This is a genomic window from Massilia glaciei (genome assembly GCF_003011895.2).
Classification (GTDB): Bacteria; Pseudomonadota; Gammaproteobacteria; order Burkholderiales; family Burkholderiaceae_D; genus Telluria_A; species Telluria_A glaciei.
This window is the reverse complement of record NZ_PXWF02000240.1, coordinates 1-46878: the sequence shown is the minus strand read 5'-3', so window position 1 is coordinate 46878 and position 46878 is coordinate 1. Positions and strand designations below refer to the sequence as shown.

Here is a 46878-nt window from a genome sequence, read left to right as displayed (position 1 = left end):
CCGCCGCCGGTGCCGCCGCCGGTGCCTCGGCCGCCGGCGCTGCCGGCGCTGCCGCGTCCGAAGCCTCGAGGATCAGCAGCAGCGAGCCTTCCTTGACCTTGTCGCCGACCTTGATGCGCAGTTCCTTGACCACGCCGGCATGGCTCGACGGGATCTCCATGCTGGCCTTGTCCGATTCGACCGTGATCAGCGACTGGTCGACCTTGATTGTGTCGCCCGGCTTGACCATCAGCTCAATCACTTCCACTTCCTTGAAATCGCCGATATCCGGGACGTTGACTTCCACAGTGCTCATATTGTTCTCCGTTCTTTTTGGTTCGCGTAGGTCCCCGCCATTCCACGCGAAGCGTCCGCGCGCGAATGACGGTTTGACAGATTTACACTGTCACCGGATTTGGCTTGTTGGCGTCGATGCCGTATTTCGCAATCGCGTCGGCGACGATCGACGTGGCGATCACGCCCTCGTCGGCGAGCGACTTGAGTGCGGCCACGGTGATGTAATAGCGGTTGACCTCGAAGAACTCGCGCAGCTTGACGCGGCTGTCCGAACGTCCGAAACCATCGGTGCCCAGCACTTTGTAGGTGCGGCCCTTCGGCATGAACGCGCGGATCTGTTCTGCGAACAGGCGCATGTAGTCGGTGGTGGCAATGATCGGACCGGTGGTCTGGTCCATCAGGCCGGTCACGTACGGCACCCGCGGGGTGTCGGTCGGGTGCACCATGTTCCAGCGCTCGGCGTCTTGGCCTTCGCGCGCGACCAGCGTGAGCGAGGGCGCGGACCAGACGTCGGCGGCGATGCCCCAGTCCTTGAGCAGCAGTTCGGCCGCGAAGATCGACTCGCGCAGGATGGTGCCCGAGCCGATCAGCTGCACGCGCTGCTGCGGACCGGCGGCGCCGGCCTGGAGCAGGTACATGCCCTTGAGGATGCCCGCTTCGGTGCCGGGGGTCAGGCCCGGCTGCTCGTAGTTCTCGTTCATCAGGGTGATGTAGTAGAACACGTCCTCCTGCTCGGCGATCATGCGGCGCAGGCCGTCCTGGATGATGACGGCGACCTCGTGGCCGAAGGTCGGGTCGTACGGCAGGCAGTTCGGGATGGTCGCGGCCATCACGTGGCTGTGGCCGTCCTCGTGCTGCAGGCCTTCGCCGTTGAGCGTGGTGCGCCCCGCCGTGCCGCCCATCAGGAAGCCGCGCGCGCGCATGTCGCCGGCGGCCCAGGCCAGGTCGCCGATGCGCTGCATGCCGAACATCGAGTAGAAGGTGTAGAACGGGACCATGATGCGGTTGTTGGTCGAGTACGAGGTCGCCGCGGCGATCCACGAGCTCATGCCGCCGGCCTCGTTGATCCCCTCTTGCAGGATCTGGCCGGCCTTGTCCTCGCGGTAGTACATGACCTGGTCCTTGTCGACCGGCTCGTACAACTGGCCCTGCTGGTTGAAGATGCCGATCTGGCGGAACAGGCCCTCCATGCCGAAGGTGCGCGACTCGTCGACCAGGATCGGGACGATGCGCTGGCCCAGGTTCGGGTCGCGCAGCAGCGTCGAGATCACGCGCACATAGGCTTGGGTGGTCGAGATCTCGCGCCCCTCCGGGGTCGCGTCGAGCACGTTCTGGAACGCCGACAGCGCGGGCACGGGCAGCGTTTCGGCGGCCTGCGGACGGCGCTGCGGCAGGTAGCCGCCGAGCGCGGCGCGGCGCGCGTGCAGGTACACCATCTCGGGGGCGTCGTCGGCCGGCTTGTAGAACGGGATCTCGGCCAGCTTGTCGTCCGGGATCGGGATGCCGAAGCGGTCGCGCATCTCGCGCACGGCCTCGTCGTCGAGCTTCTTGGTCTGGTGGGCGGTGTTGCGCGCCTCGCCCGACTTGCCCATGCCGAAGCCCTTGACGGTTTTCACCAGCAGCACGGTCGGGGTGCCGACGTTTTCCTGCGCGATCTTGAAGGCCGCGTAGATCTTGTGCGGATCGTGGCCGCCGCGGGTCAGGCGCCAGATGTCGTCGTCGGTCATGTTGGCGACCATCTCGAGCAGCTTCGGATGCTTGCCGAAAAAGTGCTTGCGCACGTAGGCGCCGTCCTTGGCCTTGTAGTTCTGGTACTCGCCGTCGACGGTCTCCATCATCACGCGCTGCAAGATGCCCTCCTTGTCCTTCGACAGCAGCAGGTCCCAGCCCGGGCCCCAGATTACCTTGACCACGTTCCAGCCGGCGCCGCGGAAGTCCGCTTCGAGCTCCTGGATGATCTTGCCGTTGCCGCGCACCGGGCCGTCGAGGCGCTGCAGGTTGCAGTTGACGACCATCACCAGGTTGTCGAGGCGCTCGCGCGCGGCCATGCCGATCGCGCCCATCGATTCCGGCTCGTCCATCTCGCCGTCGCCGCAGAACACCCAGACCTTGCGGTTCGAGGTGTCGGCGATCGAGCGCGCGTGCAGGTACTTGAGGAAGCGCGCCTGGTAGATCGCCATCAGCGGGCCCAGGCCCATCGACACGGTCGGGAACTGCCAGAAGGTCGGCATCAGCTTCGGATGCGGGTACGAGGACAGGCCCTTGCCGTCGACTTCGCGACGGAAATTGAGCAACTGGTCCTCGGACAGGCGGCCCTCGAGAAAGGCGCGGGCGTAGATGCCGGGCGAGGAGTGGCCCTGAAGGTAGAGCAGGTCGCCGCCGTGCTCGGCCGTCGGCGCGCGCCAGAAATGGTTGAAGCCGATGCCGAGCATGTTGGCCAGCGAGGCGAAGCTCGAGATGTGGCCGCCCAGGTCGCCGTCGGCGCGGTTGGCCTTGACCACCATCGCCATCGCGTTCCAGCGCATCCACGAGCGCAGGCGCTCTTCGAACTCGAGGTTGCCCGGGCAGTGCTGCTCGAGGTGGGCGGGGATCGTGTTGACGTAGGCGGTGTTGCTCGAGAACGGGATGTGGGCGCCGCGGCGGCGCGCCAGGTCGACCAGCCGCTCCATCAGGTAGTGCGCGCGGTCCGGGCCTTCATTGTCGATGACGGCCTCGAGCGCCTCAAGCCACTCCTTGGTTTCGAGCGTATCGGGATCATTGGCGGCTTGGGCCGTCAACTGGTCGAGTTGAGCTGACATGTGTTGTGTCTCCTGTTGTTGGTGCCCGCCAAGATCCCCTGATCGCTGCCGGACGTTACTAAGGAGTCGCTCAAAAATAACTGTAACAATTGGATCGGCTCTGACGGGCGCGCTGCTGCGTTGTTCGTCGTCGCCATAGCTCGCTATGACTCCTTCTCGCGCCTTGCATCGCGGCCCGCCAGAGCCGCCCAATCGTCACACTTATTTATTCACGACTCCTAAAATTGTTTTCGTGACAAACTGTTTGGACGTACTTTCAATTAGTGGAAGGATTCTAACAGCACTTTAGTATTTTTTCAAATTGCGATATTGCTTTCCATATTATGAAACGATCCGTTTTTTTCGACTCGGAAAAAAGTGTGGATCCGGACCGGAACGGCGGCGGCGCCTTATAATCTTAGTTTCCCCAGCCCTGACTGCAAAATCATGTCCGCACAACTGATCGATGGTGTCCTCCTCTCCCAACAACTGCGCGCCGAGATCGGCCAGCGCGCCGCCGCGCTGAGCGCGCGCGGCAGGCAGCCCGGCCTGGCCGTGATCCTGGTCGGCGAGGACCCGGCCAGCCAGGTCTATGTGCGCAACAAGGTCAAGGCCTGCGCCGACGTCGGCTTCCATTCGTTGCTCGAGAAATACGAGGCCGAGCTGTCCGAGGCGGCCCTGCTCGAGCGCATCGCCGCGCTCAACGCCGACCCGGCGATCCACGGCATCCTGGTGCAGATGCCGCTGCCGCGGCACATCAATCCGCACAAGGTCATCGAGGCGATCTCGACGAGCAAGGACGTGGACGGCTATTCGGTGCTCAGCGCGGGGGAGCTGATGACGGGGTTGACGGGCTTCCGTCCCTGCACCCCGTACGGCTGCATGAAACTGATCGAAAGCACGGGCACCGACCTGCGCGGCAAGCACGCGGTCGTGATCGGACGCAGCAACACGGTCGGCAAGCCGATGGCGCTGCTGCTCTTGCAAGCGAACGCGACCGTCACGATATGCCATAGCGCGACCCCGGATCTGGGCCTGTACACGCGCCAGGCCGACGTGGTGGTGGCGGCCGTGGGCCGGCGCAACACGCTCACGGCCGACATGGTCAAGCCGGGCGCGATCGTGATCGACGTCGGCATGAACCGCGACGACAACAACAAATTGTGCGGCGACGTCGACTTCGCGGGGGTGCGCGAGGTGGCCTCGCACATCACGCCGGTGCCGGGCGGGGTGGGACCGATGACGATCACCATGCTCCTAATGAACACGGTCGAAGCCGCCGAGCGCACATAATCACCGGGCATGCCGCCGACACCGCCCTAAGCGGCTAATTTGAAACACGCGACTATCGCACTCCGGGGTCAGACCCCGGTGGAATTGCAACATTCCGCTATCGGGGTCAGACCCCGGTGGAATCGAAACATTCCGCTATCGGGGCAGACCCCGATTGAAGAACATTGGGAACGATCATGAACACTGAATCCAGCAACCCCCTCCTAGACTTCTCGGGCCTGCCCCGTTTCGACGCCATCAAACCGGAGCACGTGGCCCCGGCGGTCGACCTGCTGATCGCGCGCGCCAGCGCCGTGGTCGGGCAACTCGAAGCCCCCGCCGACGATGTCAGCTGGGACGGCTTCGTGGTGCCGCTCGAGGACACCACCGAGCAACTGGGCCGCGCCTGGGGCATCGTCAACCACCTCAACAGCGTGGTCGACACCCCGGAACTGCGCGCCGCCTACAACGAGAACCAGCCCAAGGTCACCGAGTTCTGGACCGCGCTGTCCCAGAACGAAGCCCTGTTCGACAAATACAAGCAGATCGCGGCCGGCCCCGAGGCGGCGCAACTGTCGACCGAGCGCAAGAAGCTGCTCGAGAACGCCCTGCGCGACTTCCGCCTCGGCGGCGCCGAACTGTCGGCCGATAAAAAGGAGCGCTTCGCCCAGATCCAGGAACAGCACGCCGCCGTCGCCACGCGCTTCTCCGAAAACGTGCTCGACGCCACCAACGACTACAAGCTCGTGGTCGCCGACGAGGCCGAACTGGCAGGCCTGCCCGACGACGTCAAGCTGGCCGCGCGCGCCGCCGCCGAAAAGGAGGGCAAACCCGGCTTCCTGTTCACGCTGCACTTCCCGTCCTACTTCCCGATCCTCCAGTTCGGCGCCAACCGCGCCCTGCGCGAGACCATCTACCGCGCCAACGCGACCAAGGCCTCGGAGCTGGGCGCCGCCTTCAGCTTGCGCGAGCAATGGGACAACACCGCCAACATCGCCAGTTTGCTCAAGTTGCGCGACGAGGAGGCCAAGCTGCTCGACTACCGCAACTTCGCCGAGGTCTCGCTCGTGCCCAAGATGGCGCCGAGCCCCGAGCACGTGATCGGCTTCCTCGAGGACCTCGCGCGCCGCGCCCGCCCCTACGCCGAGCAGGACCTGGCCGAATTGCGCGCCTTCGCCCAAAGCGAGCTCGGGATCGACGAGCTGGCGGCCTGGGACGTCGCCTACGCGTCCGAAAAGCTGCGCGAGCGGCGCTACGCGTTCTCCTCGCAGGAGGTCAAGGAGTATTTCCCCGAGCCGAAGGTCGTCGACGGCCTGTTCCGCCTCGTGCAGGGCCTGTTCTCGGTCACGATCGGCCCCGACACGGCGCCGGTCTGGCATCCGGACGTGCGCTTCTACCGCATCGAGCGCGACGGCGAGCTGGTCGGCCAGTTCTACCTCGACCTGTATGCGCGCGAGGGCAAGAGCGGCGGCGCCTGGATGGACGACGCGCGCGGACGCAAACTCGGGGCCGACGGCGCCGTGCAAACACCGGTCGCCTACCTGACCTGCAACTTCACCCCGCCGGCGCTGCAGGACGGCGTGCCCCAGCCATCCCTGTTCACGCATGATGACGTGACAACCTTGTTCCACGAATTCGGCCACGGTTTGCACCATATGCTCACCGAGGTCAACGAAATCGGGGTCTCGGGCATTTCTGGTGTGGAGTGGGACGCGGTCGAGCTGCCGTCGCAGTTCATGGAGAACTTCTGCTGGGAATGGGACGTGTTGCAGAACATGACGGCGCACGTGGGGACGGGCCAGCCGCTGCCGCGTGCGCTTTACGACAAGATGATGGCCGCGAAAAACTTCCAGTCGGGCCTGCAAACGCTGCGCCAGGTCGAATTCTCGCTCGTCGACATGCACCTGCATTTCGACTTCGACCCGGCCAGCGCGCAATCGGTGCAGGACATGATCGACGGCGTGCGCGCCAAGTTCGCCGTCATGACGCCGCCCGCGTTCAACCGTTTCCAACACGCGTTCGGACATATTTTTGCCGGCGGGTACGCAGCCGGGTACTATAGCTACAAATGGGCCGAGGTGTTGTCGGCCGACGTCTACGCCGCCTTTGAAGAGGCGGTCGAGGCGGGAGGCGGCGCGCTGTCCGAGCAAACGGGCAAGCGCTTCCAGCGGGAGATTCTGGCAATGGGCGGTTCGCGCCCGGCGCTCGAATCCTTTAAGGCGTTCCGCGGGCGCGAACCGAGCATCGACGCGTTGTTGCGGCACAGTGGCATGGGCACCTGATCGGCGCTTGCGCACCGGAGAAACTATGAAGAAAGCACAATTATTGCTGCCACTGGGCGCCGCCCTGCTCCTGTGCGCGGGCGGCGCCAGCGCCCAGTTGTTCAAATGGGTCGACGCCAAGGGCACCGTCCATTTCAGCGACACGCCCCCGCCCGACAAGGCCAAGGCGCTCAAGGTCAAGTCGTTTTCGGGCGTCGAGGGCGCCACCCCGCTGCCCTACGAATTGGCCCAGGCCGCGCGCGGCCATCCGGTCACCCTGTTCACCACCGCGCCCTGCGCGCCCTGCGACGCCGGACGCACCCACCTCAACGCGCGCGGCATACCGTTCTCCGAAAAAACCGTCACCACGGTAGAGGATCAGGCCAAGATGACCGCGGCCGGCGGCACCGGCACCATGCCCCTGCTGCTGGTCGGGCCGAGCAAGCTGGCCGGGTTCGATCCGGGCGCGTGGGACGCGGCACTGACGAACGCCGACTACCCGCTCAAGTCGCAGTTGCCGCGCACCTACAGGAACCCCGCAGCGGCGGCCGCGGCGCCGCCGCCGCCGAAGCCGACCCCAAGCGAGCTGGCCGCGGCCAAGGCCGCCATCGACGCGGCAGCCGAGGCGCGCAGGCCCAAGCCGGCGGCGCCGGCGGTGCCGCCCAAGCCCGGGTTCCAGTTCTGAGCGCGGCGATGACCAGGATCGATTTCCACACGAACCTCCCCGACAAGCTCAACTACGCATGCCGGCTCGCGCGCAAGGCCTGGGCCGTCAAGGGCCGGGTCGTGCTGCTCGCACGCGACCGGGCCGAGGCCGCCGAACTGGACGCGGCCCTGTGGACGCTGGCCGACACCGACTTCCTGCCGCACGCGATGGCCGGCGACGCCCTGGCGGCGCAGTCGCCGTTGCTGGTCAGCTACGCGGGCGACCCCGGTTTTGGCGCCGCCCTGCCGCACCACGACATGCTGATCAACCTAGGCCGCGAGATCCCGGACGGCTTCGAGCGCTTCGGGCGCGTGTTCGAGATCATCAGCACCGATGAGGACGACGCCGCGGCCGGACGCCAGCGCTATCTCGCCTACAAGAAGAACTCCTATCCGCTGACCCACTTCGTGGCAGGAAAATCGTGAACAACAGACCCCAGTTCGACTCCCATATCCCGGTGCTGACCGAGGTGGTGCACGACGGCGGCGCGCCGCCCGTCCTCGTCGACGGCGCGCCGCCGCCGCCGCGCCCGCTCGGCGCCCGGCTCGAAGTCAACGCCATCGAAGGCTGGTCCGATCCCGAATGGACCCTGCTCGAACGGCGCCTCTCCGAGCGCATCCTGCAACAACTGCAGGGCCGCATCGACTTCGTGCTCGAGCAGCGCCTGCGCGACAGCATGGCCGAGGTCCTGCAACACGCGATCACGGGACTGACGTCCGAGATCCGCTCCGGCCTGCAGAACACGATCGAGCATGTGGTCGCGCGCGCGGTGGCGCAGGAGCTGGCGCAACTGAAGACGCAGCAGAAATAGGCGCCGCTGCCGGCAGCGGCGGCGGATTCGCGTTCCGCGTCCACGTTTCATTTGCTTACAACAAGACCGGCCGCGCGCGCCCGCGCCGGTGCACCGCGCGCCATCCCCAAACGTTAATCATGTGCACGGTCGGCGGGGCGGCGCGGCGAATTGGGCCGCAGGCCTTTCCGAACCAAATAAATTAATGTAACTTCTGCACTACGTAAATTTTTACGACACGGCGCCAACCAGCGTCCGCAAGTTTTCAATCCATCGGAGAATGTATATGCAGCTCAGGATCAAACTCGTTCCACTGGCCATCGCCTTGGCGTTCGCCGGCGCCGCCAGCGCCCAGACCGTCATCAAGATCGGCCACGTCGCACCGCTTTCTGGCACCAGCGCGCACCTGGGCAAGGATAATGAAAACGGCGCCAAGATGGCGGTCGAGGAACTCAACGCCAAGGGCTTCATGCTCAACGGCAAAAAAGTCACGCTGCAACTGCTGCTCGAGGACGACGCGGCCGATCCGAAGCAGGGCCCGGCCGTGGCCCAGAAGCTGGTCGACGCCAAGGTCAACGGCGTGATCGGCCACCTGAACTCGGGCACCACGGTGCCGGCCTCGCGCGTCTACCACGACGCCGGCATCCCGCAGATCTCGCCGTCGGCCACGACCCCGCAATACACCAAGCAGGGCTTCAAGTCGGCGTTCCGGGTGGTCGCCAACGACAACAAGCTCGGCGGCACGCTGGGCCGCTACGCGGTCGAAAAACTGGGCGCCAAGCGGATCGCCGTGATCGACGACCGCTCGGCCTACGGCCAGGGCGTCGCCGACCAGTTCATCAAGGGCGCCAAGGGCAAGTCGAAGGCCGTCCAGATCGTCGGCAAGGAATTCACCAACCCGAACGCGACCGACTTCACCGCTATCCTGACCTCGATCAAGGGCAAGAAGCCCGACCTGATCTTCTTCGGCGGCATGGATTCGGTGGCCGGCCCGATGCTCAAGCAAATGAAGGCGCTCGGCATCGACGCCAAGTTCATGGGCGGCGACGGCATCTGCACCCCCAAGCTGGCGCTGCTGGCCGGCGACGCCATCGGCGAGAACCGCGTCACCTGCGCCGAGGCGGGCGGCGTCAAGGGCGCGCAGGAGAAGGTCATGGCCGACTTCGTTTCGCGCTACAAGGCCAAGTACAAGGCCGACGTCCAGATCTACGCGCCGTACGTCTACGACGCCGTGATGGTGATGGCCAAGGCCATGCAGACGGCCAACTCGGCCGAGCCGACGAAGTACCTGCCGGTGCTGCAGAAGATCAAGCACCAGGGCGTGACCGGCATGATCCAGTTCGACAACTTCGGCGACATCAAGGATGGCTCGCTGACCCTGTACACCTACAAGGGCGGCGCCAAGACCAAGATGGAAGTGGTCCAGTAAGGCGGCAAAGGCCGCTGCAAAGGCCGCGGCGGCGGGACGTAAAAAAAGCGCGCCGGGTCCGGCGCGCTTTTTTTCGTTCTTTGTGTTGGGGCCCGGCGGCCCCACGCCGGCGCTTATTTTTGCACCAGCACCCACTTGACGAGCGCGCGCGCGTCGGCCTCGCTCAGTTGCGCGTTCGGCGGCATCGGCAACTGGCCCCACACGCCCGTGCCACCCTTGAGCACCTTGGCCACGAGCTTGCTCTCGGCGTCTTTCTGCCCGGCATACTTGGCCGCGACATCCTTGAACGCGGGACCGAGCAATTTGGTGCCGATCGCGTGGCAGGACATGCAATTTTTCGCTTTCGCCAGATCGGGGTTGGCGAGCGCGCCGGTCGAGGCGAAAGCGGCCGAGATCGCGGCCAAAACCATCAAAGAACGTTTCATGTGACTCTCCAAAATGTGCAGCAATGATGCATTCTATAGTGAACCGCGTCAAACAAGTCGGGACTGTATTCATTGTTACAAACGCGACAGCGTTGTAACAGGTTGACGCCGTGCGGCCACGCCGCCAAAGTTAGTTCCCACGAGCATCACAATCTTTTGTACTATGGAAGCACTAAAAGGATATCCATGTTTCTAATCATTCTCATTTTCGCCCTTTCCGGCTTAAAGTTCGCCGAGATCTGGCGCTTTGGCGAAGTCTCGTGGTGGCACATCGCCGGCCTCGCCCTGGTCGCCTTCCTGTGGTTCGAATTCTTCGAGAAGATGCTCGGCCTCGACAAGAAGAAAGCCGTGAACGAAGACGAGGTGCGCCGCAAGAAGCGCGTCAAGGATGCTTTTGACAAAAGCAAGAAGTAGCAAGCGCCGGCGGTAGCGCAAGCGGGCAATCGGCGTGCCGCGGCACGCGCCCGCCTCGCGTCGATGGTGGCCGAACCGCCCTCTTCGACCTGCGCGAGGGCGCCGTCCACTTAGGCTTTGGGGCAAGACGTGCCCCGCCGCCACGCCCCGGGTGCGCCTTGACAATCACCCGTCCGTCACCAGCCCGACCGGCCCGCCACTTCCATTGCCGCCCCCGCCGATCAGCGCGGCGTCCGGCGCGGGTTCGCCCTTGTGCCACAATCGGTATCCAAGCCGATGCCTCCCGGCGTAGAATACCGTGCCTTGCACGCCCCCCCGCGCCGGATTGCGCAACGGGCTTGGCGGGCGCCGCGACAGCGGGCTGGTGCCGCAGGGGGTGTTTGGCCCACCCAACCGAATTACTAAGGACAACACATCATGCTGATTCACCCGATGCCGGACCCGGTCGCGTTCACCGTTTTCGGCTGGCCGATCCACTGGTACGGCCTCATGTACGTGCTCGCCTTCGCGCTGTTCATCGTGCTCGGCCGCCAGCGCATCAAGCTGCCCCACGTCGCGGCCAAGGGCTGGACCAAGGACGACCTCGACGACATGTTATTCTACGGCATGCTCGGCGTGATCATCGGCGGGCGCCTCGGCGAGGTGCTGTTCTACCAGCCCGCCCATTTCTTCGCCAACCCGCTCGAGATCCCCAAGGTCTGGCAGGGCGGCATGTCCTTCCACGGCGGCTTCATCGGCGTGCTGGTCGCCATGGCGCTGTGGGCGCGCAAGGCCAAGCGCCACCTGTTCGACGTCTACGACTTCATCGCGCCGCTGGTGCCGCTCGGTTACGCCGCGGGCCGCCTGGGCAACTTCATCAACGCCGAACTGCCGGGTCGCGTCGCCGACGCCGCCCTGCCCTGGGCCATGCAGTGGCCCGACAAGCAATATGCGCTCACGCCGGTGCCGGTGTTCCTCGAGGGCCTGCGCCATCCGTCGCCGCTGTACCAGATGCTGGTCGACGGCCTGCTGGTGTTCGTCTTCCTGTGGCTGTTCGCGCGCAAGCGGCGCCCACAACTGGCGGTCGGCGCGGTGTTCACCCTGTTGTACGGCTGCGCGCGCTTTTTCACCGAATTCTTCCGCGTGCCGGACTGGGAGAAAACCTTCGCCGGCGTGACGATCACCTCGGGGCAGGCGCTGTCGCTGCCGATGATCGTCGGCGGCATCGCCTTGCTGGTGTGGGCCTACAAGCGCGACGCGCGCGGTGGTGTGGCCGCTTAGGGCAAACCCACGGCGGGGGCATCGCCGGCGGGGATTTGGCATGCCACGCCAACGCGGCGAGCGCCACGGGCCCGATCGCGGCGGCGCGCCTGGCGGCGATCAACGATGTACATCGACGAAGAATTGAAAGCGGCTTCATTGACTTCCTTCAGTCTTTCTCGGAAGATTGGGCATGTCCAAAATTTCCCTACTTTTGCCGTTGTTGTTCGCGGTCGCGCTGGCTTTTTTGCTTCAGCATTTCATTGGCGCGCTCGCATGGGCCGGCCTGCTCGCCGTGATCACCTGGCCCCTGCATCAAAGGCTGCTGCGGCGCGGCTGGTCGGGCATCGGCAGCGCGAGCGCCTTGCTGGCCATGCTCGTGATCAGTTTTGTCGGTCCCGCCATTTTTTTGTTCAACACGCTTAGCAACGAGCTCGCCACGGTCGAGCGGGTGCTGGGCCAGATCAACCAGACCGGCATTCCGGCGCCGTACTGGATCGCGCGCCTGCCCCTGGTGGCCGAACCGGCCCTCAAATGGTGGCAGGAAAACCTCGCCGCCCCCGGCGGACTGAACGCGTTGATCCATTCGACCGCCGGCGACCTCGTGCCGCATCTCACCGGCACCGTGCGCATGCTCGGCTCGGTCATCCTGGCCAATGGCCTGTACCTGTTCCTGGCGCTGCTGACGCTGTTCATCCTGTATCTGAACGGCCCGGCGGTGGTGAGGTACGTCGACCACGCGGGCGAGCGGATCACGCCGACGCACTACAGCGTGCTGCGCTACCTGTTCCCGCTGTCGGTGCGCGGCACCGCGCTCGGCCTGTGTTCGGTAGCGCTGCTCGAGGGCGTGGTGCTGGGCCTGGCCTACGCCGTCGCCGGCGCCCCCGCGCCGGCGCTGCTGGCGGTGATCACGGGCTACCTCGCGCTCATTCCCGGCGGCGCCCCGCTCGCCTTCAGCCTGGTCTCGCTGCTGCTGCTGGGGCAGGGCCATCCCGACGCGGCGCTCGGCCTGTTCTGCTGGGGCGCGTTCGAGCTTTTTCTGGTCGACAAATTCGTGCGCCCGCGGCTGATCGGCCACCGCGTCAACCTGCCGTTCCTGGCCGTGCTCTTCGGCTTGCTCGGCGGGGTCTCGACGATGGGGGTGCTCGGCCTGTTCGTCGGCCCGTTCATGATGGCGGTGTTGTTCTGGTGGCTGCGCGGCGGCCATGTCGCCACGCTGCAAAGCGCGCAGCCGGCCACGGAGCCGGTCGCGCCGGACGACAAGGCGGCGTGACGCCAGGCCCGAAGCGGCGCCGCCACGCCCGCCGCCGGCCGGCGTTTGAGGGCGCCATCGGACGCGCGCTACAACCTCAGTGCAAACCCTTCCACAGCATGTACACCGCCAGCGCGTAGAGCACCAGCGCGAAGATCTTCTTCAGCTTTGCCACCGGCATCCGGTGCGCCGCGCGCGCGCCCAGAGGCGCCATGGCCACGCTCGCGACCGCGATCACGAGCAGCGCCGGCAGGTAGATGTAGCCGAGCGAATGGGCCGGCAGGCGCGGATCGCCCCAGCCGAACCAGATGTTCGACAAGGTGCCGGCGAGCGCGATCGGAAAACCGAGCGCGGCGCTGGTCGCGACCGCGTTGTGGAGTTTGACGTTGCACCAGCCCATGAACGGCACCGAGATGAAGCCGCCGCCGGCCCCCACCAGCCCGGCCAGCACCCCGATCACGGCGCCGGCGCCGAGCATCCCGGGCGTGCCCGGCAGCTCACGCCCGGGCCTGGGCCGGGCGTTGCGCAGCATCTGGGTCGCCGAGAACGCCACGAAGCCGGCGAAGCACAGCGCCAGCGTGGCCGTGTCCATCTGCTGGGCCAGCCACGGCCCGAGCCAGGCGCCGAGCACGATGCCGGGCGCCAGCCGCGCCGCCACCGGCCACAGCACCGCGCCGTGCAGGTGGTGCGCGCGCACCGAGGAAAGCGAGGTGAACAGGATGGTCGCGAGCGAGGTGGCGATCGCCATGTGCACCACCAGTTCCGGCGCGAACTGGCGCGCCGTGAAGATGATCGTGATGAACGGCACCAGCAGCATGCCGCCGCCGATGCCGAGCAGGCCGGCGGCGAAGCCGCCGGCCGCGCCCATGAGCAGCAGGACCAGGACCAGGCCCCAGTCCATCAGGCGCGCCGCCCCGCTTGGGCGCGGACGCGCCGCCCCGCTTGGGCGCGGACGCGCCGCCTGGCCTGGGCGCTGGCGCGCCGCCTCACTTGGGCGCGGGCGCGGGCATCCGTGCGGCGTAGGCGTTGAGGGTCTCGGACGAGGCGATCACCTCGTTGGCGACGTCGTTGAGATTGCGCTGGCTCAGGCGCGCGTGCTCGCGCAGGGCCTGGAACGCCGACTGGCGGTCGGTCTTGTGGCGCTCCATGAGCACCCCGACCGCCATCCCGGTCTCGCCGCCGGTCTGCAGCGCCAGCGCCATCCGCCGCTCCGAGCCGCGCGGGCGCGCCGTCTTGGCCGCGCGCGCCAGCGCCGCGCGCACGCCGGGCAGGATGCGCCCCGGGTCGACCGGCTTGAGCAGGTAGCCGAGCGCGCCGCAGGCGGTGGCCTGGCGCACCACGTTGTCGTCGTCGCTGGCCGAAAGGATCATGAACGGGATCGCGGCCTCGTCGAGCAGCAGGCGCGCCAGCTCGATGCCCGACATGCCGGGCATGTTGATGTCGAGCAGCGCCAGGTCGGGCTCGCGCCCGCTCTCGGCGACCATGTCGAGCGCCATCTGGCCCGAGGTGGCCATGCGCACGTCGTAGCCGGCCTCCTGCAGGTAGTTGCTGATCAGGCCGAGTATGAGCAGGTCGTCGTCGACGATCAGTATCAGATGCTTGAGTTTGCCCTGCTTGGGCTGTCCCTGGTTCGGCATGTCGGTGTCCTTGTCGTCGGGTGGAACTAGATTGGTGTCGGGTTCGGGGTGGGCGCCGGGCCGCCCTGCGGGCGCAGGCGGCAAACTTCGTCGAGCTCGCACAGGCGGCGCATCGCCTCGGCGGCGCGCCGGTGGTCGCCGCGCGCGAGCGCGCCCTCGACCTCGCCGGCGAGCGCGGTGACGCCATGATAGCCGAACGAGCCGGCCGAGCCCCTGAGCATGTGCGCCAGCCGCGCCAGCTCGGGCCAGTCGGCAGCGCGCAGGGCCGCCCCGCATTCGGCCAGCCGCAGCGGCAACTGGCTCTCGAAGGCGCGCCGGATCGGCGCGAAGCTGTCGCGCTCGGGCGCCGGCGGCGCCAGCTCGATGCTGAGCAATGCGGCCAGCAGCTGCGTGAGGGCGTTGAAATCGATCGGCTTGCCCACGCAGTGCGAGCAGCCGGCCGCCAGGTAGCGCCGCTCGTCCTCGGCCATCACGTTGGCCGTGAGCGCGACGATCGGCAGCTTCTGCCCCGCCAGGCGCAGCATCTCGGTGGCGCGCATGCCGTCCATGACGGGCATCTGGATGTCCATCAGGATCAGGTCGAAGTCGCCGCCGAGCGCCAGCGCGACCGCCTGCACGCCGTTGGTGGCGACCTGCACCTCGAGCCCGAGGCGGGCCAGGAAGGCGCAGATCAGCATGCGGTTGTCGGGGCCGTCCTCGGCCAGCAGCACGCTGCCGCGCAGGCGGGCCGAGGGCAGCCCGGATGCCATCGCCGCGCGCGCGGCCGCCATCGGCGAGCGCGCCAGCATCCCGGCGCCCGGCGCGGGCGCGGCCGGGATCTCGACCTCGAACACCGAGCCCTTGCCCAGCTCGCTCGAGACGTCGACCGTGCCGCCCATCCTGGTGGCCAGCTGCAGCACCAGGTGCAGCCCCAGGCCGGTGCCGCCGTACTTGCGCGCGATGCTGTTGTCGGCCTGCGAGAACGGCGCGAACAACAGCTTGCGCTGGGCCGCCGAGATGCCGATGCCGGTGTCGCTGACCTGGCACACGAGGTGCGATCCGGCATCGTCGTAGCGCAGGCGCAGGCGCACCGTGCCGAGCTCGGTGAACTTGATGGCGTTGCTGCACAGGTTGAACAATATCTGCTTCCAGCGCGTCGGGTCGCCCATCACCTGCGACGGGAACGGGTAGTCGATGGCGACGTGGAAGGCGATGCCCTTGCTCAGCGCCTGCGCGTGCATCATCGAGTCGACCGCGGTGGCCGTCTCGTAGGGCGAAAAGGCGACGCTCTCGAGCCCGAGCCGGCCGGCCTCGATCTTGGAGATGTCGAGGATGTCGTTGATCAGGGCCAGCAGGTGGTGGCCGTTGCGCAGGATGACCTGGCCGACGTCGCGCCGGATCTCGACCTCCTGCGCGCTGCCGAGCATCTCGGCGAAGCCGATGATCGAGGTCAGCGGGGTGCGGATCTCGTGGCTCATCATGGCCAGGAATTCGGACTTGGCCAGGTTGGCGGCGTCGGCCTCGGCCTTGAGGCGCTCGGTCGCGCCCATGTCGCGCTCGCGCTTGCGCAGGGTGCGCGCGAGCACGACGGAGCCGAACACGACGACCAGGATGCTCAGGCCGGCGACCAGCGTGAGCATGGTCGCATAGCGGTACCACTGGGCCAGGAACACGTCCTCGGTGGCGGTGACGTTGATGATCAGGGGGTAGTGCGGGATCTTGCGCGAGGCGCCCAAGCGCGGCTCGCTCATGTTGCCGTCGGCCATTTGCGCGCCCGAGATCAGCACCACGCCCTCGCTGCGCTTCATCTGCTCGATGATGCGGTAGGAGGCGCCGGTGCGGTTGGTCTTGCCCACCAGCGCGTCCTGGTGCGGCCAGCGCGCCAGCAGCGTGAAGTCGCGCCGGAACAGGCTCACGCTGGCGCCCTCGCCGAGGCTGTTCTTGGCGTAGAAGTCGCTCAGGTAGTTCGACGAGAAGCCGATCACGACCAGGCCGAGGAACTGGCCGTCCGGGCCGTTCAGGCGCCGGCTCAGGTGGAACGTCCAGCGCCCCTCGCCGCCCTGCTGGACGGGGGCGCTGACGAAGGTGCCGAGGCCGGCGTCGCGCAGGTGGGCCTGGAAAAAATCGCGCCGCGCCAGGTTGGCGCCGCCGCGCCGCCCGCCCGACTGGTTGACGATGTCGCCGTTGGCCGCCACGATCATCAGGGCGGTCACCTGCGGCATGCCCTGCGACTTGTCGCGCAAGCCCTGGGCCACCTCGGCGCCGCCGAGGCGCCCGCGCAGGTCGGCGGCGGTGACGATGCCGCTCGCGTGCACCGAGTCGGCCACGCTGTCGAGCGCGAGGTAGGCCGAGGTGACCTGCTGCGAGGTTTGCGCGGCGAGCATCAGGGAGATGTTGCTCAGTTGCTGGCGCCATTCCTCGACCAGTTGCTGGCGCGACCACCAGACCGACAAGCCCATCGACAAGACGATGGCGAACACCAGCAGCGAGGCGAAAGCGATCGCGATATCGCTCGAGCGGTGTGGTAGGCGCATGGGTGAGTGGTTATATGGAAACTGAGGTAGTCACCATAGCACGCCATCCATGGGGGCTGTCAAATAGTCGCGCGGGGCGCTCGCTCAGGGCGCGCCGAGGCGGGCGGCGATGAAGTCCCACTCGGCGGCCTCGACCGGCATGACCGACAGCCGGCTGCCCTTGGCCAGCAGGCGCATGGCGGCCAGCTCGGGGAACGCGCGCAGCTGTTTGAGGCCCAGTGGGGCGCACCTGCGCACCAGGCGCACGTCGAGGCTGACCCAGCGCGGCGCGGCGGCGCTCGCCTTGGGGTCGTAATAGGGGCTGGCGGGGTCGAACTGGGTCGGGTCGGGGAACGCCGTGCTGGCGACCTCGACGATGCCGGCGATGCCCGGCTCGGCGCAGCTCGAATGGTAGAACAGCACCTGGTCGCCGACGCGCATGCCGTCGCGCATGAAGTTGCGCGCCTGGTAGTTGCGCACCCCGAACCAGAGCACGGTCTGGGCGGGCGCGGCGGCGACGTCGTCGATGCTCACCTCGTCGGGCTCGGACTTCATCAACCAGTGGGCCATGGGCGCTCGCGGTGGGGGGGGGATGGGCGAAAAAAAACGGTTGCGCGGCAAACGCCCGCAACCGCCTTCGAAATAGAGCCCCGCATGTGCCGTTTTTGCCGGCATCCTGAACCTAATGGTTCAAGGCGGTCACAGTTAGTTCAATTTCGGGTTCGTCGGACTAGCGACGCGCACTCCCATCAAACAAAATTCCGCAACCTGTGCACATAAATGGTTCAAGGAATATATGGCAATCGCGAACACCGCAGGGTGAGACGGAGTTTACTCCGATCAAATGGCATGTCAAACGAAATTGGTTTGTCAGAACAGATTTTCCTGCGGCGTCAGGGCGTGGTCGAGCGCCTCGTGCATGTCGCCGAGCTTTTGCTTGACCTCGAGGATGGACATGTCGGACAGCGGGCCCTGGGGCGCCTTGACGGACAGGAATTCGGCGGCCACGCTGAGGGCGGCCATGACGGCGATGCGGTCGTTGCCCTTGACCTTGCCGGAGTCGCGCAGGGCGCACATTTTACCGTCGAGGAAGGCGACCGCCTCCCGCAGGGTTTTCTGCTCGCCCTCCTTGCAGACCAGGCGATAGGGCATGCCCATGATGTTCACATCGAGATGGATCATTGCACGGCCTCATCGTCGTTAATGGGATCGGGCGCGGGATCGGGCGCGGGATCGGGCGCGGGATCGGGCGCGTCGTCGGCGCCGGGCAGGCTCGCCAGCAGGGCCTCGACGCGCAGCTGTGCCTGGGACAGGCGCTGGCGGCAGGCGAGGTTCTCGGCGGCGAGCGCGGCATTGGATTGGCGCAAGTGGGCGTTCTCGCGGCGAAGCGACCGGGTCAACTCGGCGAGCAGGTTGATTTTGTCGGACAGAGCTTGGAATTCAGAAATCATCCCTCACTATAGAACCCCGGACGAATTGCCGTCAACCGATTCAGCGCGCCCCCGGCCGCAATCTTTCCCAACCGTGGCCGCAATTTTTTGTAACCGGGGTCTGACCCCACTTATGAAAGATTCCTTAAGTGGGGTCAGACCCCGGTTGCGAAATTGTTGATTCTTGGTATCGCGTAGCCGGTGCGACTAACTTTTTCGGGCAGATTTTCTCGATCGGGGTCTGACCCCGGTTGCGCAATATTCCATAAGTGGGGTCAGACCCCGGTTGCGAATGATGCCATACCGGCGGTTGGCGCGGCGGCGCCGCCACAGCTCGGGTACGGAATCTTGTGGCCAGAAACCGTCCGGCGGACGCGCTTTTGCCGAAGCGCACGACATGCCGGGTTTGCGCTGGCGCAAGCTTAATCGGTAAATAAACACGTGCAGACTTGAAAAACAAGCTAGTCGTCCCTATAATTAGCACTCGTTAGCAGAGAGTGCTAACAACTCTTTCCCGCCGCCGCAACCTGTTGGGGCGGCAAAACAGGAAGCCGGATGGGCCGCGACGGCCCCGCCGACAGATAGTTAAACCATTGACTTTTAAGGAGTTTTGCATGAATCTTCGCCCATTGCACGATCGCGTCATTGTCAAGCGTCTCGACCAGGAAACCAAAACCGCGTCCGGCCTCATCATTCCTGACGCAGCCGCCGAAAAACCGGATCAAGGCGAAGTTCTCGCCATTGGCAATGGCAAAGTCCTCGAAGACGGCAAAGTGCGCCCGCTCGAAGTCAAGGTCGGCGACCGCGTCCTGTTCGGCAAATACTCCGGCCAAACCGTCAAGGTCGACGGCGACGAGCTGCTGGTGATGCGTGAAGAAGACATCATGGCCGTGCTGGTCAAGTAATCCCACGATCACCCCTATCCATCTCTCGGAGAAATCAACATGGCATCTAAAGAAGTTATCTTCGGCGACGCAGCGCGCGCCAAAATGGTTGAAGGCGTCAACATCCTCGCCAACGCGGTAAAAGTCACGCTCGGCCCGAAAGGCCGCAACGTCGTCATCGAGCGCTCGTTCGGCGCCCCGACCATCACCAAGGACGGTGTGTCGGTCGCCAAGGAAATCGAACTCAAAGACAAGCTCATGAACATGGGCGCGCAAATGGTCAAGGAAGTCGCTTCCCGCACCAGCGACAACGCCGGCGACGGCACCACCACCGCCACCGTGCTGGCCCAGGCGATCGTGCGCGAAGGCATGAAGTTCGTCGCCGCCGGCATGAACCCGATGGACCTCAAGCGCGGCATCGACAAGGCGGTCGCCGCCACCGTCGAAGAGCTGGCCAAGATCTCCAAGCCATGCACCACGACCAAGGAAATCGCCCAGGTCGGCGCCATCTCGGCCAACTCGGACTACTCGATCGGCGAGCGCATCGCCGAGGCGATGGAAAAAGTAGGCAAGGAAGGCGTCATCACCGTTGAAGACGGCAAGTCGCTCAACGACGAACTCGACATCGTCGAGGGCATGCAGTTCGACCGCGGCTACCTGTCGCCCTACTTCATCAACAATCCAGAGAAACAAGTCTCGATCCAGGACAATCCATTCGTCCTGCTGTGCGACAAGAAGATCTCGAACATCCGCGATCTGCTGCCGATCCTCGAGCAAGTGGCCAAGGCCGGCCGTCCACTGCTGATCATCGCAGAAGACATCGAAGGCGAAGCGCTGGCGACCCTGGTCGTCAACAACATCCGCGGCATCCTCAAGACCTGCGCGGTCAAGGCCCCGGGCTTTGGCGACCGCCGCAAGGCTATGCTCGAGGACATCGCCGTCCTGACCGGCGGCCAGGTCATCGCCGAAGAAGTCGGCCTGACGCTCGAGAAGGTCACGCTGGCCGAACTGGGCCAAGCCAAGCGCATCGAAGTGGGCAAGGAAAACACCATCATCATCGACGGTGCCGGCCAGGCCGAAGCGATCGAAGCGCGCGTCAAGCAAGTGCGCGTCCAGATCGAAGAGGCAAGCTCGGACTACGACCGTGAAAAACTGCAAGAGCGCGTGGCCAAGCTTGCCGGCGGCGTCGCGGTGATCAAGGTTGGCGCAGCCACCGAAGTCGAAATGAAAGAAAAGAAAGCCCGCGTTGAAGATGCGCTGCACGCGACCCGCGCGGCCGTCGAAGAAGGCATCGTTCCCGGCGGCGGCGTGGCCCTGCTGCGCGCGCGCGCCAACATCACGGTCAAAGGCGACAATCCTGACCAGGAAGCCGGCATCAAGATCGTCATGCGCGCAATGGAAGAGCCGCTGCGCATGATCGTGCAAAACGCCGGCGACGAAGCGTCGGTCGTGGTCGCACAAGTTCTGGCTGGCACGGGTAACTACGGTTACAACGCCGCCAACGGCACCTACGGCGACATGGTCGAAATGGGCGTGTTGGATCCAGCCAAGGTCACCCGTTCGGCTCTGCAAAACGCGGCGTCGATCGCCGGCCTGATGCTGACCACCGATTGCATGGTGTGCGAACTGGCTGAAGACAAAGCGGCTGGCGGCGGCATGGGCGGCATGGGCGGCATGGGCGGCATGGGCGGCATGGACGGCATGATGTAATGCCTCCGGCGCGGCGGCGACGCCGCGCCGACGCTTGAATGGAAAGCCCGCAAGGTTCGCGCCTTGCGGGCTTTTTGCTTTTTTGATATTGCGCAAACCGGCATTGATTGCAGGAACCTATAGTGGAGTTTCGCTCAGACAATAGGGGAAGCAGATGACGACCATGCTCGATGCACGCCGGCCGGCGGTGGTGTCCAAGCCGATGCAGGAGGCGTTCGAGGTGCAGGCACGCCGCCTCAACCTTCGCCCGGGCGACAAGTGGGTGGGCGGCTATGTCGATTACGAGTGGGAGCACCTGCGCCACATCGCCGAGGCGCTGCCGCTCGAACTGGCCGGCCTCAAGCTGCTAGAGTTCGGCTGCAACGTGGGGGCCTCGGCGATCCTGTTCGCGCACATGGGCGCGCGCGTGACCGCCTCCGACATCTCCGAGGGCTACGTCGAGCTGGCGCGCCTGAACGCGGCCCGCTACGGTAAGGACGGCATCGATTTCGCGTTCATCCCCGACTCGCGCGCCCTGCCCTATGCCGACAGCCAGTTCGACGTGATCGCCTGCAACAGCGTGCTCGAATATGTGGAACCGTGCCAGATCGCGGCGGTGCAACGCGAGATCGACCGCGTGCTCGCGCCCGGCGGATTGATTTTGCTCACAGGCACCAGCAACCGCCTGTGGCCGCGCGAGGCCCATTCGCACCGCTGGCTGGTCAACTACCTGCCGCGCTGGTTCGACCGCCTGCTCGCCAGTCCGCCGCAGCGCGGCATGTCGCCGTGGATGGCGCGCCACGGCTTCGGCCCCGGCTACGACAATCTCGACCTGCCGCGGCTGGACGGCTTTTTCGCGCGCTCGCGGCTGGCGATGGGCATGCCGCCCAAGCGGCTCGCGTCGCTGCTGCGGATCGCGCGCCTTCTCGGCGTCGGCCCCGGCCTGCTCACGCCCAACCTGTCGTGCCTGCTTAAAAAACACAAATAGGCGGCGCTTTCGCGCGCGGGGAACCGATGCCGCGCGGCGCCACACTGAACATGAAGGGTATCGGGACAGGCGGCCGCACGGATAGATGCGCAAGAGCAACACCAAGCGGCGCCGCTCCGGGCTCTTATTGCTGTGCGGCTAGCTATCGTTTAGTATCAATTGGAACTTCACCGGGGCAACAGGCAATATCATGAGAACCACTGCGAAAAAAATCATCCACCTCTGCGTGCTCGGCACGATCGTCGCGCTCACTGCCGCCCTGTAGGGCTGCGGCGACGCTTCCGCGGCCAAGGCCGGCGCGCCGGCGGTGGCGCAGGCGCCAGACCAGCATCCATCGGCCGCGCCCCTTGCGCCGGCGCTGCATGGGGCGACGGCGGCAAGCTAGCCGCGCCCGCCCAGCCGCGCCCCGCCGCCGGCTCAGAGGCTGAGAGTTTTTCGGACGTGGCCGAGCAGCGCGCCAGAAGGTGGCCGATCGAGGCGCAAAGCACAGCCATAGCTCGGGCTATGGCGAGCATTTGCAACGACGAGCGGGCGCTTTCCGGCGAGCTGAGCGGGCATGGTCGAAAGACTCTCAGCCTCTCAGCTATCGAGATGTGAAATCAACAGGCGCCTGTGCTCGAGCTCGTTCTCGGCCTGGGCCGGCGCGCCGCCGTTGTTCGCGTTGTGCGACTCGACCGAAATGCCGACCGAGACGATATCGATCAGCAGCAACTGCAGGATGCGCGAGATCATCGACAGGAAGGTGGTGCTGTCCTCGGCATGGTCGACCGCCAGGCACACGCTGGCCTTGCGCGCCAGCGGCGAGTGGCTGCTGCTGATGGCGATCACGTCGGCGCCGGCCGCGCGCGCGGCGTCAACCGCGTTGAGCAGTTCGGGCAGGCGCCCCGAATTCGAGATCGCGATCACGACGTCGCCCGGCTTGAGCAATTCGGCCGCGAGCGTGAACAGGTGCGAGTCGCCATACGAGGCGGTCGGAATCCGGAACCGGAAAAACTTGTGCTGGCCGTCGAGCGCGACCACGCGCGAATTGCCCATCGCGTAAAACTCGACCCGGTTCGCCTTGCTCACCAGTTCGATCGCGCGGTCGATCGAGCGCACGTCGAGCTGGTCGCGGAACTTCAGAATCGCCGAAACCGTGTTGTCGACCACCTTGGCCGACAGGTCGTGGGTGCTGTCGCTGTTGCGCACCTGGCTGTGGCGCACCGGAATGGCGCCGGTCAGGCTGCTGGCGAACTTGAGCTTGAAGTCGGCCAGGCCCAGAAAGCCGAGCGAGCGGCAAAAGCGGATCACGGTCGGCTGGCTCACCTCGGCCAGCCGCGCGATGCCGGCGATCGGCTCGTTGAGCACCAGCCGCGGCTGCCCCAGCACCAGCGTGGCCACGCGCTGCTCGGCCGGGGTCAGCTCGTGCTGCAGGTGGCCGATGCGCTCCATCAAGGTGTTGGCGCCGCTGCGCCCGCGCAGGTGCTCCGACAGGATCGTCGCGACCCCGTGGAACGCCGGGTTCGGGGTGGTGATGACGTAGGTCGGGATCTGCGCCAGGTAGTCCGAAAAGCGGCCCTTGGACTCGAAGCGCGCGCGGAACGGCGAGCCGGCGAACCATTCGCCCATGCGCGGCACGATGCCGCCGCCGATGAACACGCCGCCGAAGGCGCCCAGCGTGACTGCCAGGTTGGCGGCCGCGCCGCCGAGCATGCCGCAAAAGCATTCAAGCACCTCGAGGCACAACGGGTCGCGCCGCTCGAACGCGCCGGCGATGATCTCGGGGGGGCTTAGTTGGTCCGGGCGCACGCCGTTGCGCTGCGCCAGCGCGCGGTGGATGATTTCGAGCCCCGGGCCCGAGATCAGGCGCTCGTTCGAGACGTGCGGCCACTCCCGCCAGGCGAACTGCAAGATCGCGTACTCGCGCTCGTCGGCCGGCGCGAAGTTGACGTGGCCGCCCTCGCTGCCGAGCGTGACGAAGCCGTCCACGGTCGGAATCACGCCCGACACGCCGAGCCCTGTGCCCGGCCCCAGCACGCCGATCACGGCGTTGCTGGCGGCGCTGCCCTGCCCGACCTGCATCAGGTCCCCGGGCGCCAGGCCCGGCAGGGCCATCGCCAGCGCGGTGAAGTCGTTGACGATCAAAAGCGTGTGCAGGCCGAGCTCGCGGCGCACCGCGTCGGTCGAGAACTCCCAGTCGCGGTTGGTCATGCGCACCGAGTCGCCGTTGACCGGGTTGGCCACCGCCAGCGCCGCGTGGTGCAGCGTGGTCTCGGCGTGGTCGGCCAGATAAAATCGCAGCAGCGGCACGATGCCCTTGAAGTCGTCGCAGCGCAGCAAGCGCACCGAGCGGAACACGCCGGGCGCGGTCTGCAGCGCGAAGCGCGCGTGGGTGGCGCCGATGTCGGCGAGCAGGCGCGGGCCGTCCGCGAACGCGGTGCGGGCGAATTTTTCGGCGTCGTTCGGTGTGGCTTTGGTCATCGCGCTCGCTTCCGCTGGTTGACGTACTCAGTGTGCTCGTTGGCTTGTGACGATTTCGCGGTGCCAGTAGCGAGCTAGTGGCCGGGAAAGCGGCGAAATACGGACCGTCCAGCGCTTTTTGGCGCCGACGATCCCGAGTCCCTTCAGGCTCCTAGCCGACGCTGCCGAACCAGGCGCCGAACCCGGGCAGCGTGACCCGGTCGCCGTCGACGCTGCCGGCCATGCCGTGCCCGGCCAGCGCGGTGGCGCCCCTGGCAGCGGCCAGCGTGAAGCTGACCGGCAGCGGACCGATGTTGAACACGGCCAGCACGCCGGCCTCGCCGTCGAGGTCGCGGCGCAGCGCCAGCACCGGTTCGGGCGCGTCGAAGAACACGATCTCGCCGCGCGTCAATTGCGGCACGGTGCGGCGCCAGGCGATCAGGCGGCGCGCGAAATTGAGGGCCGACTCCGGGTCAAGCTCCTGCAACGAGGCGGCGGCGGCGATGTGCGGCGCGGCCACCGGCAGCCACGGGGTGCCGCTGGTGAAGCCGGCGTTGGGGGCCTCGTCGGTCCACGGGATCGGGGTGCGGCAGCCGTCGCGGCCCTTGAATTCGGGCCAGAAGGTGATCCCGTACGGGTCCTGCAGCAGCTCGAACGGGACGTCGGCCTCGACCAGCGCCAGCTCGTCGCCCTGGTACAGGCACGGGGTGCCCTTGAGCGAGAGCTGCATCGCCAGCACCAGCTTGGCCAGCGCCGGCGTCGGGGCGGCGCCGCCCCAGCGCGTCATCACGCGCTGGCAGTCGTGGTTGCCGACCGACCAGGAGGCCCAGCCGCCCTTGACGCGCGCCTCGAAATCCTCGACCTGCTTGCGGATGTGCGCCGCCGACGAGTCGGCCGTGAGCAGATTGAAGCTGTACGCCATGTGCAGCTTGTCGCCGTCGGCGGTGTAGTCGGCCATGACGGCGAGCGAATCGTCGGCGCCGACCTCGCCGATGGCGATGGCGCCGAATTCGTTGAGCAGCGCGCGGATTTTCCGCAGGTAGGCGATGTTCTCGGGTCGCGTCTTGTCGTACAGGTGCGACTGCATGCCGTACGGGTTCACGTCCGACACGGTCGAGGTGTCGCGGTTGGTGGCGGCCGGATTGCTGCGCAGCGCGGTGTCGTGGAAGTGGAAATTGCAGGCGTCCATGCGCACCCCGTCGACCCCGCGCGCGAGCCAGAAGCGCAGGTTGTCGAGGTGCGCCTGCTGCACCTCGGGATGGTGGAAGTTCATGTCGGGCTGGCTGACCAGGAAATTATGCATGTAGTACTGGCGGCGCCGGCTGTCCCATTGCCACGACGAGCCGCCGAACACCGACAGCCAGTTGTTGGGCGGGTTGCCGTCGGCCAGCGGGTCGGCCCAGACATACCAGTCGGCCTTGGGGTTGTCGCGGCTCTTGCGGCTCTCGACGAACCACGGATGCGCCTCGGCCGTGTGCGAGAGCACCTGGTCGATCATGATCTTGAGGCCCAGGCCGTGCGCCTTCGCGATCAGCCGGTCGAAGTCGGCCAGGGTGCCGAACAGGGGATCGACGTCGCAATAGTCCGACACGTCGTAGCCGAAGTCCTTCATCGGCGAGGTGAAGAACGGCGAAATCCAGACGATGTCGACGCCCAGCGCGGCGATGTAATCGAGCTTGGCTGTGATGCCGGGCAGGTCGCCCACGCCGTCGCCGTCGGTGTCGAGGAAGCTGCGCGGATAAACCTGGTAGATGATCGCCTCGCGCCACCATGGCGTCTGCTGGTTGGAATTGCGCGCGGCTGGAGTGTGCATGTCTTGTCCCGTGGATGCAAAGCGGCCAAGCGCGTGCGCATGGTCGTCGAATTGGTTTGTAGAGAATATACATCAGAACAAGCAAGATTACAAATCGCGGACGGCGGTGGATAATTGAGCTAAAACACATAATTATCAATGACTTGCACATACAGTGTCGCTTTATTGCCAACACTTGTAGTAGTCAAACTACAGGAATTCCAAAGGAAATTCCGGCATCGGCGGGATCCACCGGCTTCCAGCCGGGCCCGCCGCACGGTTTTCTTGTTGCAAGCCCACCAGCTTGGGCTTAGCATCGCGTCTTTGTGAAAAACAATCGGAGCACCAATGACGAAGGCAGAATCAATCACGGATCAGGCGGGCGCGCAGGGCAACGGCCCGATGCCCCGGCAAATCCCGTACATCATCGCCACCGAAGGGTGCGAGCGCTTCAGCTTCTACGGCATGCGCAACATCCTGACGGTGTTCCTGATCTCGACCCTGCTCACGTTCATCCCGGACGAGGCGCAGCGCACCGGCGAAGCCAAGCACGTGTTCCACACCTTCGTCATCGGCGTGTACTTCTTCCCGCTGCTCGGCGGCTGGCTGGCCGACCGCTTCTACGGCAAATACAACACGGTGTTCTGGCTCAGCCTGGTCTACTGCGCCGGGCACGCGTGCCTGGCCATGTTCGAAGACAACATCAACGGCTTCTATTTCGGCCTGTTCCTGATCGCGCTCGGCTCGGGCGGCATCAAACCGCTGATCTCCTCGTTCGTCGGCGACCAGTTCGACCAGACCAACAAGAACAAGGCCAAACTGGTCTACGACGTGTTCTACTGGATGATCAACTTCGGCTCGTTCTTCGCCTCGCTGCTGATGCCGATCTTCCTGCGCGACTACGGCCCCTCGGTCGCATTCGGCATTCCCGGCATCCTGATGTTCATCGCCACCATGGTGTTCTGGTTCGGTAAAAAGAAGTACTCCCACGTGCCGCCGGAGCCGGCCAGCCCGGACTCGTTCATGCGCGTCGCGCGCACCGCCCTGCTTTCGGTGGGCCCCGGCGAGTCGCGCTACGGCCTTTACGTGGCCATGCTCGGCGTGGCCGGCGCGGTCGCCTCGCTGGCCATGTCGTTTAGCTGGGGCTTCGTGATCAGCGCCTGCACCGCCATCGTGATGCTGCTCGCCTTCGGCGGCATCGGCACCTCGATGCAGCTCGAACGCGCGCGCCGCGTCCATCCCGGCCACGCGGTCGACGGCGTGCGCGCGGTGCTGCGCATCCTGATCGTGTTCGCCCTGACCACCCCGTTCTGGTCCCTGTTCGACCAGAAGGCCTCGACCTGGGTGGTGCAGGCCAAGGAGATGGTGCCGCCGGTGCTCACCGTGCTCGGCCACACGTTCAGCTTCGTGCCGTCGCAGATGCAGGCCCTGAACCCGATCTTCGTGATGCTGCTGATCCCGTTCAACAACATGGTGCTGTACCCGGCGCTGCGCCGCCGCGGCATCGAACCGAGCCCGCTGCGCCGCATGACGTGCGGCATCGCGTTCTCGTCGCTGGCCTGGATCGTCGCCGGCACCTTGCAGGTGGCCATGGACGGCGGCACGCCGGTGTCGATGGCCTGGCAGATCCTGCCCTACGCGCTGCTCACCTTCGCCGAGGTGCTGGTGTCGGCCACCGGACTCGAATTCGCCTACAGCCAGGCGCCGACCTCGATGAAGGGCACCATCATGTCGTTCTGGTTCCTCGGCACCACCATCGGCAACCTGTGGGTCCTGATCGTCAACAAGAGCGTGATGAACGAGGCGGTGATTGCCAACATCGCCAGCAGCGGCTTTAGCGTGATGGCGTTCCAGATGTACTTCTTCGCCGCGTTCGCGCTCCTTGCGGCGATCATCTTCGGCTGGTATGCGACGCGCTACCAGATGGTCGACAACTACCGCAGCACCGCCGTCGCCAAGGGCTGACGCGCCACCCGTCCCGCCCGCGCCCCGTGCGCGGGCTGGATGCCAACAGGCCATCAAAAACGCGTAGTAAAATTACAGTGATTCGGTTAACATAGACCGATCAACGGGCGCAACCACGCCCGTCCACTCGAAAATATATGTAATTTAGCTACGATTAAGGGAGACATCGCATGCGGACCCACACCCGAGTTTCGATCGCCGCCGTGCTGGCGGCACTGGCCGGCGGCGCCAGCGCCGGGGTCGACGCCCCCACCATCGACGCCTGCGACGCGCCGTTCCAGACCGTTTTGCGGGTGGCCGCCGCCGCGCCGCCGGCCGCCGCCGTCTGGCGCGACGGGCGCAATCTGCAGTGGCCCGGCGCCGACCGCGGCAAAGTCTTCAAGCTCGCCTATTCGGCCGATGGCGCCCTCGATGCGAGCGCGGGCGCGAGGCTGGCCGGCGCCGAGCGCGTGCTCACGCTCGAGATGGCCGATGGCGCCACGGCGGCCAGGGCGGCCGCGGGATTCGGCTACCTGGCGGCCGGACCGGTGCTGCGCGTGGCCGACGCCGACGCCAAGCATTTGGCCGCCATGCACACCGGGCAGTTGCTGCTGGTGGCCGAGGCGGCCGACGGCACCGTGCTCGCAGCCACCCGGATCCAGTCCGGCGCCGCGCTCGACGACCTGTACCGCGCGGCCGAAGCCATACCCGACCTGGGCGTGCGCGTGGACGGCGGCGCGGCCCGCTTCACGCTGTGGGCGCCGACCGCGCGCCAGGTGTCGCTGTGCACCTACGACAGCGGCAGCGCGCGCGCCGCCGCCATCGCGCCGATGCTGCGCGAGGCGGGCACCGGCGCCTGGCGCGCCAGCGCCCCCGCCACCCTGCGCGGCAAGTACTACACCTATGTGGTCGATGTGTTCGTGCCCGGCGCCGGCATGGTGCGCAACCTGGTCACCGACCCCTACTCGGTCAGCGTCAGCACCGACTCCAAACGCAGCTACATCGCCGACCTCGCGCAGGCCTCGCTCAAGCCCAAGGGCTGGGACCGGCACCGCGCGCCACGCACGGTCAAGGCGCAAACCGACATGTCGATCTACGAACTGCACGTGCGCGATTTTTCGATCAACGACCCCACGGTCAGCGCGCCCAACCGCGGTAAGTACGCCGCGTTTTCGGAGCGCGGCTCGAACGGCATGCGGCACCTGGCCGCGCTGGCGCGGGCCGGCATGACCGACGTCCACCTGCTGCCCGTCTACGACATCGGCAGCGTGCCCGAAAGCGGCTGCGTCGTGCCCGCCCCGTCCGGCGCGCCCGACGGCGAGGCGCAGCAGGCGCTGGTGTCAAAGAGCGCCGAGACCGACTGTTTCAACTGGGGCTACGACCCGTTCCACTACAGCGCGCCCGAGGGCAGCTTCGCGAGCGACGCGGCGGACGGCGCGCGGCGCGTGATCGAACTGCGCGCGATGGTCATGAACCTGCACCAAACCGGCCTGCGGGTCGGCATGGACGTGGTCTACAACCACACCTTCGCCTCGGGCCAGAAGGAGAAATCGGTGCTCGACCGGATCGTGCCGGGCTACTACCACCGGCTCGACGCCGCCGGAAAGGTCGAGCAATCGACCTGCTGCGACAACACCGCCACCGAGCGGCGCATGATGGGCAAGCTGATGGTCGAGTCGGCCGAGCTGTGGGCGCGCGAGTACAAGATCGACTCGTTCCGCTTCGACCTCATGGGGCACCAGCCGCGCGCGGTCATGGAGCAGCTGCAGCGCCGCGTCGACGCCGCCGCCGGCCACCCGGTGCAACTGATCGGCGAGGGCTGGAACTTCGGCGAGGTCGCCAACGGCACGCGCTTCGTGCAGGCCTCGCAGCTGTCCTTGAACGGCAGCGGCATCGGCACCTTCAGCGACCGCGCGCGCGACGCCGTGCGCGGCGGCTCGGCCGGCGACAGCGGCGCCGACATGGTCAAGCGCCAGGGCTACATCAACGGCCTGGTGTACGACCCGAACGCGCAGGCCGGCGCGCGCCCGGCGGCCGACCTGCTCAGGGCGGCCGACATGGTGCGCGTGGGACTGGCCGGCTCGATCCGCAGCTACCGGATGCAGAACCACCAGGGCGCCACCGTCGCGCTCGAGGCGATCGACTACGGCGGCCAGCCGGCCGGCTACGTGAGCGAGCCGGGCGAGGTCGTCAACTACGTCGAGAACCACGACAACCAGACCCTGTACGACATGAACGTGTTCAAGCTGCCGGCCGCCACCAGCACCGCCGAGCGCGCGCGCGTGCAGGTGCTGGGCGCGGCGATCAACGCCTTCAGCCAGGGCGTGGCCTACTACCACGCGGGGATCGACACCCTGCGCTCGAAATCGCTCGACCGCAACAGCTTCAATTCGGGCGACTGGTTCAACCGGATCGACTGGAGCTACCGCGACAACTACTTCGGCACCGGCCTGCCGCGCTTCGAGGACAACGGCAAGGACTGGGCGTTGATCAAGCCGCTGCTGGCCAACCCCGCCTTTAAGCCGTCGCCAAGCGACATCGCGTTCGCGCGCGACGCCTTCAGGGACCTGCTGCGCATCCGCGCTAGCTCGACCCTGTTCCGCCTGCGCAGCGCGGCCGACATCAAGGCGCGCCTGCGTTTTGTGAACACCGGGGCCGGGCAGGAGCCGACCGTGCTGGCCGCCCTGATCGATGGCGCCGGCTATCCGGGCGCGCGCTTCAAGCGGGTGGCGTATTTCGTCAACGTCGACAAGGTAGCGCACACCGTGGTGGTGCCGCAGGTCAAGGGGCAGCGGCTGCGGTTGCATCCGGTGCACACCGCCGTCGGCGCCGCCGACGCGCGCGCGGCTAGCGCCAGTTACAAAAAAGAAACCGGAAGCTTCACGATACCCGCGCGCACGGCTGTAACATTCGTACAATAGATGTTGTTTTAATGCATTGAATTATTGTTGGACTTTTAATAATTACCGTGTTGAAGACGATAATTTGAGAAAAATCAACTAAAATCAATAGAAATTCCACACGTCAACGAAAAAGTTGCGTTATTATCGGGCCGTCACGTAAGACAACTCCGAGAGCGAGCAAGCGGTGCCCTACCCCCGCACTAAAGCGACCGATCTCCCTAAATAAAAAAAGGACAATCATGAAACATCAATTCATCCTCAAGTCGTCGTTGATCGCCGGCCTGTTCGCTTTTGCCGCTTCGTCGAGCGTGGTCGCCACCGCCGAACCTTTGGCTGTGACCGCTAAAGTGAAGGAAAGCTGCACAATCACCACGACCGATTTGGTCTTTCCCGAGTTGACTCCGGACACGAGCGTCGCAATGCTGGAGGGCGAAGGCCAAGTCCAGATCGCCTGCACCAAAAAATCGATTCCGACGATCCTCATCGATCTCGGTGCCAATGACGTCGGCGGCGAGAGATACATGAAGGAGGACATCAATGGCGTGGAAACTCTGAAGTACGCATTGTTTCAACCGGTTAGCAACGACGCGGACGCGCTTTGCGGCTTCACCGTGCCTTGGGGCGCAGGTTTAACGGTCGACGAAGCGCCAAGTAAAGCTGTGCGCAACTACAACGTTTGCGGCGGAATTGCGCTCGCGGACCAAGACGTGCCGGCCGGCGATTACTCCGACGAGGTCGTCGTAACCGTCTCGTTCTGATTTTGACAGGCGGTGCCCGCGAGGGGACCGCCAGTTCGATCAAACAGACGCCTCATTGAGGGGCAGAAAATGTCGATCCAATGCACGTTCCTGGCGGCTGTCCACACAGCCGCTTTTTTCATGGCGGGCGCGTTCGCGCCAGCGTACGCGGGCGCCTTCCACGTCGCCCCGGTACGGATCGAGATGTCGGCGAAAGGAACAAGTTCGGCGATGACGGTGTCGAACAATGGTCCGGCCGCTGTTGTGATTCAACTCCATCGCGCATTGTGGACCCAGGAGAACGGTGTCGACAAGTACAGTCCCACCGACGACCTGATCGCCACGCCACCGATATTCACGGTTCAGCCGGGAGGCAACCAGGTCGTGCGCATCGGCCTGCGCCGCCGTCCGGATCCGACCACCGAACTGAGCTACCGCCTCTACATACAGGAGGTGCCGCCGGCGAAAAAAGAAGGATTCAAAGGCCTGCAAATGGCACTGCGAATCAGTATTCCGGTGTTCGTGGAGCCAAACATCAAGGCCAAACCGGGCCTGCGTTTCAGCGCGCAAAAAAGCGCCGCCGACAAACTCACGGTTATGCTAAAAAACGATAGCCAGGCACACGTGCAGGTCAGCGATTTCAGGGTGAACCTGCCGGGACAGGACGTCCCATTGGCGGTCCAACAAGTGTCCGCCTACCTGTTGCCGCTGCAATCGCGCAGCTGGACGATGGCCATCGATCCGGCCAAGCCGTTGAAGGGTACGGCGCTGCGCGTCAAAGCCTTCACCGACGCGGGCGAGATGGAAGCCGATGTCATACTCGACAGGCCATAAACTGCGTCTGCTGCCCGTCCTCTGCCTCACCGCCTGGTCCAGCTGCAATCTGGCACATGCCGCCAAGGCGGACGCAGACGCGTTCGCCGTCCAGTCCGAGGTGATGGCCTCGAACAACGAGTCCTTCACTCAAATGCTCCTGGCGCTCGACGTCAACGAGCAAAAAATCGAGCGCACCGTGCTCGTGCTCAAAAGCCGAAACGGCGAGCTGTTCATGACCGAGGCCGATCTGATTGCGGTGCGCGTGGTCCTGCCCGCCGGGCCCTTCGTCGAATACAAAGGCGAACGCTACTTCCGCCTCGCCTCGCTGCCCACCAAAACCATCACGCTCGATGAAGCAAAGCAAACGATTGCCATCGAGTTCAAGGCCGAGGCTTTAAAGAGCAGCATCAGCACGGGCCAGCCGGCCCCGGCGCCCGTGCCCGTCCTGTCGGCGCCTGGCATGTTCCTCAACTATGATATACACGCCGCCCGCGCGCAAAGCGAGTCGACGTTCTCGGCCAATACCGAGTTCGGCCACTTCAGCAAACTGGGCAACCTGGTCTCCGCATTTTCCCTCCATCCGCGCGACGGACGCCATGCGCTCGTGCGCCTCGACACCACGTTCACGGTCGACCGCCCAGAAAAGACGGCGAGCCTGCGCCTGGGCGACGCCATCAGCCGGCCAGCGAGCGGATGGGGCAGCGCATTGCGTTTCGCCGGCATTCAGTACGCGACCAATTTCCGCGTCAATCCGGGGCTGATCACGCTGCCGATCCAGGTTTTCAGCGCGCAGGCGGCCTTGCCCTCGACGGTCGACGTGTTCGTCAACAATGTGCTGATCTCCCGCAGGGAGGTGGCGCCGGGCCCATTCTCGCTCGACGACCTGCCCGCCCTCAGCGGCAGCGGCGACGTGAGCATGGTGGTACGCGACCTGTCCGGACGCGAACAGGTCATTAACCAGCCTTTTTATTCGAGCTCGAGTCTACTGCGGAAAGGCATTGTCGATTTCTCGTTCGAAGCCGGTGCCCTGCGCCGCAACTACGGCCAGCGCAACAATGACTACGGCCCGGGATTTGGCTCCGGCACGCTCAGGCTTGGACTGACCGACGCCATCACCGCGGAAACGCATTTGCAGGCCCAAGCTGGCGGCGACCGCGTTGCCGGCGTCAACCTGCTCGGCACCTTGGCTTCCCTGGCCTCGGTCAATGCCTCGCTCGCAATCAGCGACAGCGGCGCCGGCCGCGGCAGGCTGTGGGCCTTGGGCGTCGAACGCCAATCGAACGCGTTCAGCGTCGGCGTGCGCACCCAGCTTGCCGACCCGAGCTTCAGGCGCCCAGGGAACGGCAGCGTGGCCAACCCGATCCACCGGCAAACCAGTGCCAATCTGGGCGTCAACCTGCGCGGTGCCGGCACGCTCAACGCTTTCTACGTGCGCCAGACACCACTGGGCCTAGCCCGGGTCGCGCTGGCGAGCGTAAATTATGGCATTTCGCTGGGCCGTTTTGGCAGCCTGACCGTGTCCGGATTCAAGTCGCTCGAAGGACCGCCCTCGCGCTCGCTGGTCTTCAACTGGTCGATGCCATTGGGCAGAAAATACTATGTCAGCGCCAGCCATACGGCCCAAGACGGTGCCGAAAATGTCACCCGGCTGCGCTTTCAGCGTCCGCTCGATCCCGCCAGCGGCGTCGGTTACCGCCTGCAAACCGGCAAGAATGCCCAACACCGGGCCACGCTCTTGCTCCAAAACCGCGTCGGCGACTACTCGCTCGAGGCGGCCAGTTTCAAAGGCGAAACGGGTGTGCGCGCCAAGATGTCGGGCGGCGTGGCCATGCTCGGCGGAGCGACGTTCGCGACGCGCCGCATCAGCGACAGCTTCGGGGTCGTCCAGTTACCCGACCTGCCCAATGTCAGGATCTACGTCGACAACCGCCTCACCGCACGCACCAATGCCGACGGATACGCCCTGCTGCCCCACCTGCGCGCCTACGAGAACAATTCGGTGCGGGTCGAGCAAACCGACCTCGACATGGATGTGAAGGTGGGAACCCTGACCATGAAGGCGGTGCCGTACGCGCGCAGCGGCATCTTGCTTAAGTTTCCGATCTCCCGCGCTTATGGCGCCACCATGACACTGCGCGGCGCGCAGGGCGAGCCTGTGATCGCCGGCAGCATGGTGCGGGTCAATGGAAGTGAAGAGGAATTTCCTGTGGGAAATGACGGCGAAGTATACTTAACCGGACTTGTGGCGCAGAATAGTCTGAAGGTAACATGGCCAGCCGGTGCTTGCAGCGTCACGGTACCATTTAAAACGACAAGTGACCCTTTGCCCAATTTGGGGGAGTTCATATGCTTAGCAGAAAAACCATGACCCTTCCGACGATGCCGGCCAGCGGCAAAGCCGCGTGTCTGCTCGCGTCGGTCCTGTTTCTTGCCGCCCCTTACGCCGCGGCAGACAATGTCGATTGCAGCGTCACCATGGATCAACAAGCCGAGTTTCTCGAGTACGATCCGTTCGATCCGCAGCCGACCACCACGGTCGCGCAGGCGATTGTCACCTGCACCACGAACAAGAAGGACAATGGGCAGAATCCAACGATCACCGTGTATTACACGGCGAGCGTGGGCAATGGCCCGTCGGCGGCGCAGCGGGCGATGAAGTCCCCCTCCGGAGCGTTGTTGCCATACAACTTGTATCGCGACAGTGGATATAACACGGTCATCAGCAATACAACGAGTGTCGCACAAAGTTTCACCGCGCCGGGCTCGAAGGAAGTGCCAATGGTGTACACCCACAATATTTATGCACGCATCCTCCCGGGCGAGGACGCCGAGGTCGGCGACTACACCGACAATCTGGTGTACACGGTGTATTTCTGAGGGGTGCTTCCGAGGACTGCTGGGCGGCGGCGGCCATCGGCGCTTTCGGGCAAGCCTATAGGGCGCGCGCCGACATGTTCACCGGCCATTGGTACTCGCCCGGCTGCATTCCGCTCGCCAGCTTGAAACGATAACTGAGTTCGATCGGCGGGGCTGCGCCACCGGCCAGTCGCTGCACCACGCTGCCGCCGTCGGAGCCGATTTCTACCGCCCCCTCGAGCCCCGAGATTTGCACCGAGCTGATTTCGTCGGGCAGGTTGTCGAAGGCGAGCACATAGCCGGCACGGCTGTTGCTCTTGATGGCGATGTGCGAACCGCTGGCCACGTCGACATAGCCGCGCGCGATGTCCGCCTGCGTGACACGCAACTGCTCCACTTGCGAGATGACCTTGAGCTGCACATACGGCAAGACGCTGACCGACACGCGCATCGTACTTGTGTTCTGCGCGGCATGTGCGAGCGAACCGGTGCTCAGCGACACGAACGAGAACAGCGCGACCACCGCCGAGCGCTGCAGCCTGCGCTGCAGGGTCAGGCCGCGCTCGATGTCGACGCTTGCCACATAACCGGCCTCTTGCAAAATATCGCCGAGCAGCTTGCCCGAATCGCGCTGCATGCGGATCGCGTCGGCCAGCTGGGTGTGGTTGATCTTGCCCAGCGCGAGCAGGATGCTGCCCAGGCGCAGCGCGCCCTGCGATCCTTCGGGCGCCTTTTGCAGCGCCAGAATGGCGTCGAGCTCGGACTCGCTGATGTGGCCGCGCTGCACCAACAGCACGCCGATCTTCTGGCCCGTTTGCTTTTGCTCGGCGAGCACGGCGTTCAGTTGCTCGGGGGTGACCTTGTGCGCCAGCAGCAGCAGTTCGCCGAGCCGGGCCGGTATGCCCGAGGCCGAACGCAGCAAGGCGTTGAGGCTGGTCCAGGTGCGCGCGAGCGCGCCCTCGACCGCGAGTTCGCGAAGGTGGGTCGGCGCCTTGCCAGCGGGCGCGTAGCACGCGGCTTCTGGCGGGCGCGCAACGGGCGCGGCGCGCTCGGGATGGAAAGGCTGTTGACGCTGTACCATCGTGCCACCTCGGCTTGAATAGTTTTTTTGCCAATGCTGACTTCGCAGAAACAAAAGGGCAAGAAATGTTACCTGTGGGCTATTCTATACGAAAAAACGGCCCGTTCGCGTTCCGCGGCACAATCCATTTTTTTGTTGCGAAACGAGCACCCCGGAAGCGCCGTGGCCGTCCGGGCGCCGGGCCTCAGAGGCTGAGAGTTTTTCGGGCGTGCCCGAGCAGCCCGCCAGAAAGCGGCAGATCGAGGCGCAAAGCACAGCAATAGCGGGCTATGGCGAGCATTTGCAACGACGAACTGGCGTTTTCTGGCGTGCTGAGCGGGCATGATCGAAAGACTTTCAGCCTCTCACATGTCGACGAAGGTCTCGAAGCCGCCGTAGATCAGGCGCTTGCCGTCGAACGGGGTCTGCTCCGGTGTCATCATGTTGGCCATGCGCGGGTCGGCCATGACCTTGTCGTTGACCTCGTCACGCACCGCGCGCGACGGGTATTCGATCCACGAGAAGAACACCACCTCGTCCTCCTTGAGGTCGACGCTCTGCGGGAACGAGGTCAGCTTGCCCGGTTTGACGTCGTCGGCGATGCACTCCTTGTAGCTGAGCGCGCCGTGTTCGAGCCAGACCTTGCCGCAGGTCTCGGACATCTTGCGGTAGGCCTCCAGATTGGCGCGCGGCACGGGAACAACAAAACCATCGATATAGCTCATGACAATTCCTTTATAGTCTTGGAGCCTGTCGAACTTAGGATCGTCGGCTGCAAAAAGTGCTGGACGGTCCATATTTCGCCGCTTTCTCGGCCAATAGCTCGCTATTGGCACTGCGAAATCGTCAAAATCTGTCCTCGCCCGGCACTTTTTTCGCTTCGACTCCCTAAGTCCGACAGGCTCCTAGTTGGCGGAAGCAGCGGCAGGCTCCAATCTTACCTCCTTCATGGCCACGTTCGGCGGACCGTACACCTGGCTCATCGTCAACGTGCTGACCATGCCGGCCGCGTCCGTGCCAAAGCTGACCTCGTTGAACGCATCCTTGACGAAAAACTCCGTGTGCGACTTGGCATGCAGCTCGATCAGCGGTCCACCGTTGCGCTGCATAAACAGGCGTTTGCCGTCGCGGCTGACGTTGCGCACGTTCTTTGGGTTGATGCGGTAGGCGCCGACATAGCGCTCGAGCACGGCGTCGGGCACCACCACGGCCGCCTCCTCGAGGTAGGGTTTGCCGGCGGCGATCGCGCCGACCCGTTCGGCCAACAACTCGGGGATCACCAACATGTTCTCCACATTGCCGAGCACCGCCACGTAGACGCGCTCCTTGGGCATGCGCAGAACCGCCGTCATGAAGCCGTTGATCTGGCCGTTGTGGCCCACCCGCGGCTCGCCCCGGCGCGGCGCCAGGCTCACGCCCAAGCCGTATGGGATTCTGGCGGCGGCGCCGTCGGCGAGCGTGTACGAGGTCTGCATGCGGCGGCGCGTCTCCGCGTTGATCAGCTTGTCGCTGTCGGCGATCGCCGCGTCCCACAGTGCCAGGTCGTCGACCGAGGACGCCAGCGAGCCGGCCGCGTACGGCAGCGACATGCTGATGAACGCGGCGTTCTGGTAGCCCTTCCGCGTGCGCGCGTAGCCCTTGACGCGGCCTTCGATGACGCGCTCGCTGCGGTCGTAGTAGCTGTGCGCCATGCCCAGCGGCTTGAACATGCGCTGCTCGACGAAATCGGCGTAACTCATGCCCGAGGCCTTCTCGATGATCATGCCGAGCAGCTCGTAGGCGCCGTCGCTGTAGGCCCATTTGGTGCCGGCCACAAACTCGGGCGGCTGCTGCCTGATGATCTCGAGCATCTGCGCCGGCGTGATCTCGGCGCGCATGTCGCGCTTGCTGAGGTACTCCTCCGAAAAACCGGGGATGCCGGAGGTATGGTTGAGCATGCGCTCGATCGTGACCGGCGCCGCCCCGCGCGGGTAGTCGGGGATGAAGCGCTGGATCTCGTCGCCCAGCGCCAGCTTGCCCTCTTCGGCCAGCATCAGCACCGCCACGGCCGTGAACTGCTTGGTCACCGAGGCCAGCCGGAACACCATCTCGGGACGCACCGGCACCTTCAGCTCGAGGTCGGCCATGCCGTAACCCTTGCGGAAGATGACCTTGCCGTCCTTGACCACCACCACCGCCGCGCCCGGCGACCGCGGGTCGAAGCGCGCCGACAGGTAATTGTCGATTGACTCGGGCAGCGACTTCGGCTTGCCCGCCGCCTGGGCCGACACCACCATCAGCATTGCGAGCGCGCCGAACACGCTGCGCGCCATCATATTAAGTCCCGACATGGTTTCTCCTGTTGTTGTTTGCGATACGCATTGTTTGCGACATGACGATTCATGCAGTGCAGGCATGATGCCCAAACGCGATTTCAAGCGGCTGACAAATGCGATAGGGTGCGCGCTCGGCGGACAGTCTGCACAACCGGAGCCGGTTTCGCGCGCGCGCGAAAAAAAGGGAGGCAGGCGTGGCGCCCTGCCTCCCTCCCCTTGCCATCACATGCCGGATCAGTCGACGCTGACCTCCCTGCGGTTGTCGCGCGAGACGCGGTCGATCATCTTGTTGTACGGATCGACGCCGACCTCGAACGGCTGCTCCGCGACCGTCACCGTGACGCTCGGATCGCTGCCGGCGAGCACGCGCTTCTCGCTCAATAACACGCGCTCGTCCTTCTCCTTGGCGCCCTTGGCGCGCGCGAAAATGGCGATCTCGACCGGCTCGTCGTAGACCCGCGGCGTCTCCTTGCCCTTGCCGTCGGCCTCCATCTTGGCCAGGTGCAGTTTGAACGTCACGTCCCACCGGCCGTCCTTGCGCTTGACGGCCTTGGCCTCGGTCACGCGGTTATCGTAGAACACGATTTTCTCGAACAGATCGGTGATCAAGGCTTGCTTGTCGGCCGGCGCCTCGGCCCGGATGTAGTCGACCAGCTGCTTCGAGGTCGCGTACGGCGCGTCCTTGAACGCCTGCTCCTTGATCAGGCGGCGCAGCGCGCGGTTGACGGCGTCCTCGCCGATCTCGTCGCGCAAGCGGTAAAACACCAGGCTGCCCTTGCGGTAGTGGATGTACTGCTGGTTCTCGACCCGGAACAGGGGCTGCTCCTCGACGAGCTCGCCGCCGCGCTCGCGCAGGTAGCGGTCCAGCTCGAAGCGCAGGAAGCGGCGCAGCTTGGCGCGCCCGTATTCCTTCTCCATCACCATCAGGGCCGAATATTGGGCCAGCGACTCGACCAGCATGGTCGAGCCCTGCACGTTGGCGCCGACGACCTGGTGGCCCCACCACTGGTGCGCCATCTCGTGCGCGGTGACGTAGAACACATGGTCGATGGCGTCCCGGTCGCGCAGGTCGGCGATGAAGCCCATCGATTCGGAATACGGAATCGTGTTGGCGAACGCCTGCGCGAACGACGCATAGTTCGGGAACTCGAGGATGCGCACCTGCTTGTGCTGGTAGGGCCCGAAATTGGCGCCGAAATAGTCGAGCGATTTCTTCGACGAGCTGATCATCCGGTCGACGTTGTACGGATGCTTCTTGTCGTGGTAGACCTCGATCGGCAGGCCGTTCCAGTTGCCCCTGCGCACCTCGTAGCGCGCCGACAGGTAGGCGAAGAACGGCAGCATCGGCCGGTCCATCTTGTAGTGGAAATAGCGGCGGCCGTCCTGCTCCCACGATTTTTGCAGGTAGCCCGGCGCCATCGCGGTCTGGTCGGCGCTGGTCGAGACGGTGGTCTCGAAACTGATCCAGTCGGCGCCGCCGCCGAACTGGTGGTTGGCATGCGCCGCCGTGTCCTCGAGCTTGGCCATGCGCACCGGTTCGCCCAGGCCGCGCTTGCGCCGCTCGTTGCGGTCGGTCAGCTCGAGCCGGTTGCGGTAGCCCAGCTGGGGGAACACCTCCATGTTGTTGAAGAAGGTGCCGTTCAGGTTGAACATGTCGGGCGCATTGCCGTTGGTGAAGCCCGGATTGCGGATCTCGACCTCGAAGTCGAGCGCGAGCGAGGCGCCGGCGGCCAGCGGCCGCTCCAGCGTCAGGACGCTGAAGCCGGCCCGTTTGTCGTCGAGCACCACCTTGTGCGGCGGCAGGTTCTTCCAGGTCGTCGCGAAGTCGGGATTGACCTGCAGGCGCAGGGTGTCCATCGGCGCGGCGCCCTTGTTGCGCAGCGTGTAATGGCCCTTGATCGCGACGCGCCGCTCGGCCGGATAGATGTCGACATCGGCGCGCACATCGGTCAGGCGTGGATGCGGCAAGTCCTTGTATTTCCCATACTGTTTCTCGTATGCGGCGAGCGCGTCCATTTGGACGTCGCCCGTCCTGTATTCGTTGAGCACGTTGGTGTTGTGGAAGATCCAGGCGCCGGTGCCGGCGAAGCCCGCCAGGCACAGCGCGAGCGCCACGCCGGAGGGGCCGCGCAAACGCCGGCCGGCCAGGCGCGCGCGCGCGCGCCACACCGGCACCAGCCCGCGCACCCAGAACGCCTGCGCGATGATCAGCAGCGCCAGCGTGAACAAGCCCCAGTACACGCTGAACCAGGCCCTGCCCGCGAGGAAATGGCCGTAGCCGTTCATGTCGGAGTAGACATTGCCCGGCAGCGAGCCGAAGTTGTACAGGTTATGCTCGAAATTGAGCATCGCGGCGACGATCTGCGACACCATGAGCACGATCATCAGGAGGTAGCCGGCGAATTTATTGTTCGTCAGCACCTGCACGGCCAGGCCGAGCAGTCCCATCATGATGAACGGCAGCGAGGACAGCATCAGGCCCTTGAAGTACAGCGCCAGCTCGAGCGGCACGCCGCCCTTGAACAGCTGGAAGCCGATCGCCGCGAGCGCGCCGGCGGACAGGAAGCCGAAAGTCACGCCGACCAGCGCCAGGCTCTTGGCCAGCAGCGGGACCCAATCGGGCACGGGCATGGCGTCGCTGACGTCGGCCACCTTGGCCTGGCGCTCCTTAAAGATCAGCTCGCCCGAATAGAACACCAGCACGATGATCAGGAAGAAGCTGAAGCTTTCGCTGATCGATTGCAGCATCAGGTGCGTCACCGGATAAACCTTGGTGCCGAACATGGCGTCGGCCTGGCTGGCGCCGGCGACCAGGTTCATCACGCCGATCAGCAGCAGCACCAGGAAGGGCACGCTCTTGAACACGGCCCTGGCGTCGAAACACAGGATGTGCCAGCACTGGACCCAGGCCGTGCCGGCGCCGAAGGCGGGCGCGATCGCCCTGGCGGCGCGCGCCTGGGCGGTGGCGGCGGCCGGGGCGGCCTCGGCTTTCGCCTTGCCGAACAGGCGGCGCGCGGTGCCGGCGCGCTGCGGCTTGAACAGCACCACCGTCGCGGCCAACAGCGCCAGCGCGACCGCGCTCCAGAACAGGCGGTTGGCCAGCAGGTAGCTGCCGAGCGCCGGCAGCCCGGCGTTCGCCTCGGCCGCCGAGAAGTAGCGCGTCATGCGGCTGAAGGCGCGCACGCCGAACGGATCGATCATGGCCACGAGCCAGTCGTTGCTGATGTCGGCGCCGAAGCTGTTGCCCACGCTCCACAACACGAAAAAGCCCAGCACGCCGACGTAGACCATCATCATCGAACGGGTGGTGGCCGCGAGCAGCATCAGCAAGGCGCCGATGAACAGCAGGTTCGGGATCACGAACACGGCAAAAGCCCACAGGTAGGGCATGAGCGAAAACGCGCCGAGGCGGGCCGGATCGACGCCGGGGCGCAGCGGCCCGAGCATCATGCCGAGCGCGATCAGCGCGAAGATCAGCACGCAGGCGAGCAGGCCGGCGGCGAAGCGACCGAGCAGGTAGTCAAGCTTGCGCATCGGGGTTGCGAACAGCATGTCGGAGATGCCCACCTCGCTGTCGCGCAGGACCGCGCCGGCGATGAAGATGGTGACGAGGAACATCGAGATGATCGTGAACATGCCCAGCAAGCGCACGATCACGACCGGCGCGTTGCGGTTGACGTTGCCGATCGAGCCGCCGACCTGGATCGCGTCGCTGGTGGTGGCGCCGAACGCGAGCGCGGCGAGGATCAGGGCGATCAGCCACAGCAATGGCTGCTTTAGCTGGTAGCGCAAATCGAACTTGAAAAATTCTAGCAACATGGCGCGCTCCCCCCCTTATGCCGGCACGGCGGCCGGTTTGGCGCCACGCACCTGCAGGAAGTAGACGTCCTCGAGATCCGGCTCGACCATGACGAAGCCGGCATCGGGCTGGCTGTCGGCGAACACGTTGATCTGCGGCTGGCCACCCACGAGGCGGGTGTGCAGCACGTTGAAGCGGCCCTGGTAGTCGGCCAGCGCGTCGGCGCTGACGGTGCGTTGCCATACCTTGTTGCGCAGCGCGTCGATCGCGGTCTGCGGCTTGCCCTCGGCCAGCACCTGGCCCTTGACGATCATCGCCATGCGCGGGCACAGGTCGGTGACATCGGCCACGATGTGGGTCGACAGGATCACCACCACGTTCTCGCCGATCTTGGCCAGCAGGTTCAAAAAGCGGTTGCGCTCGTCGGGGTCGAGGCCGGCGGTCGGCTCGTCGACGATGACGAGCTTGGGCGCGCCGAGCAGGGCTTGGGCGATGCCGAAGCGCTGGCGCATGCCGCCCGAATAGCCGCCCAGGTTGCGCTTGCGCGCCTCCCACAGGTTGGTCTGGTGCAGCAGGGACTCGACCGCCTCCTTGCGCTCGCCGCGCCTGGTCAGGCCCTTGAGCACGGCAAAGTGGGTCAGCAGCGTCTCTGCGCTGACCTTCGGGTAGACCCCGAAGTCCTGCGGCAGGTAGCCGAGCTGGCGCCGCAGCTGCTCCTTGTTGGCCAGCACGTCGAGGCCGTTGAAATGGATGCTGCCGCTGTCGGGGTCCTGCAAGGTGGCGATGGTGCGCATCAGCGAGGACTTGCCGGCGCCGTTGGGCCCCAGCAGGCCGAACAGGCCGTTCGGGATCTCCAGGCTCACATTGTTGGTGGCCTTGACGCCGTTGGCGTAGGTCTTGTTCAGGTTCTTGATCGACAGCATAGGACACATCCTCCTGGGGTTATTTTTATGCGCTCGGGCGCGCCCGCTCGTGGCGGCGCGACGGATCGTGTAACGGCACGCCAATGTAATCGGGGACCGGCCCGGAACGGCCGCGAATGCGACGAACGGTGTTTTTTCGGTAATGAACGACTAAAAGCGGGCGCGTCCGGCGGGTGGTTGTTTCCAACAGTAAATTTTCACCCTCGGCTATGTCGGCCATAAGCGGGCCAACGCACATACCTTGCGGCCCGGTCCGACTATAGTCAAGCCTAGCAAAGGCGCGCCACCGACTCCCCGTGTGATGCGCCGCCTTGCGTCCAGGAGAGCGACATGCAAGACGAATACCCCGAATTGAGCCTCCTCGACGACGCGCTGCCCGAGCTGGCGCCGGTGCCGGCCGAGGTGGTGGCGCCCGCGCCCCCGGCAGCCATGGCGGCGCCGCCCGCGCCGCCGGCCGCGGCCGCGCGCCCGATCTCGTTCATGATGGAAACCAACATCAAGACCGTGCACGCCGAGGACACGGTGGCCGATGTCGAACAAGTGCTGGCCTCCAACAAGTTCTCCTCCGTGCCCGTGGTGGGTTCGAACGGCGCCATCGTCGGCATGATCAGTTGCCAGGACCTGGTCATGTTCCACGCCGAGAAAAAGGTCGCCGCCGCCGTGCGCGCCTGGGAGATCAGCCGCATCAACAATTTCGAGGTCGGACCGGCGACCCCGGTGCTCGAGGTCGCCAAGCTGATGATCGCGCACCGGATGCAGCATGTGGCGGTGACCGAACACGGCGTGCTGCTCGGGCTGGTGTCGGCGATCGACTTCGTCGAGCAGCTCGTCATCAACGAGGCGGCTTAGGATTCAGGTCTGTTCGTCGAGCAGCGCGCGGAACAGCGTGTTGAGCTGCTCGATGGTGGCGGCCGGTTCGGCGCGCTGGTGCTCGAAGTTCTCGAGCCGCTCCAGTTCGCGTTCGATGAAGGCGTTGATGCTTTTAACCTGCGGCAGCAAATCCTTTTCGAGGCTCAATTTTTTCTTCTCGAGCAAAACGTGTATATCAGCGAGCAATTCCGGCTCGCCCGCGACGAGGTGCAGCAACGCATCGAATTCGATCGGCGGCGCGCTGTTGTAGGTTTCGATCCAGCGCACCGCGAGCAGGGGCCGCAGCACGTAGAAGTATTTTTTGAGCCGCACCAGGTCGGCCTTGAGGTACTCGCGGTAGTTGGTCTTGGCCATGCTGCGGTAGTGGAACATGCCGCGCTCGTGAGAGTACACGGCCGGCAGCAGCTCGAGCAGCGCGGCGCCGAACTTGCCGCTGCGCATGTACTGGATGGGCGACTGTATCCATTCGACGACCGCCGGGTTGGAGCGCCAGAACAAGGCGAGCGCCTTGCGCAGGTCCCAGCCGTTGAGGTCGATGTCGTCGACGATCGGGTATTCGATGACGTCGCGCCGGTGTTCGAGGTCGACCGCCAGATACCACTCCTTGGGCCGCACGTAGATGAAGCGCACGTCGAAGTCGCTGTTGGGCGAGGCGAAGCCCCAGGCGCGGCTGCCGGACTCGATGGCGAGCACGATGCGCACGTTCTCGTCGCGCTCGACGGCGGCGAGGCGGCGCATGATTTCTTCGTGGATGTCTGGGGGAATGGTCGGATTTATCGTCATGCGGCAAGGTAGCCCAGCCCTCGGTGGCGTGTCAACAGCAAATGGGAGGCCGGCGCCGGTCGGCAGGCGATCCATTGCGCGCGGCGTTGCAAGATTCTAAAATGGCCGTCCAGACCACGCAAGGGAGTCCCACATGCAATCGAAGGCAAACAGCGTCGCCGATTATCTGGAAGGCTTGGCGCCGGAGCGGCGCGCGCTGGTCGAGGCCCTGCGCGCGGCGGTGCGCTCAAGGCTCGATCCCCAGTTCAGCGAGCTGATGCAGTACGGGATGATAGGCTATTGCGTGCCGCACAGCGTGTTCGCGCCCGGCTACCACTGCGACCCGAAGCAGCCGCTGCCCTATGCCGGCATCGCCTCGCAGAAAAACCACGTGTCGCTGTATCTGATGGGGCTGTATTGCGGCGGTGGCGGCGAGGCCGAAACGGCCGAAACGCGCTGGTTCCGCGAGGCCTGGGCGGGGAGCGGCAAAAAGCTCGACATGGGAAAGGGCTGCGTGCGCTTCAAAAAACTCGACGACATCGCGTTCGAGGTGGTGGCCGAGGCGATCGCGCGCGTGCCGGCGCAACTGTTCATCGCGCGCTACCTGGCCACGCGGTCCGGACGCTGACCCCGCCGCGCCGCATGCCAACCCGGGCCGCACGCCCGCAACCGAAAGATACGAACGTTTTTTAGCCGGGGTCTGACCCCAGTTAAGAAATTAATTGGCATCTATCCACGCCGTAGCCCTTGAGAGGACGCGGATTCGACAAAAAATTACGAAACCGGGGTCAGACCCCGGTTGCGGAATTACTTGGCGGTGCGGAACGCGGTGGCTTGCGCTGGCGAATTTCTAGATGTCGAGGTGCGAGATCAGCATGCGCCGCTTGGCGCCGTCGTCTTCCTCGGGCGCGTTGAGCGAGATGCCGACCGACATGATGTCGATGAGCAGCAATTGCAGGATGCGCGAGATCATCGACAGGAACGTCGTGCTGTCCTCGCTGTGGTCGACCGCGAGGCAGATCGTGGCCTTTTTCGCCAGCGCCGACTTGCTGCTCGTGATGGCGATCACGTCGGCACCCGACGCGCGCGCCGCGTCGACCGCGTCGAGCAGCTCGGGCAGCTGGCCCGAGGTCGAGATCACGATCACGACGTCGCCCGGCACCAGCAGCTCGGCCGCCAGCTTGAACAAATGGGAGTCGCCGTAGGCCGAGGTCGGAATCCGGAAGCGGAAGAACTTGTGCTGGCCGTCGAGCGCGACCACGCGCGAATTGCCCATCGCGTAGAACTCGACCCGGTTGGCCTTGCGCAGCAGGTTGATCGCGCGGTCGATCGAGTCGACGTCGAGCTGGTCGCGGAAACGCAGGATCGCCGACACCGTGTTGTCGATCACCTTGGCCGACAGGTCGTGCGTGCTGTCGCTGGTGCGCACCTGGCTGTGGCGCACCGGGATGGTGCCGGTCAGGCTGCTGGCGAACTTGAGCTTGAAGTCGGCCAGCCCCAAAAAGCCGAGCGAGCGGCAGAACCGGATCACGGTCGGCTGGCTCACGTCGGCCAGGCGCGCGATCTCGGCGATCGGCTCGCCGAGCACCTTGCGCGGATGCTCGAGCACCAGCGTCGCCACGCGCTGCTCGGCCGGCGACAACTCGTGCTGCAGGTGCTGGACCCGCTCCATCAACGTGTTGGCGCCGCTGCGCCCGCGCA

The 46878-nt window shown here is 65.4% G+C and carries 38 protein-coding genes and 1 other RNA gene; 20 read left to right on the top strand and 19 right to left on the bottom strand.

All coding sequences use genetic code 11. The annotated features are described in order from the left end of the window. Nucleotides 1-295: biotin/lipoyl-containing protein (locus C7C56_RS15455; RefSeq protein ID WP_146204501.1), on the bottom strand; the 295-nt coding region annotated here is incomplete at its 3' end. Between the two features lie 82 nt (nt 296-377). After that, a complete protein-coding gene (gene aceE / locus C7C56_RS15450; RefSeq protein ID WP_106758266.1) occupies nt 378-3074 on the bottom strand; it encodes a pyruvate dehydrogenase (acetyl-transferring), homodimeric type in 2697 nt (898 codons plus the stop codon). Between the two features lie 426 nt (nt 3075-3500). On the opposite strand from aceE, the gene folD reads away from it, so the two are divergent. From folD to C7C56_RS15420, 6 genes are all read left to right on the top strand, one after another. Further along, nucleotides 3501-4346: a bifunctional methylenetetrahydrofolate dehydrogenase/methenyltetrahydrofolate cyclohydrolase FolD gene (gene folD, locus C7C56_RS15445; protein ID WP_106758265.1), complete on the top strand. Its 846-nt coding sequence runs from the start codon at nt 3501-3503 to the stop codon at nt 4344-4346. A gap of 176 nt (nt 4347-4522) precedes the next feature. Then, complete coding sequence (locus tag C7C56_RS15440; protein ID WP_106758264.1) at nt 4523-6607, top strand: M3 family metallopeptidase; 2085 nt, start codon at nt 4523-4525, stop codon at nt 6605-6607. A gap of 25 nt (nt 6608-6632) precedes the next feature. Further along, entirely contained in the window at nt 6633-7271 is a 639-nt protein-coding gene (locus C7C56_RS15435) for a glutaredoxin family protein (protein WP_106758263.1), read from the top strand. An 8-nt stretch (nt 7272-7279) separates the two neighbouring features. Next, nucleotides 7280-7717: a DNA polymerase III subunit chi gene (locus C7C56_RS15430; protein ID WP_106758262.1), complete on the top strand. Its 438-nt coding sequence runs from the start codon at nt 7280-7282 to the stop codon at nt 7715-7717. Beyond that, nucleotides 7714-8103 (top strand): DUF2486 family protein, encoded by a 390-nt coding sequence (locus C7C56_RS15425; protein ID WP_106758261.1) that lies wholly within the window; start codon nt 7714-7716, stop codon nt 8101-8103. The genes C7C56_RS15430 and C7C56_RS15425 overlap by 4 nt, the downstream gene beginning before the upstream one ends. A 265-nt stretch (nt 8104-8368) precedes the next feature. Then, nucleotides 8369-9511 (top strand): branched-chain amino acid ABC transporter substrate-binding protein, encoded by a 1143-nt coding sequence (locus C7C56_RS15420; RefSeq protein WP_106758268.1) that lies wholly within the window; start codon nt 8369-8371, stop codon nt 9509-9511. 113 nt (nt 9512-9624) lie between these two features. Here the strand turns inward: C7C56_RS15420 and C7C56_RS15415 are convergent, their stop codons facing one another. Further along, nucleotides 9625-9936 carry a c-type cytochrome gene (locus C7C56_RS15415; RefSeq protein WP_106758260.1) on the bottom strand — a complete coding sequence of 104 codons (312 nt, stop codon included), beginning with the start codon at nt 9934-9936 and terminating at the stop codon, nt 9625-9627. Nucleotides 9937-10122: 186 nt separating this feature from the next. Here C7C56_RS15415 and C7C56_RS15410 point away from each other — a divergent pair, with 186 nt between their 5' ends. The 3 genes from C7C56_RS15410 (at nt 10123) to C7C56_RS15400 (ending at nt 12862) form a co-directional block, all read left to right on the top strand. After that, nucleotides 10123-10350, top strand: coding sequence for a TIGR04438 family Trp-rich protein (locus tag C7C56_RS15410; protein ID WP_106758259.1), 228 nt, complete (start codon nt 10123-10125; stop codon nt 10348-10350). A 417-nt stretch (nt 10351-10767) separates the two neighbouring features. Then, a complete protein-coding gene (gene lgt / locus C7C56_RS15405) occupies nt 10768-11610 on the top strand; it encodes a prolipoprotein diacylglyceryl transferase (RefSeq protein ID WP_106758258.1) in 843 nt (280 codons plus the stop codon). 172 nt (nt 11611-11782) lie between these two features. Beyond that, nucleotides 11783-12862: an AI-2E family transporter gene (locus tag C7C56_RS15400; RefSeq protein WP_229458799.1), complete on the top strand. Its 1080-nt coding sequence runs from the start codon at nt 11783-11785 to the stop codon at nt 12860-12862. 76 nt (nt 12863-12938) lie between these two features. Here C7C56_RS15400 and C7C56_RS15395 read toward each other — a convergent pair whose 3' ends face one another. The 7 genes from C7C56_RS15395 to C7C56_RS15365 form a co-directional block, all read right to left on the bottom strand. After that, nucleotides 12939-13742 carry a sulfite exporter TauE/SafE family protein gene (locus tag C7C56_RS15395; protein ID WP_106758256.1) on the bottom strand — a complete coding sequence of 268 codons (804 nt, stop codon included), beginning with the start codon at nt 13740-13742 and terminating at the stop codon, nt 12939-12941. Nucleotides 13743-13827: 85 nt separating this feature from the next. Beyond that, nucleotides 13828-14478 (bottom strand): ANTAR domain-containing response regulator, encoded by a 651-nt coding sequence (locus C7C56_RS15390; protein ID WP_106758255.1) that lies wholly within the window; start codon nt 14476-14478, stop codon nt 13828-13830. 26 nt (nt 14479-14504) lie between these two features. Then, nucleotides 14505-16991, bottom strand: coding sequence for a hybrid sensor histidine kinase/response regulator (locus tag C7C56_RS15385; protein ID WP_106758254.1), 2487 nt, complete (start codon nt 16989-16991; stop codon nt 14505-14507). 84 nt (nt 16992-17075) lie between these two features. Continuing rightward, nucleotides 17076-17540, bottom strand: a complete 465-nt coding sequence (locus C7C56_RS15380) for an EVE domain-containing protein (protein ID WP_106758253.1) — start codon at nt 17538-17540, stop codon at nt 17076-17078. A gap of 73 nt (nt 17541-17613) precedes the next feature. Then, nucleotides 17614-17794: non-coding RNA, 6S RNA (gene ssrS / locus C7C56_RS15375), on the bottom strand. A 46-nt stretch (nt 17795-17840) separates the two neighbouring features. Further along, a complete protein-coding gene (locus C7C56_RS15370; protein ID WP_106758252.1) occupies nt 17841-18152 on the bottom strand; it encodes a cell division protein ZapA in 312 nt (103 codons plus the stop codon). Next, on the bottom strand, nt 18149-18421 hold the full coding sequence (locus tag C7C56_RS15365; protein ID WP_106758251.1) for a hypothetical protein: 273 nt from the start codon (nt 18419-18421) through the stop codon (nt 18149-18151). The genes C7C56_RS15370 and C7C56_RS15365 overlap by 4 nt, the downstream gene beginning before the upstream one ends. 593 nt (nt 18422-19014) lie before the next feature. On the opposite strand from C7C56_RS15365, the gene groES reads away from it, so the two are divergent. The 3 genes from groES to C7C56_RS15350 all read left to right on the top strand — a co-directional run bounded on the left by groES (nt 19015) and on the right by C7C56_RS15350 (nt 21961). Then, on the top strand, nt 19015-19305 hold the full coding sequence (gene groES / locus C7C56_RS15360; protein ID WP_106758250.1) for a co-chaperone GroES: 291 nt from the start codon (nt 19015-19017) through the stop codon (nt 19303-19305). A gap of 39 nt (nt 19306-19344) precedes the next feature. Next, nucleotides 19345-20994 carry a chaperonin GroEL gene (gene groL / locus C7C56_RS15355; protein ID WP_106758249.1) on the top strand — a complete coding sequence of 550 codons (1650 nt, stop codon included), beginning with the start codon at nt 19345-19347 and terminating at the stop codon, nt 20992-20994. A gap of 154 nt (nt 20995-21148) precedes the next feature. Next, entirely contained in the window at nt 21149-21961 is an 813-nt protein-coding gene (locus C7C56_RS15350; RefSeq protein ID WP_106758248.1) for a class I SAM-dependent methyltransferase, read from the top strand. A gap of 579 nt (nt 21962-22540) precedes the next feature. Here C7C56_RS15350 and C7C56_RS15345 read toward each other — a convergent pair. Further along, nucleotides 22541-24421 (bottom strand): glucokinase, encoded by a 1881-nt coding sequence (locus tag C7C56_RS15345; RefSeq protein WP_106758247.1) that lies wholly within the window; start codon nt 24419-24421, stop codon nt 22541-22543. Between the two features lie 151 nt (nt 24422-24572). After that, nucleotides 24573-26213, bottom strand: a complete 1641-nt coding sequence (locus C7C56_RS15340) for an alpha-amylase family glycosyl hydrolase (protein WP_106758246.1) — start codon at nt 26211-26213, stop codon at nt 24573-24575. A gap of 327 nt (nt 26214-26540) precedes the next feature. Here C7C56_RS15340 and C7C56_RS15335 point away from each other — a divergent pair, with 327 nt between their 5' ends. From C7C56_RS15335 to C7C56_RS15310, 6 genes are all read left to right on the top strand, one after another. Beyond that, entirely contained in the window at nt 26541-28157 is a 1617-nt protein-coding gene (locus C7C56_RS15335; protein WP_370660212.1) for a POT-type proton-dependent oligopeptide transporter, read from the top strand. A gap of 170 nt (nt 28158-28327) precedes the next feature. Next, the gene (locus C7C56_RS15330) at nt 28328-31057 is read left to right on the top strand and encodes an alpha-1,6-glucosidase domain-containing protein (RefSeq protein WP_106758245.1); all 2730 of its coding nucleotides are present in this window, start codon (nt 28328-28330) and stop codon (nt 31055-31057) included. A 221-nt stretch (nt 31058-31278) separates the two neighbouring features. Then, nucleotides 31279-31797 (top strand): Csu type fimbrial protein, encoded by a 519-nt coding sequence (locus C7C56_RS15325; protein WP_106758244.1) that lies wholly within the window; start codon nt 31279-31281, stop codon nt 31795-31797. Between the two features lie 69 nt (nt 31798-31866). Continuing rightward, the gene (locus C7C56_RS15320) at nt 31867-32610 is read left to right on the top strand and encodes a fimbrial biogenesis chaperone (protein ID WP_106758243.1); all 744 of its coding nucleotides are present in this window, start codon (nt 31867-31869) and stop codon (nt 32608-32610) included. A 178-nt stretch (nt 32611-32788) separates the two neighbouring features. Continuing rightward, nucleotides 32789-34960: a fimbria/pilus outer membrane usher protein gene (locus C7C56_RS15315; RefSeq protein ID WP_181373192.1), complete on the top strand. Its 2172-nt coding sequence runs from the start codon at nt 32789-32791 to the stop codon at nt 34958-34960. Further along, complete coding sequence (locus C7C56_RS15310; RefSeq protein WP_181373191.1) at nt 34957-35469, top strand: Csu type fimbrial protein; 513 nt, start codon at nt 34957-34959, stop codon at nt 35467-35469. The genes C7C56_RS15315 and C7C56_RS15310 overlap by 4 nt, the downstream gene beginning before the upstream one ends. A 55-nt stretch (nt 35470-35524) precedes the next feature. Here the strand turns inward: C7C56_RS15310 and C7C56_RS15305 are convergent, their stop codons facing one another. From C7C56_RS15305 to C7C56_RS15285, 5 genes are all read right to left on the bottom strand, one after another. Beyond that, on the bottom strand, nt 35525-36529 hold the full coding sequence (locus tag C7C56_RS15305) for a cyclic di-GMP-binding domain-containing protein, MshE-related (RefSeq protein ID WP_106758240.1): 1005 nt from the start codon (nt 36527-36529) through the stop codon (nt 35525-35527). A 344-nt stretch (nt 36530-36873) separates the two neighbouring features. Further along, entirely contained in the window at nt 36874-37233 is a 360-nt protein-coding gene (locus C7C56_RS15300; RefSeq protein ID WP_106758239.1) for a DUF1428 domain-containing protein, read from the bottom strand. A gap of 180 nt (nt 37234-37413) precedes the next feature. Next, nucleotides 37414-38838: a serine hydrolase gene (locus tag C7C56_RS15295; protein ID WP_181373190.1), complete on the bottom strand. Its 1425-nt coding sequence runs from the start codon at nt 38836-38838 to the stop codon at nt 37414-37416. A gap of 219 nt (nt 38839-39057) precedes the next feature. Beyond that, nucleotides 39058-42642, bottom strand: a complete 3585-nt coding sequence (locus tag C7C56_RS15290) for a M1 family aminopeptidase (protein ID WP_106758237.1) — start codon at nt 42640-42642, stop codon at nt 39058-39060. A 15-nt stretch (nt 42643-42657) separates the two neighbouring features. Next, the gene (locus tag C7C56_RS15285) at nt 42658-43545 is read right to left on the bottom strand and encodes an ABC transporter ATP-binding protein (protein WP_106758236.1); all 888 of its coding nucleotides are present in this window, start codon (nt 43543-43545) and stop codon (nt 42658-42660) included. 330 nt (nt 43546-43875) lie between these two features. On the opposite strand from C7C56_RS15285, the gene C7C56_RS15280 reads away from it, so the two are divergent. Further along, the gene (locus tag C7C56_RS15280) at nt 43876-44394 is read left to right on the top strand and encodes a CBS domain-containing protein (protein WP_106758235.1); all 519 of its coding nucleotides are present in this window, start codon (nt 43876-43878) and stop codon (nt 44392-44394) included. Nucleotides 44395-44397: 3 nt separating this feature from the next. Here the strand turns inward: C7C56_RS15280 and C7C56_RS15275 are convergent, their stop codons facing one another. After that, nucleotides 44398-45198 (bottom strand): nucleotidyltransferase domain-containing protein, encoded by an 801-nt coding sequence (locus tag C7C56_RS15275; RefSeq protein WP_106758234.1) that lies wholly within the window; start codon nt 45196-45198, stop codon nt 44398-44400. A 133-nt stretch (nt 45199-45331) separates the two neighbouring features. Here C7C56_RS15275 and C7C56_RS15270 point away from each other — a divergent pair, with 133 nt between their 5' ends. After that, the gene (locus C7C56_RS15270; protein ID WP_106758233.1) at nt 45332-45805 is read left to right on the top strand and encodes a DUF1801 domain-containing protein; all 474 of its coding nucleotides are present in this window, start codon (nt 45332-45334) and stop codon (nt 45803-45805) included. Between the two features lie 222 nt (nt 45806-46027). On the opposite strand, the gene C7C56_RS15265 is transcribed toward C7C56_RS15270, so the two are convergent. Continuing rightward, nucleotides 46028-46878 (bottom strand): SIS domain-containing protein (locus tag C7C56_RS15265; RefSeq protein WP_146204499.1); only part of this gene is annotated, 851 nt, incomplete at its 5' end.

Bases quoted from the DNA above. Each gene is read 5' to 3' on its own strand.
- aceE (WP_106758266.1), bottom strand. From the start codon at position 3,074: ATGTCAGCTCAACTCGACCAGTTGACGGCCCAAGCCGCCAATGATCCC.
- folD (WP_106758265.1), top strand. From the start codon at position 3,501: ATGTCCGCACAACTGATCGATGGTGTCCTCCTCTCCCAACAACTGCGC.
- C7C56_RS15440 (WP_106758264.1), top strand. From the start codon at position 4,523: ATGAACACTGAATCCAGCAACCCCCTCCTAGACTTCTCGGGCCTGCCC.
- C7C56_RS15435 (WP_106758263.1), top strand. From the start codon at position 6,633: ATGAAGAAAGCACAATTATTGCTGCCACTGGGCGCCGCCCTGCTCCTG.
- C7C56_RS15430 (WP_106758262.1), top strand. From the start codon at position 7,280: ATGACCAGGATCGATTTCCACACGAACCTCCCCGACAAGCTCAACTAC.
- C7C56_RS15420 (WP_106758268.1), top strand. From the start codon at position 8,369: ATGCAGCTCAGGATCAAACTCGTTCCACTGGCCATCGCCTTGGCGTTC.
- C7C56_RS15415 (WP_106758260.1), bottom strand. From the start codon at position 9,936: ATGAAACGTTCTTTGATGGTTTTGGCCGCGATCTCGGCCGCTTTCGCC.
- C7C56_RS15410 (WP_106758259.1), top strand. From the start codon at position 10,123: ATGTTTCTAATCATTCTCATTTTCGCCCTTTCCGGCTTAAAGTTCGCC.
- lgt (WP_106758258.1), top strand. From the start codon at position 10,768: ATGCTGATTCACCCGATGCCGGACCCGGTCGCGTTCACCGTTTTCGGC.
- C7C56_RS15400 (WP_229458799.1), top strand. From the start codon at position 11,783: ATGTCCAAAATTTCCCTACTTTTGCCGTTGTTGTTCGCGGTCGCGCTG.
- C7C56_RS15395 (WP_106758256.1), bottom strand. From the start codon at position 13,742: ATGGACTGGGGCCTGGTCCTGGTCCTGCTGCTCATGGGCGCGGCCGGC.
- C7C56_RS15390 (WP_106758255.1), bottom strand. From the start codon at position 14,478: ATGCCGAACCAGGGACAGCCCAAGCAGGGCAAACTCAAGCATCTGATA.
- C7C56_RS15385 (WP_106758254.1), bottom strand. From the start codon at position 16,991: ATGCGCCTACCACACCGCTCGAGCGATATCGCGATCGCTTTCGCCTCG.
- C7C56_RS15380 (WP_106758253.1), bottom strand. From the start codon at position 17,540: ATGGCCCACTGGTTGATGAAGTCCGAGCCCGACGAGGTGAGCATCGAC.
- C7C56_RS15370 (WP_106758252.1), bottom strand. From the start codon at position 18,152: ATGATCCATCTCGATGTGAACATCATGGGCATGCCCTATCGCCTGGTC.
- C7C56_RS15365 (WP_106758251.1), bottom strand. From the start codon at position 18,421: ATGATTTCTGAATTCCAAGCTCTGTCCGACAAAATCAACCTGCTCGCC.
- groES (WP_106758250.1), top strand. From the start codon at position 19,015: ATGAATCTTCGCCCATTGCACGATCGCGTCATTGTCAAGCGTCTCGAC.
- groL (WP_106758249.1), top strand. From the start codon at position 19,345: ATGGCATCTAAAGAAGTTATCTTCGGCGACGCAGCGCGCGCCAAAATG.
- C7C56_RS15350 (WP_106758248.1), top strand. From the start codon at position 21,149: ATGACGACCATGCTCGATGCACGCCGGCCGGCGGTGGTGTCCAAGCCG.
- C7C56_RS15345 (WP_106758247.1), bottom strand. From the start codon at position 24,421: ATGACCAAAGCCACACCGAACGACGCCGAAAAATTCGCCCGCACCGCG.
- C7C56_RS15340 (WP_106758246.1), bottom strand. From the start codon at position 26,213: ATGCACACTCCAGCCGCGCGCAATTCCAACCAGCAGACGCCATGGTGG.
- C7C56_RS15335 (WP_370660212.1), top strand. From the start codon at position 26,541: ATGACGAAGGCAGAATCAATCACGGATCAGGCGGGCGCGCAGGGCAAC.
- C7C56_RS15330 (WP_106758245.1), top strand. From the start codon at position 28,328: ATGCGGACCCACACCCGAGTTTCGATCGCCGCCGTGCTGGCGGCACTG.
- C7C56_RS15325 (WP_106758244.1), top strand. From the start codon at position 31,279: ATGAAACATCAATTCATCCTCAAGTCGTCGTTGATCGCCGGCCTGTTC.
- C7C56_RS15320 (WP_106758243.1), top strand. From the start codon at position 31,867: ATGTCGATCCAATGCACGTTCCTGGCGGCTGTCCACACAGCCGCTTTT.
- C7C56_RS15310 (WP_181373191.1), top strand. From the start codon at position 34,957: ATGACCCTTCCGACGATGCCGGCCAGCGGCAAAGCCGCGTGTCTGCTC.
- C7C56_RS15305 (WP_106758240.1), bottom strand. From the start codon at position 36,529: ATGGTACAGCGTCAACAGCCTTTCCATCCCGAGCGCGCCGCGCCCGTT.
- C7C56_RS15300 (WP_106758239.1), bottom strand. From the start codon at position 37,233: ATGAGCTATATCGATGGTTTTGTTGTTCCCGTGCCGCGCGCCAATCTG.
- C7C56_RS15295 (WP_181373190.1), bottom strand. From the start codon at position 38,838: ATGTCGGGACTTAATATGATGGCGCGCAGCGTGTTCGGCGCGCTCGCA.
- C7C56_RS15290 (WP_106758237.1), bottom strand. From the start codon at position 42,642: ATGTTGCTAGAATTTTTCAAGTTCGATTTGCGCTACCAGCTAAAGCAG.
- C7C56_RS15285 (WP_106758236.1), bottom strand. From the start codon at position 43,545: ATGCTGTCGATCAAGAACCTGAACAAGACCTACGCCAACGGCGTCAAG.
- C7C56_RS15280 (WP_106758235.1), top strand. From the start codon at position 43,876: ATGCAAGACGAATACCCCGAATTGAGCCTCCTCGACGACGCGCTGCCC.
- C7C56_RS15275 (WP_106758234.1), bottom strand. From the start codon at position 45,198: ATGACGATAAATCCGACCATTCCCCCAGACATCCACGAAGAAATCATG.
- C7C56_RS15270 (WP_106758233.1), top strand. From the start codon at position 45,332: ATGCAATCGAAGGCAAACAGCGTCGCCGATTATCTGGAAGGCTTGGCG.